The organism is Streptomyces sp. NPDC028289 (assembly GCF_055565975.1).
In genome coordinates this window covers 181256-236920 of the sequence record NZ_JBVHTI010000004.1, presented here as the reverse complement: position 1 = coordinate 236920, position 55665 = coordinate 181256, and the positions used below count along the sequence as shown (strand labels likewise).

General features: G+C 72.1%; 52 protein-coding genes and 1 pseudogene (1 of these 53 running past the window's edge). 29 read left to right on the top strand and 24 right to left on the bottom strand.

What is annotated here, in order from left to right:
- Window positions 1-137, top strand: partial view of a TetR/AcrR family transcriptional regulator gene (locus ACZ4UV_RS21070; protein ID WP_351497921.1) — the end only. 493 nt of this gene lie to the left of the window's left edge; only the last 137 of its 630 coding nucleotides appear in the window; the start codon falls outside the window, past its left edge; its stop codon occupies window positions 135-137.
- 13 nt (window positions 138-150) lie between these two features.
- Window positions 151-1824, top strand: a complete 1674-nt coding sequence (locus ACZ4UV_RS21065; protein ID WP_390038721.1) for an FAD-binding dehydrogenase — start codon at window positions 151-153, stop codon at window positions 1822-1824.
- 117 nt (window positions 1825-1941) lie between these two features.
- On the opposite strand, the gene ACZ4UV_RS21060 is transcribed toward ACZ4UV_RS21065, so the two are convergent.
- The gene (locus ACZ4UV_RS21060) at window positions 1942-2289 is read right to left on the bottom strand and encodes a DUF488 domain-containing protein (RefSeq protein WP_451019144.1); all 348 of its coding nucleotides are present in this window, start codon (window positions 2287-2289) and stop codon (window positions 1942-1944) included.
- A 167-nt stretch (window positions 2290-2456) separates the two neighbouring features.
- On the opposite strand from ACZ4UV_RS21060, the gene ACZ4UV_RS21055 reads away from it, so the two are divergent.
- The 4 genes from ACZ4UV_RS21055 (at window position 2457) to ACZ4UV_RS21040 (ending at window position 7330) form a co-directional block, all read left to right on the top strand.
- Entirely contained in the window at window positions 2457-3860 is a 1404-nt protein-coding gene (locus tag ACZ4UV_RS21055) for a M1 family metallopeptidase (RefSeq protein ID WP_451019145.1), read from the top strand.
- A 134-nt stretch (window positions 3861-3994) separates the two neighbouring features.
- Window positions 3995-4741: a hypothetical protein gene (locus ACZ4UV_RS21050; RefSeq protein WP_467839724.1), complete on the top strand. Its 747-nt coding sequence runs from the start codon at window positions 3995-3997 to the stop codon at window positions 4739-4741.
- 31 nt (window positions 4742-4772) lie between these two features.
- Window positions 4773-5474 carry a response regulator transcription factor gene (locus tag ACZ4UV_RS21045; RefSeq protein ID WP_388917212.1) on the top strand — a complete coding sequence of 234 codons (702 nt, stop codon included), beginning with the start codon at window positions 4773-4775 and terminating at the stop codon, window positions 5472-5474.
- Window positions 5471-7330 carry a HAMP domain-containing sensor histidine kinase gene (locus ACZ4UV_RS21040; protein ID WP_467839721.1) on the top strand — a complete coding sequence of 620 codons (1860 nt, stop codon included), beginning with the start codon at window positions 5471-5473 and terminating at the stop codon, window positions 7328-7330. Before ACZ4UV_RS21045 ends, ACZ4UV_RS21040 begins: the two co-directional genes overlap by 4 nt.
- On the opposite strand, the gene ACZ4UV_RS21035 is transcribed toward ACZ4UV_RS21040, so the two are convergent.
- Together ACZ4UV_RS21035 and ACZ4UV_RS21030 are read right to left on the bottom strand one after the other, a co-directional pair.
- Window positions 7323-7577: a WhiB family transcriptional regulator gene (locus tag ACZ4UV_RS21035; protein ID WP_467839717.1), complete on the bottom strand. Its 255-nt coding sequence runs from the start codon at window positions 7575-7577 to the stop codon at window positions 7323-7325. The two genes, ACZ4UV_RS21040 and ACZ4UV_RS21035, sit on opposite strands and share 8 nt — an antisense overlap.
- A gap of 114 nt (window positions 7578-7691) precedes the next feature.
- Window positions 7692-8906, bottom strand: coding sequence for a saccharopine dehydrogenase family protein (locus tag ACZ4UV_RS21030; protein WP_467839714.1), 1215 nt, complete (start codon window positions 8904-8906; stop codon window positions 7692-7694).
- 134 nt (window positions 8907-9040) lie between these two features.
- Between ACZ4UV_RS21030 and ACZ4UV_RS21025 the strand changes: the two genes are divergently transcribed.
- On the top strand, window positions 9041-9757 hold the full coding sequence (locus ACZ4UV_RS21025) for a TetR/AcrR family transcriptional regulator (RefSeq protein ID WP_467839711.1): 717 nt from the start codon (window positions 9041-9043) through the stop codon (window positions 9755-9757).
- A 65-nt stretch (window positions 9758-9822) separates the two neighbouring features.
- On the opposite strand, the gene ACZ4UV_RS21020 is transcribed toward ACZ4UV_RS21025, so the two are convergent.
- A complete protein-coding gene (locus ACZ4UV_RS21020) occupies window positions 9823-10707 on the bottom strand; it encodes a LysR family transcriptional regulator ArgP (RefSeq protein WP_390038706.1) in 885 nt (294 codons plus the stop codon).
- A gap of 101 nt (window positions 10708-10808) precedes the next feature.
- Here ACZ4UV_RS21020 and ACZ4UV_RS21015 point away from each other — a divergent pair, with 101 nt between their 5' ends.
- Window positions 10809-11426 (top strand): LysE/ArgO family amino acid transporter, encoded by a 618-nt coding sequence (locus ACZ4UV_RS21015; protein WP_451021439.1) that lies wholly within the window; start codon window positions 10809-10811, stop codon window positions 11424-11426.
- 129 nt (window positions 11427-11555) lie between these two features.
- Complete coding sequence (locus ACZ4UV_RS21010; protein ID WP_390038702.1) at window positions 11556-12860, top strand: MFS transporter; 1305 nt, start codon at window positions 11556-11558, stop codon at window positions 12858-12860.
- Window positions 12861-12864: 4 nt separating this feature from the next.
- On the opposite strand, the gene ACZ4UV_RS21005 is transcribed toward ACZ4UV_RS21010, so the two are convergent.
- Entirely contained in the window at window positions 12865-13314 is a 450-nt protein-coding gene (locus ACZ4UV_RS21005) for a cyclic nucleotide-binding domain-containing protein (RefSeq protein ID WP_351497895.1), read from the bottom strand.
- A 397-nt stretch (window positions 13315-13711) separates the two neighbouring features.
- Between ACZ4UV_RS21005 and ACZ4UV_RS21000 the strand changes: the two genes are divergently transcribed.
- The 3 genes from ACZ4UV_RS21000 (at window position 13712) to ACZ4UV_RS20990 (ending at window position 15622) form a co-directional block, all read left to right on the top strand.
- A complete protein-coding gene (locus ACZ4UV_RS21000; RefSeq protein ID WP_451021438.1) occupies window positions 13712-14131 on the top strand; it encodes an ATP-binding protein in 420 nt (139 codons plus the stop codon).
- Between the two features lie 252 nt (window positions 14132-14383).
- Window positions 14384-15217: a SigB/SigF/SigG family RNA polymerase sigma factor gene (locus ACZ4UV_RS20995; RefSeq protein WP_467839706.1), complete on the top strand. Its 834-nt coding sequence runs from the start codon at window positions 14384-14386 to the stop codon at window positions 15215-15217.
- A gap of 54 nt (window positions 15218-15271) precedes the next feature.
- On the top strand, window positions 15272-15622 hold the full coding sequence (locus ACZ4UV_RS20990) for a DUF5133 domain-containing protein (protein WP_467840702.1): 351 nt from the start codon (window positions 15272-15274) through the stop codon (window positions 15620-15622).
- Window positions 15623-15629: 7 nt separating this feature from the next.
- Here ACZ4UV_RS20990 and ACZ4UV_RS20985 read toward each other — a convergent pair whose 3' ends face one another.
- On the bottom strand, window positions 15630-17864 hold the full coding sequence (locus tag ACZ4UV_RS20985) for an FUSC family protein (protein ID WP_467839703.1): 2235 nt from the start codon (window positions 17862-17864) through the stop codon (window positions 15630-15632).
- A gap of 37 nt (window positions 17865-17901) precedes the next feature.
- Window positions 17902-19278, bottom strand: coding sequence for an NAD(P)/FAD-dependent oxidoreductase (locus ACZ4UV_RS20980; RefSeq protein ID WP_451021435.1), 1377 nt, complete (start codon window positions 19276-19278; stop codon window positions 17902-17904).
- A 257-nt stretch (window positions 19279-19535) separates the two neighbouring features.
- Here ACZ4UV_RS20980 and ACZ4UV_RS20975 point away from each other — a divergent pair, with 257 nt between their 5' ends.
- Complete coding sequence (locus ACZ4UV_RS20975) at window positions 19536-20345, top strand: methyltransferase domain-containing protein (protein ID WP_467839700.1); 810 nt, start codon at window positions 19536-19538, stop codon at window positions 20343-20345.
- 52 nt (window positions 20346-20397) lie between these two features.
- Here the strand turns inward: ACZ4UV_RS20975 and ACZ4UV_RS20970 are convergent, their stop codons facing one another.
- From ACZ4UV_RS20970 to ACZ4UV_RS20935, 8 genes are all read right to left on the bottom strand, one after another.
- The gene (locus ACZ4UV_RS20970) at window positions 20398-20832 is read right to left on the bottom strand and encodes an ATP-binding protein (protein WP_451022907.1); all 435 of its coding nucleotides are present in this window, start codon (window positions 20830-20832) and stop codon (window positions 20398-20400) included.
- A gap of 94 nt (window positions 20833-20926) precedes the next feature.
- A complete protein-coding gene (locus ACZ4UV_RS20965; protein ID WP_467839697.1) occupies window positions 20927-22831 on the bottom strand; it encodes an AMP-dependent synthetase/ligase in 1905 nt (634 codons plus the stop codon).
- Window positions 22832-22972: 141 nt separating this feature from the next.
- Complete coding sequence (locus ACZ4UV_RS20960) at window positions 22973-24061, bottom strand: glutamate--cysteine ligase 2 (protein ID WP_467840700.1); 1089 nt, start codon at window positions 24059-24061, stop codon at window positions 22973-22975.
- Window positions 24062-24167: 106 nt separating this feature from the next.
- Window positions 24168-26390, bottom strand: a complete 2223-nt coding sequence (gene glgB / locus ACZ4UV_RS20955; protein ID WP_467839695.1) for a 1,4-alpha-glucan branching enzyme — start codon at window positions 26388-26390, stop codon at window positions 24168-24170.
- Window positions 26391-26394: 4 nt separating this feature from the next.
- Complete coding sequence (locus ACZ4UV_RS20950) at window positions 26395-27750, bottom strand: maltokinase N-terminal cap-like domain-containing protein (RefSeq protein ID WP_451023234.1); 1356 nt, start codon at window positions 27748-27750, stop codon at window positions 26395-26397.
- A 31-nt stretch (window positions 27751-27781) separates the two neighbouring features.
- Window positions 27782-29500 carry a maltose alpha-D-glucosyltransferase gene (treS, locus tag ACZ4UV_RS20945; RefSeq protein ID WP_467839692.1) on the bottom strand — a complete coding sequence of 573 codons (1719 nt, stop codon included), beginning with the start codon at window positions 29498-29500 and terminating at the stop codon, window positions 27782-27784.
- Window positions 29497-31485, bottom strand: coding sequence for an alpha-1,4-glucan--maltose-1-phosphate maltosyltransferase (locus ACZ4UV_RS20940; RefSeq protein ID WP_467839689.1), 1989 nt, complete (start codon window positions 31483-31485; stop codon window positions 29497-29499). Before ACZ4UV_RS20940 ends, treS begins: the two co-directional genes overlap by 4 nt.
- A gap of 101 nt (window positions 31486-31586) precedes the next feature.
- Window positions 31587-31880 (bottom strand): DUF5133 domain-containing protein, encoded by a 294-nt coding sequence (locus ACZ4UV_RS20935; RefSeq protein WP_390044972.1) that lies wholly within the window; start codon window positions 31878-31880, stop codon window positions 31587-31589.
- 304 nt (window positions 31881-32184) lie between these two features.
- On the opposite strand from ACZ4UV_RS20935, the gene ACZ4UV_RS20930 reads away from it, so the two are divergent.
- Both ACZ4UV_RS20930 and glgX read left to right on the top strand, forming a co-directional pair.
- On the top strand, window positions 32185-32688 hold the full coding sequence (locus ACZ4UV_RS20930; protein ID WP_451018017.1) for a pep a2: 504 nt from the start codon (window positions 32185-32187) through the stop codon (window positions 32686-32688).
- Between the two features lie 23 nt (window positions 32689-32711).
- Window positions 32712-34820 (top strand): glycogen debranching protein GlgX, encoded by a 2109-nt coding sequence (glgX, locus tag ACZ4UV_RS20925; RefSeq protein ID WP_451018016.1) that lies wholly within the window; start codon window positions 32712-32714, stop codon window positions 34818-34820.
- Between the two features lie 116 nt (window positions 34821-34936).
- Here glgX and ACZ4UV_RS20920 read toward each other — a convergent pair whose 3' ends face one another.
- A complete protein-coding gene (locus ACZ4UV_RS20920) occupies window positions 34937-35752 on the bottom strand; it encodes a VOC family protein (protein ID WP_451021130.1) in 816 nt (271 codons plus the stop codon).
- A gap of 127 nt (window positions 35753-35879) precedes the next feature.
- Here ACZ4UV_RS20920 and ACZ4UV_RS20915 point away from each other — a divergent pair, with 127 nt between their 5' ends.
- Entirely contained in the window at window positions 35880-36197 is a 318-nt protein-coding gene (locus tag ACZ4UV_RS20915; RefSeq protein WP_451021129.1) for an ANTAR domain-containing protein, read from the top strand.
- Window positions 36198-36200: 3 nt separating this feature from the next.
- Here the strand turns inward: ACZ4UV_RS20915 and ACZ4UV_RS20910 are convergent, their stop codons facing one another.
- The gene (locus ACZ4UV_RS20910; RefSeq protein WP_451021128.1) at window positions 36201-36992 is read right to left on the bottom strand and encodes an RNA polymerase sigma factor SigF; all 792 of its coding nucleotides are present in this window, start codon (window positions 36990-36992) and stop codon (window positions 36201-36203) included.
- Between the two features lie 289 nt (window positions 36993-37281).
- On the opposite strand from ACZ4UV_RS20910, the gene ACZ4UV_RS20905 reads away from it, so the two are divergent.
- The 4 genes from ACZ4UV_RS20905 (at window position 37282) to ACZ4UV_RS20890 (ending at window position 40101) form a co-directional block, all read left to right on the top strand.
- Window positions 37282-37737, top strand: coding sequence for a MarR family winged helix-turn-helix transcriptional regulator (locus ACZ4UV_RS20905; protein WP_451021127.1), 456 nt, complete (start codon window positions 37282-37284; stop codon window positions 37735-37737).
- Window positions 37734-38561, top strand: coding sequence for an ABC transporter ATP-binding protein (locus tag ACZ4UV_RS20900; protein WP_451021126.1), 828 nt, complete (start codon window positions 37734-37736; stop codon window positions 38559-38561). The genes ACZ4UV_RS20905 and ACZ4UV_RS20900 overlap by 4 nt, the downstream gene beginning before the upstream one ends.
- On the top strand, window positions 38521-39372 hold the full coding sequence (locus tag ACZ4UV_RS20895) for an ABC transporter permease (protein ID WP_467839683.1): 852 nt from the start codon (window positions 38521-38523) through the stop codon (window positions 39370-39372). The genes ACZ4UV_RS20900 and ACZ4UV_RS20895 overlap by 41 nt, the downstream gene beginning before the upstream one ends.
- A gap of 198 nt (window positions 39373-39570) precedes the next feature.
- Window positions 39571-40101: a hypothetical protein gene (locus ACZ4UV_RS20890; protein ID WP_390044957.1), complete on the top strand. Its 531-nt coding sequence runs from the start codon at window positions 39571-39573 to the stop codon at window positions 40099-40101.
- Between the two features lie 259 nt (window positions 40102-40360).
- Here ACZ4UV_RS20890 and hemC read toward each other — a convergent pair whose 3' ends face one another.
- The 5 genes from hemC to ACZ4UV_RS20865 form a co-directional block, all read right to left on the bottom strand.
- A complete protein-coding gene (gene hemC, locus ACZ4UV_RS20885) occupies window positions 40361-41296 on the bottom strand; it encodes a hydroxymethylbilane synthase (RefSeq protein ID WP_451021124.1) in 936 nt (311 codons plus the stop codon).
- Window positions 41297-41398: 102 nt separating this feature from the next.
- A complete protein-coding gene (locus ACZ4UV_RS20880) occupies window positions 41399-42355 on the bottom strand; it encodes an ATP-dependent DNA ligase (protein WP_351499126.1) in 957 nt (318 codons plus the stop codon).
- A 92-nt stretch (window positions 42356-42447) separates the two neighbouring features.
- A complete protein-coding gene (locus ACZ4UV_RS20875) occupies window positions 42448-43134 on the bottom strand; it encodes a response regulator (RefSeq protein ID WP_451021123.1) in 687 nt (228 codons plus the stop codon).
- Window positions 43131-44342, bottom strand: a complete 1212-nt coding sequence (locus ACZ4UV_RS20870) for a sensor histidine kinase (protein ID WP_467839678.1) — start codon at window positions 44340-44342, stop codon at window positions 43131-43133. The genes ACZ4UV_RS20875 and ACZ4UV_RS20870 overlap by 4 nt, the downstream gene beginning before the upstream one ends.
- 104 nt (window positions 44343-44446) lie before the next feature.
- Window positions 44447-45919 (bottom strand): MFS transporter, encoded by a 1473-nt coding sequence (locus ACZ4UV_RS20865; RefSeq protein ID WP_467839676.1) that lies wholly within the window; start codon window positions 45917-45919, stop codon window positions 44447-44449.
- A 212-nt stretch (window positions 45920-46131) separates the two neighbouring features.
- Here ACZ4UV_RS20865 and ACZ4UV_RS20860 point away from each other — a divergent pair, with 212 nt between their 5' ends.
- A complete protein-coding gene (locus ACZ4UV_RS20860; RefSeq protein WP_351499094.1) occupies window positions 46132-46788 on the top strand; it encodes a TetR/AcrR family transcriptional regulator in 657 nt (218 codons plus the stop codon).
- Here ACZ4UV_RS20860 and ACZ4UV_RS20855 read toward each other — a convergent pair.
- Window positions 46772-47812 carry a zinc-dependent alcohol dehydrogenase gene (locus ACZ4UV_RS20855; protein ID WP_351499096.1) on the bottom strand — a complete coding sequence of 347 codons (1041 nt, stop codon included), beginning with the start codon at window positions 47810-47812 and terminating at the stop codon, window positions 46772-46774. The two genes, ACZ4UV_RS20860 and ACZ4UV_RS20855, sit on opposite strands and share 17 nt — an antisense overlap.
- 285 nt (window positions 47813-48097) lie before the next feature.
- Here ACZ4UV_RS20855 and ACZ4UV_RS20850 point away from each other — a divergent pair, with 285 nt between their 5' ends.
- Together ACZ4UV_RS20850 and ACZ4UV_RS20845 are read left to right on the top strand one after the other, a co-directional pair.
- Window positions 48098-48823, top strand: coding sequence for a response regulator transcription factor (locus ACZ4UV_RS20850; RefSeq protein ID WP_451023373.1), 726 nt, complete (start codon window positions 48098-48100; stop codon window positions 48821-48823).
- 142 nt (window positions 48824-48965) lie between these two features.
- Window positions 48966-49301, top strand: a pseudogene (locus tag ACZ4UV_RS20845) (oxidoreductase C-terminal domain-containing protein); the annotation flags it as partial.
- A 110-nt stretch (window positions 49302-49411) separates the two neighbouring features.
- Here ACZ4UV_RS20845 and ACZ4UV_RS20840 read toward each other — a convergent pair.
- Window positions 49412-50224 carry an EamA family transporter gene (locus tag ACZ4UV_RS20840; protein ID WP_467840695.1) on the bottom strand — a complete coding sequence of 271 codons (813 nt, stop codon included), beginning with the start codon at window positions 50222-50224 and terminating at the stop codon, window positions 49412-49414.
- A 140-nt stretch (window positions 50225-50364) separates the two neighbouring features.
- Here ACZ4UV_RS20840 and ACZ4UV_RS20835 point away from each other — a divergent pair, with 140 nt between their 5' ends.
- The 6 genes from ACZ4UV_RS20835 (at window position 50365) to ACZ4UV_RS20810 (ending at window position 55522) form a co-directional block, all read left to right on the top strand.
- Window positions 50365-51222, top strand: coding sequence for a LysR family transcriptional regulator (locus ACZ4UV_RS20835; RefSeq protein WP_467839672.1), 858 nt, complete (start codon window positions 50365-50367; stop codon window positions 51220-51222).
- 104 nt (window positions 51223-51326) lie between these two features.
- Window positions 51327-51977 (top strand): GntR family transcriptional regulator, encoded by a 651-nt coding sequence (locus tag ACZ4UV_RS20830; RefSeq protein WP_351499111.1) that lies wholly within the window; start codon window positions 51327-51329, stop codon window positions 51975-51977.
- A gap of 51 nt (window positions 51978-52028) precedes the next feature.
- On the top strand, window positions 52029-52784 hold the full coding sequence (locus ACZ4UV_RS20825) for a PIG-L deacetylase family protein (RefSeq protein WP_451021187.1): 756 nt from the start codon (window positions 52029-52031) through the stop codon (window positions 52782-52784).
- Window positions 52781-53476, top strand: a complete 696-nt coding sequence (locus tag ACZ4UV_RS20820; RefSeq protein WP_451021186.1) for a 4-carboxy-4-hydroxy-2-oxoadipate aldolase/oxaloacetate decarboxylase — start codon at window positions 52781-52783, stop codon at window positions 53474-53476. The genes ACZ4UV_RS20825 and ACZ4UV_RS20820 overlap by 4 nt, the downstream gene beginning before the upstream one ends.
- The gene (locus ACZ4UV_RS20815; protein WP_451021185.1) at window positions 53473-54591 is read left to right on the top strand and encodes a 4-oxalomesaconate tautomerase; all 1119 of its coding nucleotides are present in this window, start codon (window positions 53473-53475) and stop codon (window positions 54589-54591) included. The genes ACZ4UV_RS20820 and ACZ4UV_RS20815 overlap by 4 nt, the downstream gene beginning before the upstream one ends.
- A complete protein-coding gene (locus ACZ4UV_RS20810; RefSeq protein ID WP_467839667.1) occupies window positions 54572-55522 on the top strand; it encodes a catechol 2,3-dioxygenase in 951 nt (316 codons plus the stop codon). The genes ACZ4UV_RS20815 and ACZ4UV_RS20810 overlap by 20 nt, the downstream gene beginning before the upstream one ends.
- Window positions 55523-55665: the final 143 nt, after the last annotated feature.

Sequence of the window (55665 nt, the reverse complement as noted above, 5' to 3'; positions counted from 1 at the left end):
CGGCCCATGCGGTGGTCGCCGCCTACGACGGGGTCACCGTCCAGCTGCTGCTGGACAAGGACGTGGACCGGGCCCGTGCCTGGCTCAAACAACTGCTCACCGCGCTGCTGACCGACGGCAGCACCCGATTCGGATAAGAAAGGCGTCGCCATGGACGCGGACGTCATCGTCGTCGGAGCCGGCCTCGCCGGCCTGGTCGCGGCGCACGAACTCACCAGCAGGGGCAGGCGCGTCGCCCTGGTCGACCAGGAGAACGCCGCCAACCTCGGCGGCCAGGCGTTCTGGTCCTTCGGCGGGCTCTTCCTCGTCGACTCGCCAGAACAGCGCCGCCTCGGCATCAAGGACTCCCTCGACCTGGCCTGGAGCGACTGGCAGGGCAGCGCGCAGTTCGACCGCAAGGACGACGAGGACTCCTGGGCGGTGCGCTGGGCGCGCGCGTACGTCGAGTTCGCGGCCGGGGAGAAGCGGCCCTGGCTGCAGAGCCACGGCATCAGCCTGCTGCCGACCGTCGGCTGGGCCGAGCGCGGCGACCTGCGGGCCGACGGGCACGGCAACTCCGTCCCGCGCTTCCATGTCACCTGGGGCACCGGCACCGGCGTGGTCGAGCCCTTCGCCCGGTACGCCAAGCAGGCCGCCCGCGACGGACTGCTCACCTTCCACCACCGCCACCAGGTCGACGAACTCGTGATCGAGGACGGCGAGGCGCGCGGCGTCCGCGGCACGGTCCTCGCCCCCGACGACTCACCGCGCGGCGTCGCCTCCAACCGCGACCGCATCGGCGACTTCGAACTCACCGCCCAGGCCGTCGTGGTCACCACCGGTGGCATCGGCGCGAACCACGACATCGTCCGCCGCTACTGGCCCGCACGCCTCGGCACGCCCCCCGCGGAGATGGTCACCGGCGTCCCCGCCTACGTGGACGGCCGGATGCTCGACATCAGCGCCGAGGCGGGCGTCCGCCTGGTCAACCGCGACCGCATGTGGCACTACACCGAGGGCATCCAGAACTGGAACTCCGTCTGGCCCGGCCACGGCATCCGCATCCTGCCCGGCCCCTCCTCGATCTGGCTCGACGCCCTCGGCCGCCGCCTGCCCGACCCCTGCCTGCCGGGCTACGACACCCTCAGCACTCTCAGGCACCTGCGCACCACCGAGGACATCGCCGGGTACGACCACTCCTGGTTCGTCCTCACCCGTAAAATCGTCGAGAAGGAGTTCGCGCTCTCCGGCTCCGAGCAGAACCCCGACATCACCGCCAAGGACCGCAAGGCCGTGCTGCGCGACCGGCTCCTCGGCAAGGGCGCGCCCGGACCGGTGCAGGCCTTCCTCGACCACGGCGCGGACTTCGTGACCGCGACCTCCCTGGACCAGCTCGTCGAGAAGATGAACGGGCTCACGGACAAGGCGCTGCTCGACGCGGCCGAGGTGCGCCGCCAGATCGTCGCCCGCGACCTGCAGATCAACAACTCCTACAGCAAGGACTCCCAGGTCCAGGGCATCCACAACGCGCGCCGCTACATCGGCGACCGCCTGGGCCGGGTCGCCACCCCGCACCGCATCCTCGACCCGGCCGCCGGACCGCTGATCGGCGTCAAGCTGCACGTCCTCACCCGCAAGACCCTCGGCGGCATCCAGACCGACCTGGACTCCCGCGCCCTCGGTGCCGACGGGCAGCCGATCGGCGGGCTCTACGCGGCCGGCGAGGTGGCCGGCTTCGGCGGCGGCGGCGTGCACGGCTACAACGCGCTGGAGGGTACGTTCCTCGGCGGCTGCCTGTTCTCGGGCCGGGCCGCGGGACGCGCGGCGGCGAAGCAGACCGCGTGAGCGTCGCGCCGGGGGTGCCGTCGCCGCCTGCGGCGCCGTCGTGGCTGGTCGCGCGGTTCCTCCCCCAGCCTTCGGCCGGGGGCACCCCCAGCGCCCCTTACGGGGCGCTCAGCTGACTCAGTCGGTCAGGAGCCGCGCCAGTACCGTGGCGTGGCTCTCGTCCGGGGTCTTGGACGAGGTGAGCAGGGTCACCGGCCCCTTCCGGGTCGACTCCCGCAGACCGTCGAGGAGTTCGGCGGCCTCGGGAGCGGCCAGCTCCGCCTCGTAACGTCGGGTGAACTCCTCGTACGACCCGCCGTCGTGGAACCAGCGGCGCAGCTCGTTCGACGGCGTCAGACCCTTCGGCCACTCGTCCACGTGCGCGTCCTCCTTGGACACCCCGCGCGGCCAGAGCCGGTCCACCAGGACGCGCACCCCGTCCTCCGGCTCGGGCGACTCGTAGATCCTGCGGACGCGCACGCTCACGGTCGATGCACCTCTCGGCTCGCTGACGGTGCCGCGAGCGTAAGCGGCGAACCCGCCCCACGGGTGCCGACGCGGCGCAGCTTGACCAGAATGAGGGGGAAACGCGGACACCCGCGCGCCTAGTCTGTGGGCCATTGATCATCGGCCACCCCCCCAAGGGAGTTCATGTGCAGGGCGCAAGCAGACGTACCGCAGTCCTCCGCCGCGAGGCCGTCCTCGGCACCGTCCCGGTCGCCGTGGCGGCCCTGCTGGCCGCCGCCGGAACGGCCTCGGCGAGCACCATCGGCGCCGCGGGCGCGGGCGACCCCTACTTCCCGCTCAGCGGCAACGGCGGCTACCACGTCAGCCACTACGACCTGTCGCTCCGCTACGACACCTCCTCCCGGCACCTCGACGGCAAGGCGGTCCTCACCGCCCGTGCCACCGAGAAGCTGACCCGCTTCGACCTCGACCTCAGCGGACTGAAGGTCACCCGGGTGACCGTCGACGGCCGGACGGCCCGTTTCAGCCGCAGCGGACAGGAACTCGTCGTCACGCCGTCGCGGGCGCTGGCGAAGGGCCGGGCCTTCCGGGTCACCGTGGCGTACAACGGCGCACCCAAGCAGGTCACCGACCCCGACGGCTCGGCCGACGGCTGGATCCGCACCGACGACGGCGCGTTCGTCGCCGGGGAGCCGCAGGGCGCGATGACCTGGTTCCCGGCCAACAGCCATCCCAAGGACAAGTCGTCGTACGACTTCACGATCACCGTCCCCAAGGGCCGCACCGCCGTCGCCAACGGCGTCCTCCTCGGGCAGCACACCTCCGGCGGCCGTACGACCTTCCGGTGGCGGCAGACCGAGCCGATGGCCGCGTACCTCGCGACCGCCACGGTCGGCACGTTCAAGGTGCAGCAGTACACCACCCGGGACGGGATCAAGGTGTACAACGCGGTCGACCCGCGCGAGGCGAGCGGGTCGGCGGCCGTGCTGAAGAAGCTGCCGTCGGTGCTGGAGTGGGAGAGCAAGCTGTTCGGGCCGTACCCGTTCCGGTCCGCCGGGTCGATAGTCGACCACGCGCCGAGCGTCGGGTACGCGCTGGAGACGCAGGGCCGGCCGATCTACGACTCGGCGCCGGATCTGAGCACGCTGGTGCACGAGAACGCCCACCAGTGGTTCGGCGACTCCGTCTCCCTCACCGCCTGGAAGGACATCTGGCTCAACGAGGGCTTCGCCACGTATGCCGAGTGGCTGTACAGCGAGCAGCACGGGGGCGACAGCGCGCAGAAGAACTTCGACGCGCTGTACGCGAAGCCGGCGAGCGACGAGTTGTGGGCGTATCCGCCGGGGGATCCGGGGAGCGGGAAGAACATCTTCGGTGAACCGGTGTACGCGCGGGGCGCGATGGCCCTGCACGAACTGCGGAGGGCGGTCGGGGATCCGGTGTTCTTCCGGATTCTGCGGGCGTGGGCCTCGGAGCACCGGTACGGGCACGGGACTACGGCGGAGTTTGTGAAGCTGGCCGAGGGGGAGTCGGGGAAGGACCTCGGTTCCTTGTTCCAGACGTGGTTGTACAAGAAGGGCAAGCCGTAGCGGTTCGGATGCGGGCCGGTGGGGGTTGCTCGCGCAGTTCCTCCCCCAGCCTTCGGCCGGGGGTACCCCCAGCGCCCCTGAAGGGGCGCTGAAAGCTGACGAGTTTCTTACATCCGTCGGCCAAGGTCGATCTCATGATCCATCGCAGAGCTGCCGTCGCCCTCCTCTCCGCCTCCCCCCTCCTGCTGTCCGGGTGCGGGGGTGGCGCCGAGGCTGCGCCGAGCCGGTCGGGGGACGACCGGCCGGCGGAGGCGACGGCTTCCCCCACACCCGAGAGCAGCAGTAGCCCGCAGCCGAGCGGCATACCCGGGCTCGGGCCCAGGACGACGGCCGCGATACCCGGGCGGGCGGAGCAGGTCGTCGTCACCACCGGCCGGGGCAAGGACTCGCCGATCTCCACCGTCGTCCTCTACGAACGCGACGACGACGTCTGGCAGCCCGGCGCCAGTTGGCCCGCGCACAACGGCAGGGACGGCTGGAGCGAGCATCACATGGCCGGGGACCTGCGCTCGCCCGTCGGCGTGTACGGGCTGACCGACGCCGGGGGCCTGCTCGCCGACCCGGGGAGCAGGCTGCCATACCACCAGTCCTACGGCTTCACCTCGCCCGGTACCGGGTTCGAGGGCGAGCCGCTGGAAGGTTCCTTCGAGTACGTCGTCGCCATCAACTACAACCGCCAGACGGGCACTTCCCCGCTCGACTGGACCCGGCCGATGGGCGCGAACCGGGGCGGCGGCGTGTGGCTGCACGTCGACCACGGCGGGCCCACGCACGCCTGCGTCAGTGTCGCCAAGGCGCACATGAAGGAGTTGCTGCGCACCCTCGACCCGGACCGGCATCCGGTGATCGCCATGGGCTTCGCCGGCTGGCTCGCCCGCTAGGCCGCCGGAACTCCGCTTAGGATCCGAACCTGTGTGCGCACATGTGCTGGTGGCCGAGGACGACGAGATGCAGGCCGAGCTGATCCGGAGGTCGCTGCTCGCCGAGGGGCACAGCGCGACCGTGGTCCATGACGGGGCCGCCGCGCTGGACGCGGCCCGGCGGCTCGGTCCCGACCTGGTCGTCCTCGACCTGATGCTGCCGGTGATCGACGGCTTCGGCGTCTGCCGGGTGCTGCGCGGCGGCGACCCGGAGATCCCGGTGCTGATGCTCACGGCCCGCTCCGACGAGGACGACGTGCTGCTCGGCCTTGAGCTGGGCGCCGACGACTACATGACCAAGCCGTACAGCCCGCGCGAGCTGATGGCCCGGATCCGGACGATCCTGCGGCGCAGCGGGCGGGCCGCGCCCGTCCGGGAGGAGGAACCCGCCGTGACCGCCGCCGGGATCAGCGTCGATCCCGTGCGGCACCAGGTGCGCTGCGACGGGGAGCCGGTGGAGGTGACCCCGGCCGAGTTCCAGATCCTGCTCGCCATGGCCGGGGAGCCCGACCGGGTCTTCACCCGGCGGCAGTTGCTGCAGTGCACGCGGGGCTTCGACCGTTCCTCCACCGAACGGGCCGTCGACGTCCATGTGATGAACCTGCGCCGGAAGATCGAGGCCGATCCCCGGCGGCCGGTGCGGCTGGTGACCGTGTTCGGTGTCGGCTACAAGCTGAGCGGCGGCCGGCCGTGAAGCCCCGGATACCGTGGCGCAAACGGCTGCTGGTCCGGCTGCTGTTCACCTCGGTACTGATCGCCGTCTGCTCGGTGGCCGCCACCGCCTGGCTCGCCGTGACGACCACCACCAGCGCGCTGGAGGAGGAACAGGGGCAGGACCTGGCCGCCGACAACAAGATCCTCGCCGAGCTCAGCGGGTACGCGGCGGACCACCCCGACTGGAGCGAGGTCCGGCACACCCTCCGGGCCCTGGCGGCCAAGACCGGCCGCAGGATCGCGCTGACCACCGCCGACCGCACGCTGATCGCCGACTCGGCAGCCCACGACACCCCGCTGCCACCGCGCCCGGCGGCCGCCGTGGACCCCCTGCACACCGACACCTACACGGAGTCCGGCGCGCAGCTCAGCGGCATCGATCCGCGCGCGGTCGGTCCGTTCCGGCTCACCGCGCAGGAGCGAGGGAAACTGGACGCGGTCGCCGAGAAGCAGCAGGAGTGCTTCGGCCGCTTCGGCGTCCGGACCAGCGTCCAGCACATCCCGAGCGGACGGCCGCACGTCGTCTTCGACGACGCCAGAGACGCTCCTCTGGAACTCAAGGTCGGGTGCGGCAACGTCCTCGGCGAGTCGACCGGCGGGATCAACGACGCGCTCGACTTCCCGACCGCCACCGAGACCAAGGCCCTCGACGCGCTGACGGACCTGGCCCGTCCCTGCCTCAAGGCCCAGGACACGGACATCGGCGGCTCGCTGTACCTGACCTACGACACGACAGGGCGCGACCCCGTCTCGGGCGGGTTCCTCGTCACCAAGAAGGGGATCGAGCGGAAGACGGACCGGCTGGCGAAGAACTGCATCGCCAACGCCCGGCGCACCCAGCTCGAACCGTACGTCGCCCCGGCCGCCGAGCTCTTCCTCGGCATCGGCGACCAGACCGCACCCCGCTTCGACATGTCCCGGGCCAACAAGACGAAGATCGTCGGCGCGGCCGGCCTGGTCCTCGCCGTCACGGTCGCCGTCACCGCCGTCGTCGCCATGCGTCTGGTGCGGCCGCTGCGTGCGCTCACGGCCGCCGCGCAGCAGCCGCCCGAGCTGCACGTCCGGGCACGCGTGCGCACCCGGGACGAGACCGGGCTGCTGGCCGAGGCGTTCAACGACCTCACCGAGCGCCGGGAACGCCTCGAAGAGCAGCGCAAGGCGATGGTCAGCGACATCGCCCACGAACTGCGCAGCCCCCTCACCAACATCCGCGGCTGGCTGGAGGTCACCCGGGACGGTCTGGTCGACCCCGACCCGGCCCTGCTGGGCTCCCTGCACGAGGAGGCGCTGGTCCTGCAGCGGATCATCGACGACCTCCAGGACCTGGCCGCCGCCGATGCCGGCACCCTGCGCGTGCACCGCGAACCGGTGCGCGCCGCCGACCTGACCGACCAGGTCGCCGCCGCCCACCGCGTCGCCGCCGACGCGGCCGGGGTCACCCTGCTGACCGACACCGACGGCACCGCCTGGCTCGACGCCGACCCGGTCCGGATGCGGCAGGCCCTCGGCAACCTGGTCTCCAACGCCCTCCGGCACACCCCCGCCGACGGCACGGTGACCCTGTCAGCCCGCCGTGACGGTGACGACGTCGTCCTCACCGTCACCGACACCGGTCCGGGCATCGCCGCCGACGATCTCCCGCACGTCTTCGAGCGGTTCTGGCGCGCGGAGAAGTCCCGCAGCCGCCGTACCGGAGGCAGCGGCCTCGGCCTGCCGATCGTGCGCCATCTGCTCGCCGCCCACGACGGCACCGCCGAGGCGCGCAGCGAACCCGGCAAGGGCGCCGAGTTCATCCTGCGGCTGCCGGCCGCACCGGCCCCGGCCGACGTCAGCTGAGCCGGCGCTCCGCCCGCTGCCGGCGCCGGGCCAGCAGCCGGCGCTCCGCCTCGGTCGTACCGCCCCAGACGCCGACGGCCTGCCCGGTCGCCATCGCCCAGCGCAGGCAGGGGTCCTGCACCGGACAGCGCTCGCACACGGCCTTCGCGCGCCGCGTCTGATGCAGCGACGGGCCGGTGGTCCCGATCGGGAAGAAGAGGTCGGGGTCCTCGTAGCGGCACTCGGCGTGGTCTCGCCAGTCGTCCATCGAAGTCACCTGCGATCCAAGTCGACTCAGCCGTTTCCTGTGCGCGTTGCTCGGCTCCGGGTCACCGGTCCGGGCGCGGCTGAAACGGCCAAGTCCCGCGGGATTCGCGGGCGGTCACTGCTCGCGCAGACCCCAGGGGGAGCCGTATTCGGTCAGCAGGTCGAGGAACGGGCGGGCCGGGAACGCCTCCGGGCCGAGGACGCCCGAGCCCGACCACGCGCCGGTGGCCAGGAGTTCGAGGGCGACGACCGGGTTGAGGGCCGTCTGCCACACCACGGCCTGACAACCGTACTCCGCCATGGACCACTGGTTGTCGACAACGTGGTAGAGATACACCTCCCGCGGCTGTCCGTCCTTCACCCCGCGCACCCAGGTGCCCGCGCAGGTCTTGCCGCGCATGCGCTCGCCCAGTGTCGCCGGGTCGGGCAGCGACGCGGCGACGACGTCCCGGGGCGAGACCGCTACCGGGCCGTCGGCGCCGGGCACCGTCACCGGGGCGGTGCGGTCCAGGCCCAGCAGGTGCAGCGTCTTCAGCGTCTCGATGAACTCGCGCCCGAGCCCGTACTTGAAGGTGACCCGCCGCGCGTCCACCCAGCGCGGCACGAGCAGCACCTCCTCGTGCTCGACGTTCACGCACTCGACCGGACCGATCCCGTCCGGGAAGTCGAACACCTCGGGCTCGCTGAACGGCGCGGTGGTGAACCACCCGCGTCCCCGTTCGTACACGACGGGCGGGTTGAGGCACTCCTCGATGGTGGTCCAGATACTGAAGGAGGGCGCGAAGTCGTAGCCGTCCACGGTCAGGTTCGCACCGTCGCGGATGCCGATCTCCTCGATCTCGTCGAAGAGCTCGTCGGCCGCGTACCGGGCGAACACGTCCGACAACCCGGGCTCCACCCCGATCCCGACCAGCGCCAGCGCACCCGCCCGCTCCCACTCCCCGGCCAGCGCGAACTGCTCGTCGCCCAGCTTCACCCCGCACTCCTCGTACGGCCGCTCGGGATGCGGCCGGGACAGCGACATCGCCATGTCGAGGTAGTCGGCGCCGGCCTTGCGGGCGGCCCGGAACAGGGGCATGACGAAGCGCGGGTCGGTGGCGTTGAGCAGCACGTCGCAACCGTGGCGGGCCAGCAGCGCGGCCACGGCCGCCTCGTCGCCGGCGTCGACGCGCTCGGCGCGGAACCGGTCGTCGCCGACGGCCGCCACCGCCGCCTCGGCGCGGGCCAGGTCGTAGTCGGCGACCACCAACAGGTCGAAGAACGGCCGCCGGGCCGCGATCCGGGTGACGGCGGTGCCCACACCACCGGCTCCCACGAGCAGTACACGCATGCGGGAATCTCCTTCTGGGACAGAGAGCGAGGTCGGAAACGAGGGCGCCTTGGCCGGAATGAAACGCCCGGCCGTCGCGTAAGGTCAATGGCGTTGGCATAAGGGCGCGGCACAGGAACGGCAGGGAGTACGCGATGCCCAAGACGGTGGTACCGGAGGAGAAGCGCCGCAGGCGCCGCCCCACCCGCAGCGGCACGGTGCTCTCCGAGCGGCTGATCGTGGAGACCGCGCTGCGCCTGCTGCGTGAGCACGGCAGCGCCGGCCTGACCGCCCGCCGCCTGGGTCTCGCCCTCGACTGCGACGCCAGCACCCTGTACCGCTACTTCCGGGGCATGGACGACCTCACCCTGGCGATCGGCGACGCCCTCATCGGCCAGGCGCTGGCCGGCTGGAGCCCGACGGGGGAGTGGCGGACGGACCTGCGGACCATCGGCCTGCGCATCCACGCGCAGTACGTCGCCCACCCGCAGGCGGCCCTGCTGACGACGAACCGCGTGACCGGCCGGGCACACGAACTGGCCGCCGACGAAGCGGTCCTGGACGTCCTGCGCACGGCAGGCTTCTCACTCGCGGAGACCGTCCGCGTCTACCACGCCTTCATCGACCAGACTCTCGCCTTCGCCGCCCTGGACGCAGCCTCCCTCACCCTCCCGAAGGACTCCCAGCGAGCCGACGAGGACAAGTGGCACTCGACCTACGCCCGCCTCCCGCACACCACCCACCCACGTATCGCGGAGGCGGCGCCGCTCCTGGCGAAACGCATGGTGACCAGCGCCTATCCGACGGCACTTGAAATGCTCCTGGACAGTGCAGCACCCCGTCAGGGGCGCTGGGGGTACCCCCGGCCGTAGGCTGGGGGAGGAACTGCGCGACCAGCCCCCACCCACCCGCACCCGTACGCGTACGAATTGACTCCCTACGGCCGGCGCAACGCACCCTCGGCCGTACTCGCCACCGCCTCCGCCACCGCCCCCAACGCCGGCGAATCCAACTTCCACTGCTGCCAGTACAACGGCACGTCGACCCACCACTCCCGCCCCCCGATCCGCACCAACCGCCCGTCCCGCAGCCGCGGTACCGCCTGCGGCTCCGGCACCATCCCCCACCCCAGCCCCGCCGTCACCGCGTCCACGAACCCCTCCGACGTCGGCACGTAGTGCCGCAGCGCACTCGCCCCCGCCCCGCCCAGCCGCCGTACGAACCCGTCCTGGAAGTCGTCGACCCGGTCGAACACGATCACCGGCGCCTCGGCGAGCGCATCCGGCAGCGCCCCCGAAAGACGCGCCGCCGCGAACTCCGGCGCCGCCACCGGCAGGTACCGCATCCGCCCCAGCGCCCGCACCGAACACCCCGGCACCGCCTCCGGCGACGACGTCACCGCCGCCATCACCAGCCCCTCCCGCAGCAGCGCGGCCGTGTGGTCCTCGTCCTCCCGCCGCAGTTCGACATAGACGTGCGGCAGCCCGGTCAGCGCCCGCAGGAACCACGTCGCCAGCGAGTCCGCGTTGACCGCGACCGACACCCGGGTCGGCTCCCCGGCGCCGCTCATGCCCAGCTCACCGCGCGCGTCCCGCTCCAGCCGCGCCAGCTGCCGGGCGAACCGGACCAGTACCTCGCCCGACTCCGTCGGCCGCACCGGCTTGGTGCGTTGGAGCAGCACCCGGCCCGTGCGCTGCTCCAACGCCTTGACCCGCTGGCTGACCGCCGACGGCGTCACGTGCAGGGCCGCGGCCGCCGCGTCGAACGTGCCCTCGTCCACCACCGCCAGCAGCGTCCGCACCTGGTCGAGCGGAAGTTCCACCGTCGCACTCCTGTCTGTCTCCTGTCTGTCTTCAGCTGCGCTAAGGGTACGTAAAAATCTTTAGCTGTACGCAGAGTGATCGCTTCCGTAGCGTCGAGGGCATGTCCAGCTCTCTCGCCGCCGCTGCCGCAGGATTCGGCACCGGCCTCTCGCTCATCGTCGCCATCGGTGCCCAGAACGCCTTCGTGCTCCGCCAGGGCATCCGCCGCGACGCGGTCCTCGTGGTCGTCGGCATCTGCGCGCTCTCCGACGCCGTCCTCATCTCGCTCGGCGTCGGCGGGGTGGGCGCCATCGTGGTGGCCTGGCCGGGCGCGGTGCGGGCGGTCGGGCTGATCGGCGGCGCCTTCCTGCTCTGCTACGGCGCCCTCGCCGCCCGGCGGGTCCTGCGGCCCGGCACCGGCGGTCTGCGCACCGAGGGCGAGACGGCAGGGTCCCGGCGGCGGGCGGTCCTCACCTGCCTGGCCATGACCTGGCTGAACCCGCACGTCTACCTGGACACCGTGTTCCTGCTCGGCTCCCTCGCCGCCCACCGGGGCGACCTGCGCTGGACCTTCGGACTCGGCGCCGCCCTGGCCAGCCTCTGCTGGTTCACCGCCCTCGGCTTCGGCGCCCGGCTGCTCGGCCGGTACCTCGCCGGGCCGGCCGCCTGGCGGGTGCTGGACGGGCTGGTGGCACTGACCATGATCGGGCTCGGCCTGATGCTCGTGGCGGGATCCTGAGCCGCCCGGATCCTCGAACGGCCGCATCCTGAGACAAGCGGTTCGGCAGCCACGGAAGTTGCTGCGATAGTGAACCTGCAACCGAAAAGATGTAGCGGGCATCGAGAAGAGCAGGACACCAGGAACTCCGTGGACACCAGCGAGAGCGGCACCCAGTCCGACATACAGACCCCCGACGACGCCACGGCCGCCCCGCCCCGGAGCGGCTGGCGGCGCTGGGCGATGGACACCCGCCCGCTGCGCATCCCGGCCTACCGCAGGCTGTGGACGTCGACCATCGTCACCTCGGTCGGCAGCCAGCTGACCGCCGTCGCCGTGCCCAAGCAGATCTTCGACATCACGGGGTCGTCCGCCTGGGTCGGCGCGGCGAGTCTCGCCGGACTGCTGCCGCTGATCGTGTTCGCGCTGTGGGGCGGCGCGGTGGCCGACACCATGGACCGCCGCAAGCTGCTGCTGATCACCAACATCGGTATCGGCGTGACCTCACTGCTCTTCTTCGTCCAGGCGGCCACCGGGATGAGATCGGTGGCCGCGCTGATGGTGCTGCTCGCGATGCAGCAGGCGTTCTGGGGGCTGAACGCGCCGGCCCGTACCGCCTCCATCGCCCGGCTGGTCCCGGAGGCGCAACTGCCCGCCGCCAACGCGCTCGGGTCGACGGTCATGCAGACCGGGCAGGTGGTCGGCCCGCTGCTCGCCGGTGCCCTGATCCCCGTCATCGGGCTGCCCGAGCTGTACCTGATCGACGCGCTGGCGCTGTGCGTGACGGTGTGGGCGGTCTACCGGCTGCCCGCGCTGCCGCCCCTGGCGGGTGCGACGGCGCGGCGGGCCGGGGTGCGCGAGATCGTGGCGGGCTTCCGGTACATCTCCATGCACAAGGTGCTGCTGCTGTCGTTCCTCGCGGACATCATCGCGATGGTCTTCGGCATGCCCCGTGCCCTGTTCCCGCAGCTGGCCGCGCAGACCTACGCCTCCTACGGCGAGGGGCTCGCGCTCGGCCTGCTGTTCGCGGCGATCCCGGTCGGCGCGGTTCTCGGCGGGCTCTTCTCCGGCACCTTCTCGCGGGCCCGCCGCCACGGCCTGATGGTGATCGGCGCCGTGGTCGGCTGGGGTGCTGCCGTCGCCGGGTTCGGGCTGAGCCGCAACCTCTGGGTCGCCGTGGCCTTCCTGGCCGCAGCCGGGGTCGCCGACATGGTCTCGATGGTCTTCCGCGGCGCGATCCTGCTGTCCGCGGCGACCGACGAGATGCGGGGCCGGATGCAGGGGGTGTTCACCGTGGTGGTCGCGGGCGGGCCGCGGCTGGCCGACGTGCTGCACGGCACCGCGGGCTCGGTCTTCGGGCCGCGGGCGGCGGTCGCGGGCGGCGGGCTGCTGGTGGTCGCGGTGATGCTGGTTCTCGCCGCCGCCGTTCCGGCCCTGCGCCGCTACCGCGTCTGAGCGGCTACACGGGCCGACGTCCGACGTAGGCGTCGAGGAGTTTGCCGCGGGTGACCTCCAGGCGGCTGGCGAGGATCTCGGCGACCGTCCGTACCAGGGACAGACCGAGCAGCGGATCCTCCACGCACAGCGCGAGCACGGCCGAGGCGTCGTACTCGTAGGCCCGCACCTGGCTGAAGGCCACCGCCCCGAAGTCCCAGGTGTACGGCGGGAACAGCCAGGACCAGCCGAGCAGGTCGCCGGCGCCCAGAGTGGCGACGGTGACCCGCTTGTGGGTCGTCACCTCCTGGTCCAGGTTGACCGCTCCCGAGCGGATCACCCAGAAGCGGTCGGCGGTGCCGCCGGCCTCGAAGATCCTGGAGTCCTCGGGGAAGGACACCTCGTGAGCCAGTTCCATGAGGCGCTCGCGCTGGGCCTGGGGCAGGGCGGTGAGCAGTTTGATGGCTTTGGTCATGGCACGGGGCTCCTCGCCGGCGAGGGTACGGGGTGCTTTCCCTACGCCCATTTCAGCCGCTGCCGCCCCGCCGGGCACCTCGAAGAAGGTGAGAATCGCCGTCGGAAACCGGTCCGGGCGTGAAAAAGCCCTGGCTGGACGGGGGAGGCCAGCCAGGGCCGTCAGAAGTGGTTCGGGAGGACCTGCTTGTCAACTCCTCGACCACTTATGGGTGAACGGTAAACCATCCAGAGCTATTTCGCGTAGTCGTGAACAGGGTACGTGACCTGTTTCACTTTGGGGAGCCCCGGTCGCCCGCGAAGGGTTTGGCCGCGCCCCGACCGGTGAGCCGAAGAGTAGAGCCCCGTACGGACGGGACTGAGCCGACCAACCGGTCCACCACCCAGGGAGCGAAAGGATGTACGAAAAGTACCGGACCGAGTCAACCATGGCACCACCTGAGTCCCGTCGGCCGCCGCTGCGGCCGGCCGACGCCCGCAGAGCGGTATGCGGCGCCGTCGCCCGACGCGCCGTACCGTGCCCCGCCGAAGCCCTCGACGACGCCCTGCTCGTCACCTCCGAACTGACCACCAACGCGATTCTGCACGGCGGCGGGATCACCGGCTTCGCCGTCGACGTCGAGGGGTGCGCGGTACGGGTGTCCGTCAGCGACCGCAGCGACGAGATACCGGTGGCCGAACGGGCCGTCGACGAGGACCGCCGGTGGCGGCCGCACGGCCGGGGCTGGCCCATCGTCTGCCGGCTGGCCCGGGACGTGGAGGTCGCCGGACTGCCCTGCGGCGGCAAGCGGATCACCGCGGTCGTGCCCCTGCGCTGAGCCCGCGGAGGGGCTGGCCCGCGGAGGGGCTGGTGCCGGGAACGGTGTTTGGGCCCGGATCGAAGGGGCAGGCGGAGTGTCGTGCTTCGGACCGGAGGCGCGCGCCAGTGGGAGCAGTCGTTCGACAGCCCCCGGGCCCGTAGAGCGGTCCGGGTGGTGCTTCCGCGGCGACCCTGACATCGCAGTTCGGGTCGAGTCCCGGAACCACGTTCCGGTGACGCCCTGAAACCCACAGTTCAGGAGCGAATCCGCATGCCCACCGACTTGTCGACCAGCCGTTCCCGCACATCCGACCGCACCACCCGCACGACGCCCCGCCGCACCCACGACGACGCCCCGGACACGGTGGCCCTCTTCACCCGGCTCGCCACGCTCGACGACGGGCCCGAGCGGGAGGCCCTGCGCGACGAACTGGTCGCCGCCTGGCTGCCCATGGCCCACCGCATCGCCGGCCGGTTCCGCGACCGCGGCGAGTCCGTCGAGGACCTGCGCCAGGTGGCCGCCCTCGGGCTGGTCAAGGCCGTGGACCGCTTCGACCCCTCGCGCGGCGCCTTCGAGAGCTACGCGGTGCCCACCATCACCGGCGAGGTCAAGCGGCACTTCCGGGACCGGATGTGGGCGCTGCGCGTACCGCGCCGGGTACAGGAACTGCGCAACCGGGTGCGGGTGGCCCGCCGCGAACTCACCCAGAACCCCGGCTCCGCCGAGCCCACCACCGCGGCCCTCGCCGCCCACACCGGGCTCACCGAGGACGAGGTCAACGCCGGCATCGAGGCCCTGGAGAGCTTCAGCACCCTGTCCCTGGACGCCGAACTCTCCGCGGGCGAGGACGGCTACAGCCTCGCCGACACCCTCGGCGAGGCCGACGGCTCCTACGACGTCGTCGTCGACCGGGAAGCGGCCAAGGAGGGGCTGCGCCGGCTGCCCGAACGGGAGCGGGCCATCCTCTACATGCGCTTCTTCGAGGACATGACCCAGAGCCGGATCGCCGACAAGCTGGGCATCTCCCAGATGCACGTCTCCCGCCTCATCAGCCGCAGCTGCGCCCGCGTCCGCGCCGAGGCGCTGGGCCGGACCGCCGAATGATCCCCCGACCGCCGTGGAACCGCTTCCGACCGACCGAGGAGTGACGCCGTGCTGATGCCCCACCCCGCCACGCTGCGCCGGCTCGTGGACGAGTACGAGAGTCTCCGCACCGTGGAGACGGCGCCGGACCCGAAGGCGGGCGACCTGGCCTACACGCTCTGCGTGATCACCGGAACCCGCGACATCGCCGCGGCCCTGGCGAAGTCCCGCCACCTCCTGGCCGCCGCCGCGACAGCCGGCCTCCCGCCCGTCACCATCCCCGCCACGCCCTCACCTCCGGCACCGGACACGACGGTTGCGCCGACGGCGGCCACCGCGGCCCTGCCCGGGGTGCCGCCGGTCCCGACGACGGCGTTCGGGGACGCGCGAGACCGCGCCTCGGCCCGCATCGCGGTGGCGGAGTGACCCGGCGTCAGGGGGCGGGCACGGGCTGCCGGACGGGGACCTGCAGCGGACGGGCCAGGCCCGCCACCGACTCGTCCAGGCGCTGGAGATGGCGCAGCACCCGGTCGGTCACCCTGCCGTAGCGCGGGGCGCGCAACGTACCCGGCTCCAGCATCGACACGATGCTGGGGCCGGTCTCGATCCGGGCGTCCGACCCGTCCTGCCCGACATGGGCGGCGATCGCCTCGATGTTGTGCACGATCCGCCGTCCCGCCCCGCGCAGCCGGGGATCCGCCGCGATGGCCGGATGGGTGGGCAGCAGCTCCGCCGTGGCCGCCAGCGACCGCGCGTGGTAGGCACAGGTCTCCAGCAGCGCCACCACATAGCGGGCGGTGTCCCGGCGGGAGCGCAGCGGGGTGATCGGATGGGTCAGCGGCTGGACGGCCGCGGCCAGATCGGCCAGCGCCTGGTCCAGGTCCCGGGCCTTCTCCACCAGGTCGACCGGCGGCGCCCCGCCCAACTGGTCGGCGGCGGCCCGGGTCACGTCGGCCAGCCGGTCCAGCGTCGTCACGAGCAGCTCGTCGGTACGGCGGTCGGTGTGCACCGGCAGCACCACCGCGGCCGCGATCACCCCGCACACCGCACCGAGCGCGGTCTCCGCCACCCGCAGCACCAGGACGTCCAGACTGTAGGTGTTGAGGAGCGTGTACAGCAGGCCCAGCATCGCCGTCACGAAGAACGACATCAGGGTGTACGACAGCGGTGCCGAGTAGAACATCGCGAAGATGAAGAGCAGCACCAGCCCGAACGCCGTCCAGGTGTGGTGCCCGACCAGTCCCGCGAGCCCGATGCCGGCCACCACGCCGAGGACCGTGCCCAGCAGCCGCCGGTAGCCCTTGACCAGGATCTCGCCGGTGGACGAGGTGTTGATGAACACGATCCAGCAGGTCAGCACCGCCCAGTACCAGCGCTGGGCGGACAGGAACTCGCCGCCGACGATGGCCAGCGACGAGCCGACCGCCACCTGCACCGCCGCCCGCGTGGTGGGCCGGCGCAGCCCGGTCGCCTCCTCGGCCTGCCGTTCGCCCTCCTCGGCGCCCTCGATGGCCGCGTCCTCGGCGTCCAGTTCCTCCCGCGACCGGGAGGTGGCCGGGGTGTCGTCGGACTCGTCCTGCGGCCCGTCCAGGGCGATCCGCAGCCCCAGCACCGCCCGCCCGGCCTCGCCGATGCCCCGGAAGACGTCCTGGACGGCGGGCGAGGCGGCCGGCAGGTTCTCCCCCTCCCGGTAGCCGAGGAGCCGGTTGCGCAGCCGGGCCAGCGCGGTCCCCTTCCCGGGGCCGGCCGGCCGCAGCACCAGCAGCCGCAGCGCCTCCAGATCGAGCCGCAGCCGCTCCAGCGCCTCGTCCCGCACCGGCTCCCCGACGGCCGACGGCAGGGGGGCACCCGGCAGATGGAGGGTGAGCGTGTCCGCCCGCCCGGTGCTGCGGGCGGTGAGCAGCAGCAGCCCGAGCCGCTCGGCGGCGATCTCCGCGTCCGCGATCCGGCGCTGCACCAGCCTCGCCACCGTCTCGTCGGAGGTGCCGTCCGCCAGCCGCCCCTGGATCAGCAGCGCCGTCTCGTGCAGCCGGGCGGTCCTGACCCGGACCTCCTCCACCGCCCGGTCCAGCTCGTCCGGCCCGGCGTCGAGCAACTCGGCCTGCGCGGCGACCAGTTGGGCAAGCCGGACGCGGAAGGCCCGCCGCAGCCGGGCCAGGATGCCCGCGGGGGTCTGCCGTACCAGCACGAACCGTGCCAGGGCCGCGCAGCCGAACGCCACCGTGATCGTGAGGTACAGGCCCGGCAGCGCGGCCACGGTCGCGTGCACGAACAGCGACGCGAAGTAGATCTGGAAGCCGATCAGCCCGAGCGCCGTGCCCCGGTCGCCGAAGCGGCGGCCGTAGACCGCGCAGAAGATGAGCGCCACGAAGAACAGGTCGCCCATCACCACCCGCGCGTTGAGCAGCGCGCCGAGCGACATCGAGGCGAGTGCCACCGGCAGGCCGAGGGCGAGCGTGACGGCCTGCTGCGCCCGCCCCTTCTCCCGGATCGCGAAGGTGGCCACCATCGCCGTGATGGCCCCGGCCACCAGATGGGACACGTCGGCCCGCAGCGCCGCCAGCACGGCGAGCGTGAGCGCGATCGACGTGACCGTGCGCAGACCGGCGGTGAACCGGAGCAGCCCGGGGTCGGCCGCCGCGAGCCGCCCCCAAAGCTCCGCCCGCACCGGCCGCCCCGCCGCTCTCACCGGGCCGCGCTCTGCGTCACGCCGGCGAGCCGCCGGGGTCCTCGGGGCCCTCGGCGCGCGCCCGGACCTGTTCCGGCGTCAGATACGTGTTCGTGTACTCGAAGTCCTTGAGCCGGGCGGGCTTGCGGGCCTGGAAGCCCGTGCGCACGAAGTCGTCGCCGGCCAGCGCGTTCAGCAGCCAGTTGGTCGCGACCCGGGTCTTGGCCACGTTGGTGCGCAGCGCCGACCAGTGGTAGCCGCGGGCCACCGCCTGGGCGGGCAGACCGCGCAGCTCGATGCCGAGCGGCTTGGAGACCGCGTCCTTGCCGCCGAGGTCCACCACCAGCCCGAGGTCCTTGTGCACGTACGGGTGGAGCGCCTGGCCCCGCAGGGTCGCGATCACGTTGTCGGCGACCGCCTTGCCCTGCCGCATGGCGTGCTGCGCGGTCGGCGGGCAGACCGCGCCCGGCTCGTCCTTCGCCTTGTCCGGTACGGCCGCCGCGTCGCCGAGCGCGAACACCCCGTCGTGGCCGGGCAGCGTCATCTCGGCGTCGACCGCGAGCCGTCCCCGGACCGTCTCCGCGCCCAGGGTGGCGATCAGCGGGCTGGCGACCACTCCGGCCGTCCAGATCAGCGTGTGGGTGGGCACCACCCGGCCGTCGGTGAAGGTGACCTCCTGGTGGCCCGCCTTCTCGATCGACACCCCGAGGGAGACGTCCACGCCGCGGCGGCGCAGCACCTCCTGGGCGCTGCGGCCGAGCTTGTCGCCGAGCTCCGGCATCAGCTTCGGGGCGATGTCGATCAGGTGCCACTTGATCAGCTTCGGATCCAGGTTCGGGTAGCGGTGCAGCGCCGCGTGCGTGAGCTTCTGCAGACACGCCGCGGTCTCGGTGCCCGCGTAGCCGCCGCCGACCACCACGAACTGCAGCCGCGCGGCGCGTTCGGCCGGGTCGTCGCTGGCGTCGGCGAGATCGAGCTGGGCGATGACGTGGTCGCGGATGTAGGCGGCCTCGGCGAGGGTCTTCATGCCGAACGCGTGCTCGGTCAGGCCGGGAATGTCGAAGGTGCGGGTGACACTGCCCGGAGCCAGCACGATGTAGTCGTACCGCTCGTTGACGAGCTGGTCGGTTATGGTGCGGACGACGCACACCTTGGACTTCAGATCCACGCCGATCGCGCCGCCCGGGATGATCCGGGTGCGGTACCGCTTGCTGCGGCGCAGCGACACGGCGATCGACTGGGGCGTCAGCACACCCGAGGCGACCTGTGGCAACAGAGGCAGATAGAGCTGGTAGGAGGTCGGCGAGACCAGGGTGACGTCGGCCTCGTCGGGGGAGAGCTTCCGCTCCAGGCGGCGCACGCATCCCACTCCGGCGAAGCCTGCGCCCACCACCAGGATCCTGGGTCGTGTCACGGTGTATCCCTTTCCGCTGCTCCGGGCCGTTCGGCTCGAGGCCGTCCGCGTGCCCAGGAACGCTTGCTTCGCACCACATCGATCCCACCGTGCCCGACGCCGTTCCGCCAGCCGGGCGGAGCAGGCAGACGAACGCGTGGGCTCCAGCATGCCCCTGGATCGCCGGGAGAAACCGGCTGTCGCACAGATATGCGGCGGACTTCCGTCCGGTCAAAGGCCGTCCCGCGGCGATCACATACGCCAGTAGAGTGCCCGCCATGGCGCAGACCCAGCCCGGAACGGGCTTCCAGAAGCGGCACATCGACCCCGACCGTGTGACCCCGCTGGTGGCCGCCCTGGACTCCCAGGACGCCAACCCCGGCGTACGGCGGCTGCGCGCCTGGGCCGAGGAGGCGCTGGCGGTGCGGCCCGGCGAGCGGCTCCTCGACGTCGGCTCCGGCACCGGCTCGCAGACCCGGGCACTGGCCGCCGCCCTCGGCCCGGACGGTGTCGCCATCGGCGTCGAGGTCAACCCGAGTCTGCGCGCGGTCGCCGAGGAGCGGTCCGCCGACAGCCGGGCCCGCTTCCTGCAGGGCGAGGCGGAGGCGCTGCCGGTACCGGACGGCTCGATGGACGTCGTGTGGTGCGAGCGGGTCCTCCAGCACCTCCACGACCCCGACCGGGCGATCGCCGAGATGGCCAGGGTGCTGCGCCCCGGCGGCCGGGTGGCGGTGCTCGACACCGACTGGGGGACCACCCTCCTGCACCCCGGCGACCCGGTGGTGGTGCGCGCCCTGACCGCCGCCGCCCTCAACGGCGCCAACCCCTACTCCGGGCGCCGTCTGGTCGGCCAGCTGAGCGCGGCCGGGTTCGTGGTCGACGACCGCGGCTCGCAGGCCCTGCTCCAGGACCACGACTCGGTCGCCTGGCCGCTGATCCGCATGCTCGGCGAGGCCGCCGTGCGCACCGGCGCCGTCACCGAGGAACAGCGGGACACTCTGTACGCCGATCTCGCCGAGGCCGCCGAGCAGGGCGCGGTGCACATGTCGGTGACGATGTTCGGAGTGGTCGCGCACCGGGCCGAGTGACCGCACCCGGCCCCACGAGGGCACCCCCCACCGGGGCACCCCTGGGCACCCCTCACCAGGGCAGGAAGGCGTGGATGTCCTTGCCGTCCGCGGTGACGACCACGCTGACCTGGTCGCACAGGGTGTGCAGCAGGTGCCAGCCGATGCCGCCCCCGCCCCCGTCCGGGTGGAAGGGCCGCGGCTCGGGCCGGACCTGGCTGGAGTCGTGCATGGTGACGTGGACCCCGTCGTACGTGCGGCGCATCCGCAGTTCAAAGGGGCCCGGCGCGTACTGGACCACGTTGGCGGCCAGCTCCGTCACGACCAGCAGGATGTCGTTCCAGCAGTCGGGACCCGAGGGCGGCGAGGTGCGCGCGAGACCGACGAGGTAGCCGTCGGCTGCGATCCGGGCGCCCGTCACATCACGGAGCCGCCCCGGGAAGGGGACCGCGCATGCGTCGGTCTCCTCCGCGGATCCTCTGTCGTCCCGCCGTGGTCCGGTCCCCATCTCGTCTCTTTCAGTCCCGGAAGGGTGCCCCCGTCGCGCTGGTCTCTTCTCCTTCGCTGCGAGTTCCCACCATGTCACCGGATACGCGTCACCCTCACCGGAAGACGTTGTCCGAGTCGTCCCAGTCGGCCGGGTCGGGCCGGCCCGGGCGGCGCACCGCCTGCGAGCGGGCCTGGTACATGGCGTCGATCTCGGCCGCGTAGTGGCGCGCTATGGCGTCCCGGCGCAGCTTCATCGACGGGGTGAGCATGCCGTTGCCCGGGGCGAACGGTTCCTGGAGCACCCGGTAGACGCGGATCGACTCGGCGCGGGACACCACGCTGTTGGCGGACGCGATGGCGCGGGCGATCTCCTCGCGCAGCGCGTTCTCCTCGCGCGCCTCGCGCCCGGGCGAGTCGCCCGGCACCGTCAGCGCCCCCCGCCAGTGCGCGAGGAAGTCCGGGTCCAGGGTGATCAGCGCACCCACACAGGGCCGGTCGTCCCCGACGACCACCGCCTGGTGCACCAGCGGGTGCATCCGCAGCCGCTGCTCCAGCGGGGCCGGGGCCACGCTCTTGCCGCTGCTCGTGATGAGGATGTCCTTCTTGCGGCCCGTGATGGTCAGATAGCCCTCGGGGTCCAGCCGTCCGATGTCCCCGGTGGTCAGCCAGCCGCCGCGCAGCGCGGCCCGGGTCGCGTAGTCGTCGCCGACGTACCCCTGGAACACCGACGGACCGCGCACCAGGATCTCGCCGTCCTCGGCCACCTGGATCTGGGTGCCCGGCAGGGCCTGGCCCACCGTGCCCGACTTCTCCCGGCCCAGCGGCTGCATGGTGATCCCGCCGCTGGACTCGGTGAGGCCGTAGCCGTCATGGACGTACAAACCGATGCCCTCGTAGAACAGGGTGAGTTCACGGCTGAGCGAGGAGCCGCCGGACGTGGCGCGCAGCACCCGTCCGCCGAGTGCCCCCCGCAGCTTGCGGTACACCGTCCGCTCGTACAGGGCGTGTTGCAGCCGCAGGTCGAAGCCCGGGCCCGCCCCGGTGCCCAGCCGCTGCCGCTCCGTGGCCGCGGCGAAGTCCCGCGCGGTCTCCGCGGCCCGCTCGAAGAGGGCACCCCGGCCGTGCTGCTGGGAGGTGCGCAGGAACGTCTTGTACAGCTTCTCCAGCACCGACGGCACGGCGTACAGATAGGTCGGCCGGAACGTGCCCAGCGCCGAGGCCAGCGCGGCCTCGGTCATCTCCGGCTCGTGGCCCATCAGGATCCCGCCGCGCAGACAGATCACCATGATCATCAGGCCGTACACGTGCGAGAACGGCAGGAAGGCCAGGACGGAGGCCTGTTCGCCTGGGCGTGCCGCGGTGTGCCCCCAGCCCGCCAGCAGGGTGTCGCACGGGTACGCGAGCCCGCGGTGGCTCAGCGCGCAGCCCAGCGGGCGGCCCGAGGTGCCGGAGGTGTAGGTGATGGCCGCGGTCGAGTCGGGCATCACGATCCGGCGCAGCGACTCCACCGTGGTCAGCGGGACGTACGTGCCCTTCTGCACCAGCTCGGGCAGCGCCCCCGCGTCCAGCTGCCACACGTGCTTGAGCCCGGGCAGCCCCTCGCACACGGTGCCGACGGTCATCACCGCCTGCTCGTCCTCGACCACCACGGCCACGCAGCGGGCGTCCCGCAGGATCCATTCGACCTGGTCCCGGGAGGACGTCGGGTGGATCGGGACGACCTCCGCCCCCACCGACCACAGCGCGAGGCCGAACACCGTCCACTCGTAGCGCGTCCGCGCCATCACGGCCACCCGCTGCCCGGGCGAGATCCCCGACGCGATGAGCCCCTTGGCCAGGTCGACTACCTCGTCCCGCAGTTCGACCGCGGTGACCTCCTCCCAGCCCTCGGCGGCGCCCTCGGGCCGGCGCGCCAGCACCGGCAGGGTAGGGTTCCGGTCCGCCGTCTCGAAGATGCTGTCGGCGAGCCCGCCGGTCAGGGTCGAAGCGGTCGTCGGAGCGAGGGCGTAGTCGCGCATGCGCTGCTCCTGGATGTACGGAGGGTTACCCTCCCGATCGGTACTGTTGTCGACGCGGGTCGAATCTAGCCCAGGGGAGTGCGGCTCGTGTCGGGAACGGTCAACTCGTTTCCACCTGATGACAAAGCTCAGCCCCGGAATTCAGCCCTGGGTGCGGCGCACGCACTCCACGACCACGTCCCGCAGGCTCCCGGTGCGCTCCAGGAACGACCGCTGCTCGCGGGCGCCGGTACCCCTGTGCAGCAACTGTGCGACGGCTTCCTCGGCGCCGACCGTGTCACCGCTGTCGGCGAGCGCCTGCGCGGTGTGCGCGAGGAGCGCGCGCACCACCTCGACGGCGGGCCGGGGCCGCATGGTCACGGGGTCGAGGAGGTCCTGCTCCAGGCCGACGCGGGCGGCCTGCCAGGAGGCCAGCCGGAGCATGCTCACACTGTGGTCGAGCGGCGGCCGTCCGGCCCGCCAGTCACGCGCGGCCGTCTCCACCAGGGCGCGGATCAGCGTGGCGACCAGGACGGTGGTGTCCGCCCGCAGGCACACGTCGGCCACCCGGATCTCCACCGTCGGGTAGCGCGTGGACAGGCGGGCGTCGAAGTACACCATCCCCGTGTCGAGGATGACCTCGCTGGCCACCATGTCCGCGACCCGCCGCCGGTACCGCTCGGGCGAGCCGAACAGCTCGGTCGGCCCCGCCGACGGGCCGCGCGCCCACAGCCGGCTGCGGAAACTGGCGTAACCGGAGTCCCGGCCCTGCCAGAACGGGGAGTTGACGCTGAGCGCGCGCAGCACCGGGAGCCAGGGCCGGATCCGGTCGAGGACGGCGACGCCCTCCTCGTCGGACTCCACCGACACGTGCACATGGCAGCCGCAGACGAACCAGTCCACCATCGCGGCACCGTACCGCCCGGCCATCCAGTGGTAGCGCTCGTGCCTGGTGAGCGCCGGGTCGACCGGCAGGGGGTAGGTGGCGAGTGCCGCGACCGCGCAACCGATCTCGCCGGCCAGCCGGCCGGCCTCCTTGCGGCACCGCACGATCTCGGCGCCGAGCTCCGCCATGTCCCGCTGCGGACTGGTCGCCAGCTCCAGCATCTGACCGAACAGCTCCATCTGGAACATGGCCTGCCCGGGGTCGTCCTGGGCGGCCCGGTCGAGCACGGCGGCCGACCAGGGCATGGGCTCCCCGCTGTCCGGGTGGACCAGCAGAAGTTCTTCCTCCACTCCGACGGTACGCAGCACGGGCAACCGCCCTCCGGCCGGGCCGCGACCGGGCGCGGCGAGGTCTTTCATCCCGGACTGCCCGGCCCCGGCCGCGGAAACACGTACCGCGGCCCTCGGCGGGCTACGGGGCGACTGGCTCCAGCCACACCGTGCCGAGCGGGGGCAGCGTGAGCCGCAGAGCCCCGTCGTCGGCCAGCAGCGGCCCCCGGCTGACGACGTCCCCGCCGCCGTACCGGGCACTGTCGGTGTTGAGGATCTCCTGCCAGACGGGGACCCCCTTGGGCACGCTCAGCCGGTAGCCGGGACGGACCACGGGGGAGAGGTTGGAGACCGCCAGCAGCGGCCGGGCCTCGGCATCGAACCTCAGGAAGGCGAAGACGTTGTCCTCGGCCGCGTCACCCACGACCCACTGGAAACCCGCCGGATCGGTGTCCCGCTGCCACAGCGCGGGGTGCGCGCGGTACCCGGAGTTGAGATCGCGGACCAGATCCCGGACACCCCGGTGATCGGCCTCGGCCCCGTACCCGGCGTCGAGCAGCCACCAGTCGGGGCCGTCGGCGTGGGACCACTCGCCGCCCTGGGCGAACTCCTGCCCCATGAAGAGCAGTTGCTTGCCCGGATGGGCCCACATGAAGGCCAGATACGCGCGGTGGCTGGCGCGCTGCTGCCACCAGTCGCCGGGCATCTTGGAGACGAGCGAGCGCTTTCCGTGCACGACCTCGTCGTGGGAGATGGGCAGGACGTAGTTCTCGCTGTACGCGTACACCATCGAGAAGGTCATCTCGTTGTGGTGGTACTTGCGGTGGACGGGCTCGTGGGACATGTACTCCAGCGAGTCGTGCATCCAGCCCATGTTCCACTTCAGCCCGAAGCCCAGGCCGCCGCTGTCGGTCGGCCGGGTCACCCCGCCCCACGCCGTGGACTCCTCGGCGATGGTCACCACCCCGGGCGCCCGCCGGTACACGGTGGCGTTCATCTCCTGGAGGAACGCCACCGCGTCCAGGTCCTCGCGCCCGCCGAACACGTTCGGCGTCCACTGCCCGGAGTCCCGCGAGTAGTCGAGGTAGAGCATCGAGGCGACCGCGTCCACCCGCAGCCCGTCGACGTGGAACTCCTCGCACCAGTACACGGCGTTGGCGACCAGGAAGTTGCGCACCTCCACCCGCCCGAGATCGAACTCGTAGGTCCCCCAGTCCGGATGCTCGGCCCGCCGCTCGTCCCCGGGCTCGTACAGCGGGTCCCCGTCGAAGCGGGCCAGTGCCCAGTCGTCCTTGGGGAAGTGCGCAGGCACCCAGTCCATGATCACGCCGATGCCGGCCCGGTGCAGGGCGTCGACCAGGTACCTGAAGTCGTCGGGGGTGCCGAGCCGGGAGGTCGGCGCGTAGAAGCCGGTGACCTGGTAGCCCCAGGAGCCGCCGAAGGGGTGCTCGGCGACCGGCATGAACTCGACGTGCGTGAAGCCCAGGTCGCCGACGTAGGCGGGCAGTTCCTCGGCCAGCTGCCGGTAGTCCAGGCCGGGGCGCCAGGACGGCAGGTGCACCTCGTACACCGAGAACGGCGCCTCGTGCACGGGGGTGTCGCCGCGGTGTGCCATCCACTCCGCGTCACCCCACTCGTACCGGGACGCCGTCACGATCGACGCGGTCGCGGGCGGCACCTCCGTCCGCCTGGCCATCGGGTCCGCCTTGAGGAACCGGCCGCCGTACCGGGAGGTGATCTCGAACTTGTACCGGGCACCCTCGCCCACCCCCGGCAGGAACAGCTCCCACACCCCGGCCGCGCCCAGCGAACGCATCGGGAACTGCGTGCCGTCCCAGCACGTGAAGTCCCCGGCCACCCTTACGCCCTGGGCGTTGGGCGCCCACACCGTGAACCGGGTGCCGGCCACGCCGTCATGGGTCATCGGCTCGGCACCGAGCGCCTTCCACAGCTGCTCGTGCCGCCCCTCCCGGATCAGATGCAGGTCGAACTCACCGAGCGCGGGCAGGAAGCGGTACGGGTCGTGGACCTCGTGCTCGCCGCCCTCCCCGTCCTCTCCGCCCTCGTACTCGACGAGGAGGGTGTACGACGGGACCTCGGCGTACGGCAGCACCGCCGCGAAGAGCCCGTCGTCCTCCGGTGCCAGGGGGCTGCGCACCCCGTCGACGAGCACGCTCACGGCGCGCGCGTGCGGGCGCAGCGCCCGGAAGAGGGTGCCGCCGTCCACCGGGCGGGCGCCGAGCAGGGCGTGCGGATCGTGATGGGTGCCCGCGAGCAGGCGCCCGCGGTCGGCGGCGTCCAGGGGCGGGGCCGTGGGACGGGAGGGGCCGGAGGGCTCCGGGAGCGAGGAGTCGCGCAGTGCCATGACGTCAGCCTCTCCAGCGGGCGAGCCGCTCGATCGCGGCCATCGGAACCGGAAGCCAGGCCGGCCGGTGCCGGGCTTCGTACACCACCTCGTACACCGCGCGGTCCGTCTCGTGGGCGCGCAGCAGTGCGTGCTTCCTGCGCGGGTCCCAGCCGGCCCGCGCAGCGTAACCCGCGCAGTAGGCCTCCCGGCAGCGGCGGGCCCACTCCGGGCGCCAGGGGCGGCGCTGGCGGGCCGCGTAGTCGAAGGAGCGCAGCATCCCGGCGACGTCCCGTACCGGCGACTGGGTGCTGCGCCGCTCGGCGAGCGGCCGGGACGGCTCGCCCTCGAAGTCGATGACGAACCACTCGTGGTCCGCCCGCAGCACCTGACCGAGATGGAGATCGCCGTGGATCCGCTGGGCGAGCGGCCCCGCGTCGCAGCTGGCGAGCGCCTCGAAGGCGCCGCGCAGCCCGGGGACGAACGGCCGCAGTACCGGCACCGCGTCCGCGGCCGTGTCCAGCCGCGCCGACATCGCCCCGGCCGTGCGGCTGTGTTCGTCGTGGACGGCGGACGGGAAGGCGGCGGCGAGCGCGAGATGCACGTCCGCGGTGGCGCGCCCCAGCTCGTGCGCCTCGGTGGTGAAGTCGTCCCCGGCCGCGAGCGCGCGCAGCGCCAGGGTCCAGCCGTCGGCCGCGTCCGGCAGGAAGGGCTGCAGCACCCCGAGGGTCGCCGGGCTCGGCTCGGTGGTCCGGAACCAGGCCACCGGCGCCGGCACCCGTGCGCAGCCCTGCGCGGCCAGCGCGCCGGGCACCTCCAGGTCCGGGTTGACGCCGGGCTGTATCCGCCTGAACACCTTCAGGATGTAGGAGTCGCCGTACACCAGGGAGGAGTTGGACTGCTCGGCGTCCAGCAGCCGCGGCGCGAGTCCGCCGGGTATCCGGGCCTGCGGGGCGGTCTCGAAGCGCAGTGGGCCGGCCGTGCCGGGTATGCGCAGCCGTTCCAGGAGGAGTTCGGCGGCGCGCGGGTCGTGCAGGGCGTCGTAGAGGGCGAGTCCGGCCAGTGGGCCCTCCTCGGCCCGGCCTATGTAGGCCCGCTCCAGCCGGGGCGCGCGGTGTTCGCGGACGCCGAGCAGGAGCTGGTAGCAGTCACCGGACGGGGTGGTGCCGCCGTGCGGGGAGTGGTCGGCGTGGACCAGCAGGTGGAGGCAGCCGGGGAAGAGTTCGGTCACGGACAGCACGGACAGCTCGGTGACGGGCCGGTCCTTGCCCGCGAACCAGCGCTGCCGGGGCAGCCAGTCGCGCAGCAGCCCGCCCAGCGAGACCAGCGACCGGTCGAGTCCGGCCGTCGTGCTCCGGGGCAGGTCAACGGTCTTCGTCATGGTGACGCGTCCTTTCCTCGGCTCCGCACGCTCAGCGCCGACGGCCGATGCGGGAGGCGACTCGGGAGAGCCGGAACCAGTAGAAGCCGTGCCCCGCGAGGGTGAGCAGATACGGCAGTTCACCGATGGCGGGGAAGCGTACCCCGCCGATCAGCTCGACCGGGTGCCGGCCGTCGAAGGCCCGCAGGTCGAGCTCGGTGGGCTGGGCGAAGCGGGAGAAGTTGTGCACGCAGAGGACCAGGTCGTCCTCGTACTCGCGCAGGAACGCGAGGACCGCCGGGTTGGAGGACTGCAGTTCGGTGTAGGACCCCAGTCCGAAGGCAGGATTCTGCTTGCGGATCTCGATCATGCGCCGGGTCCAGTGCAGCAGGGACGACGGCGAGGACATCGACGCCTCGACGTTGGTGACCTGGTAGCCGTAGACCGGGTCCATGATCGTGGGCAGGTAGAGGCGTCCGGGGTCGCAGGAGGAGAAGCCGGCGTTGCGGTCCGGGGTCCACTGCATGGGGGTGCGCACCGCGTCGCGGTCGCCGAGCCAGATGTTGTCGCCCATGCCGATCTCGTCGCCGTAGTAGAGGATCGGTGAGCCGGGCAGGGACAGCAGCAGGGCGGTGAAGAGTTCGATCTGGTTGCGGTCGTTGTCGAGGAGGGTGGCCAGGCGGCGGCGGATGCCGATGTTGGCGCGCATACGCGGGTCCTTCGCGTATTCGGCCCACATGTAGTCGCGTTCCTCGTCGGTGACCATTTCCAGGGTCAGTTCGTCGTGGTTGCGCAGGAAGATGCCCCACTGGCAGCCGGAGGGAATGGCGGGGGTCTTGGCGAGGATTTCCGAGACGGGGTAGCGCGATTCCCGGCGTACCGCCATGAAGATCCGCGGCATGACCGGGAAATGGAACGCCATGTGGCACTCGTCGCCGCCCTTGTCGTAGTCGCCGAAGTAGTCGACGACGTCCTCCGGCCACTGGTTCGCCTCGGCCAGCAGCACGGTGTCCGGGAACATGGCGTCGATCTCGCGGCGGACCCGCCTCAGGAACTCGTGCGTGGGCGGCAGGTTCTCGCAGTTGGTGCCCTCTTCGGCGTACAGGTACGGCACCGCGTCGAGGCGGAAGCCGTCGATGCCCAGGTCCAGCCAGAACCGGAGCGCCGCCAGTACCTCCTCCTGGACGGCCGGGTTTTCGTAGTTGAGGTCGGGCTGGTGCGAGAAGAACCGGTGGAAGTAGTACTGGCCGCGCACGGGGTCGTAGGTCCAGTTGGAGACCTCGGTGTCCACGAAGATGATCCGCGCGTCCTGGTACTGCTTGTCGTCGTCCGCCCACATGTAGAAGTCGCCGTACGGGCCGTCCGGGTTCTTCCGGGACTCCTGGAACCACGGGTGCTGGTCGCTGGTGTGGTTCATGACGAAGTCGATGATGACGCGCATGCCGCGCTGGTGGGCGGCGTCGACGAACTCCACGAAGTCGGCGAGGTCGCCGAACTCGGGGAGTACGGCGGTGTAGTCGGAGACGTCGTAACCGCCGTCCCGCAGCGGGGACTTGAAGAAGGGCGGCAGCCAGAGGCAGTCGACGCCGAGCCACTGCAGGTAGTCGAGTTTGGCGGTGAGGCCCTTGAGGTCGCCGATGCCGTCGCCGTTGCTGTCCTGGAAGGAGCGGACCAGGACCTCGTAGAAGACGGCGCGTTTGAACCAGTCCGGGTCCCGGTCCTTCGCGGGAGTGTCCTCGAAGGTGTCCGGGACGGGTTCGTTGACAGTCATGACGCGCTGGGCCCTCCGTTCGCTGGTGTCGGCCGCCCTACCTGGAGCACGTGCGCCGGCGTCCGGCCGGGAGTGAGGCGCACATAGTTGGTCCTGCCCCATGAGTAGGTCTCACCCGTCAGTTCGTCCTGCACGGACAGGACGGCGTGCCAGTCCAGGCCGAGTTGCGGCATGTCCAACGAGACCGTGGCCTCCTGGGTGTGGTGCGGATCAAGGTTGACGATCACCAGAACCGTGTCCGGCCCGGTGCGCTTGCTGTACGCGATGACGGACTCGTTGTCCGTATGGTGGAAACGCAGGTTGCGCAGGTGCCGGAGCGCGGGATGGCGGCGCCGGACGGTGTTGAGGCGGGTGATGAGGGGGGCGATGCCCTCGGTCTCGGCGCGGGCCCAGTCGCGGGCTTTGAGCTGGTACTTCTCCGAGTCGAGGTACTCCTCGCTGCCCTCCTTCAGCGGGGTGTTCTCGCAGAGTTCGTAGCCGCTGTAGATGCCCCAGGTGGGGGAGAGGGTGGCGGCGAGCACGGCACGGGCCTCGAAGGCGGGACGGCCGCCGTGCTGGAGGTAGGCGTGCAGGATGTCCGGGGTGTTGGCGAAGAAGTTCGGCCGCATGGAGGCAGCCGACTCGCCCGACAACTCGGTGAGGTACTCGGTGAGTTCCTGCTTGCTGTTGCGCCAGGTGAAGTACGTGTACGACTGCTGGAAACCGATCTGGGCCAGGGTGCGCATCATCGCGGGCCGGGTGAAGGCCTCGGCGAGGAAGATGACGTCCGGGTCGGCGCGGTTGACCTCGCCGATCACCCGCTCCCAGAACACCACCGGCTTGGTGTGCGGGTTGTCCACGCGGAAGATCCGCACCCCGCAGTCCATCCAGTGCCGCAGCACGCGGACCGTCTCGGTGATCAGGCCTGCCATGTCGGCGTCGAAGGCGATGGGGTAGATGTCCTGGTACTTCTTCGGCGGGTTCTCGGCGTAGGCGATGGTGCCGTCGGGCCGGTGGTGGAACCACTCCGGGTGTTTTTCCACCCAGGGATGGTCCGGCGAGCACTGCAGCGCGAAGTCCAGGGCGATCTCCAGGCCGTGCCGGCCGGCCTCCGCCACGAACCACCGGAAGTCCTCCAGGGTCCCCAGATCGGGGTGGACGGCGTCGTGGCCGCCCTCGGGCGATCCGATCGCCCACGGCACCCCCACATCCTCCGGGCCCGGGGTGAGGGTGTTGTTGCGGCCCTTGCGGAAGGTGGTGCCGATGGGATGGATCGGCGGGAGGTAGACGACGTCGAAGCCCATCTCCGCGATCTTCGGCAGCCGCCGGGCCGCGGTCCGGAACGTGCCGTGCGGCCGCTCCGGCGTGCCCTCCGAGCGCGGGAAGAACTCGTACCAGGAGCCGTACAGCGCCCGTTCACGCTCCACGAGCAGCGGCAGCTCCTCGGAGACGGTCACCAGCTCCCGCAGCGGATACCGCGCCAGGACCTCGTCGACCTCCGGGGCCAGGGCGTTCGCCAGCCGCGTGTGCAGGGGGAGGGAGTCGTTGCCCAGGGCCCGCGCCGCCGCGAGCACCCGCTCGCGCTCGGGTCCTTCCGGGACTCCGGCGGCCGCCCGCTCGTAGAGCTCGGCGCCCTCCTCCAGGACCAGGCCCGTGTCGATGCCCGCCGGGATCTTCACCCGGGCGTGCTGCCGCCAGGTGACGAGCGGGGCGCTCCAGGCCTCCACGTGGTACGTCCAGCGGCCCGGTTTCCCGTCGACGGTGACCTCGGCGCCCCAGCGGTCCGTCCCGGGGACCAGCTCCCGCATCGGCGTCCACGGGCCAGGGCGGCCCTCGGGGTCGCACAGCACCACATTGGCGCCGACGGCGTCATGGCCCTCGCGGAAGACGGTGGCGGTGACCTCGAAGCTCTCGCCGGGGACCGCCTTCGCCGGCCGCCTGCCGCACTCCACGGCCGGCCGGACGTCACGCACCGGAACGCGGCCGATGGCCTCAGTCGCCTTCATGGGTCTCACCTCCGCCGTGCGCGGGGCCGGGCCCGGGGCCCGGCTCCGCGGTCCGTAATGTGCCGGAAGACCGGTGTCTTCCCGCGGGTCCGCCTGCGGGATCACTGCCTCGCGGAACGCCGCTCCGCCGGCGGCCCCTGCCGGACCTTCCCGCTCAGCGGGGACCGCCCACCCTGTTCCCGCACATAGGTGACGAGGCTGGTGCGCAGGTAGCGCTCGGCCGCGTCCACCGCCTCCCGGGCGCAGCGCTTGCCCATCAGCACACACAGCGTGTAGCCCGAGTCCTCGAAGGTGGACCGCACCTCGCGGTCCTGCGGCGAGGCGAGCATGACGCGCTCCCACGCCCGGTAGCGCCGCAGCTGCCGGGCCACCTCGGCCTTCGCGGGTAGCAGCATGGCCGTGTCTTTCCTTCCGACGCTCTCGAATGGGCACGTGTCCCCGGAGCGGGGGAGCGTCCGGGCACGGAAGAGCACGGAGCCGTTACGGCGAATCGAGGCTTTCACTCATGGTGCACGCACGATGACCGAGCGTCTTGTTGGATCTTCAACTACCTCATGCGGCTCTCAGGTTGCACGAATGGCGTAGCGCCCCCACAGTGAAGGTGACTCAGGAGCGATCAGCGCTCACGCTGCGCTTCCGGAACGGACTTCCGGACGGGCGAGGGGGAGCGGGAGCTTCGCGGGTGAGGAGCTAGCGACAATGAAGACCGCAGTGCCCTGCTACTACCACCTCGACGTGGAGGTCAGCCCGGAACGGGTGGGACAGGTCAGCCGCATACTGGCCGCCCATCTGCGTTACTGGGACCTCGACAACCTCGTGGACCCCGTCTGCCGCGGTGCCGAACTGCTGCTGACCGCCATCGACCAGCACGCGACGGACAAACACACGTCCATCGAGATGTGGTGGAACGGGCAGCACCTCATCACCGCCATCGGCGACGACGACCGGGATCTCCGCCCCGACCAGGATCTGCGTCCGTGCCTGGCGCACCTGGCCGCGACCAGCGACGGCTGGGGGTGTTGCGCCTCGGAGACCGGCAGCAAGATCATCTGGTTCTCGCAACGGGCCCGGTCCGGGGAGCGCGTCCCGCTGGTCCCGACCGGGCCGGCGCCCCGGCTGCGCCAGGTCCTCAAGGTGCCGCGCGCCCTTCCCGTCGCCCAGTTGGCCGCAGCCGCCGACGGCGTCCTGGAGGGCGCCCGGTGACGGCGAGGAAGTCCCGGAAAGGGGTGCCCGTGTGGAGCGGGCACCCCTACCCGTTGGGGGCCTCCTTCGACGGGCAGGGCACCAACTTCGCCCTGTTCAGCGAAGTCGCCGAGCGGGTCGAACTGGTGCTGGTGAACGACGCCGCGACCGGGACGACGGTGCCGATGACCGAGGTCGACGGCTTCGTCTGGCACGCCTACCTGCCCGGGATCGGGCCCGGCCAGCGCTACGGCTACCGGGTGACCGGCCCCTGGGACCCCGAGCTCGGCCACCGGTGCAATCCGGCGAAGCTGCTCCTGGACCCGTACGCTCTGGCGATAGACGGCCAGATCGACAACCACGCCTCCCTCTACGAGCGCACCCCCGGCGGCCCCTCCCCGGCCGACAGCGCCGGGCACTCGATGCTCGGCGTGGTCACCGACCCCTACTTCGACTGGGGCGACGACCGCCCGCCCCGCCGGCCGTACTCCGACTCGGTGATCTACGAGGCCCACGTCCGCGGCCTGACCCTCACCCATCCGGAGGTACCCGAACGGCTCAGGGGCAGTTACGCCGGCCTGGCGCACCCGGCGGTCCTCGACCACCTGACCTCCCTCGGCGTCACGGCGGTCGAGCTGATGCCGGTGCACCAGTTCGTGCAGGACGGGGTGCTCCAGGACCGGGGCCTGTCCAACTACTGGGGCTACAACACCATCGGCTACTTCGCCCCGCACAACGCCTACGGCGCCTTCGGCAGCCGGGGCCAGCAGGTCAACGAGTTCAAGGCGATGGTGAAGGCGCTGCACGCGGCCGGGCTCGAAGTGATCCTCGACGTGGTCTACAACCACACCGCCGAGGGCAACGAGATGGGCCCCACCCTGTCCTTCCGGGGCATCGACAACGCCTCCTACTACCGGCTGGTCGACGGCGACTGGGCGCACTACTACGACACCACGGGCACCGGGAACAGCCTGCTGATGCGGCACCCCTACGTGCTCCAGCTGATCATGGACTCGCTGCGGTACTGGGTGACCGAGATGCACGTCGACGGCTTCCGCTTCGACCTCGCGGCCACCCTGGCCCGGCAGTTCCACGAGGTGGACCGGCTCTCGGCGTTCTTCGACCTGATCCAGCAGGACCCGGTGATCAGCAGGGTCAAGCTCATCGCCGAGCCGTGGGACCTGGGCGAGGGCGGCTACCAGGTCGGCAACTTCCCCCAGCTGTGGTCGGAGTGGAACGGCCGCTACCGGGACGCCGTACGGGACTTCTGGCGGGCCGAGCCCGGTTCGCTGGGCGAGTTCGCCTCCCGGCTCACCGGCTCCTCGGACCTGTACCAGGCCAGCAGGCGGCGGCCGCGGGCGAGCGTCAACTTCGTCACCGCGCACGACGGCTTCACGCTGCGCGACCTGGTGTCGTACAACGACAAGCACAACCAGGCCAACGGCGAGGGCAACCGGGACGGCGAGAGCCACAACCGGTCCTGGAACTGCGGGGCGGAGGGCGAGACCACCGATCCCGCCGTGCTCGACCTGCGGGCCCGCCAGCAGCGCAACCTCCTCGCCACGCTGCTGCTGTCCCAGGGCATCCCCATGCTCAGCCACGGCGACGAACTCGGCCGCACCCAGCGCGGCAACAACAACGCCTACTGCCAGGACAACGAAGTCTCCTGGATCGACTGGGAACTGACCGAGGAGCAGCAGAGCCTCACCGACTTCACCCGGTACGTCATCGGGCTGCGCGCCGCCCACCCCGTGCTGCGCCGACGGCGGTTCTTCCTCGGCGACACCGCCATGCATCCCGGGCAGCCGCTGCCCGACCTGGTGTGGCTGCTGCCCGACGCCCGCGAGATGACCGACCGGGACTGGCAGCGGCCCGACGCGCACTCGGTCGGCGTCTTCCTCAACGGTGACGCCATCGCCGAACGCGACCCGTACGGGCGGCGCCTGATCGACGACTCGTTCCTGCTGCTCCTCAACAGCCACTGGGAACCGGTCGACTTCCGGCTGCCCGACGACTCCTACGGTGAGCGCTGGACGACGCTCATCGACACCGCCGACCCGGAGGGCGTCCCGGACGAACGCGAGCGCAAGGCAGGCACGAGGCTGAGCGTGGAGGCGCGCAGCATGGTCGTGCTGTCGCGGCCGTCGAGGTAGTTCCCCGCGCCCCTGAAAGCAGGGGTGCTGCGGTGAGCGCCCCTTCAGGGGCGCGGGGAACTACGCGACCAGCCACGACGCACCCGCAGCCGGCCACCCCGGCGGCCCGCCACGGCTCAGCGCGCCCCGCGTGACGTCGTCACCGTGAACTGCGCGCCGTCCGGATCCCGCAGGATCGCCTCGGTGTCCTCCTCGCTCAGCACACTGCCACCGTGTTTCTCCGCGATCCGGGCGCAGGCCGCCACGTCGGACACCGCGAAGTGGATCTGCCAGTGCGGCCGTACCGACGGATCGGGGGCCGCCTCCACCGCCCCCGAGTCGATACGGGCCACGGCGTCGCCGCGGCTGCGCAGCACCACTTCGCCGCCCTCGTACTCGACCTCGCAGCAGCCCGGTTTGTCGGAGGCCCAGCCGAGGACCTCGCCGTAGAACATCGCGGAGTCGAAGGCGTTGCGGGTGTGCAGGCGGATGAAGGTCGGGGCGGCCCGCCGCCAGGTCTCCCAGTTGGAGACCAGTTCCCCCTCCCAGATGCCGAAGACGGCACCGTCCCGGTCGGCGATCAGCGCCGCCCGGCCGGGCGGGAAGGAGAGCGGCCCCACCGCGGGGGTACCGCCGCGCTCACGGGCCCGGGACACCGCCTCGTCCGCGTCGGGCACGGCGAAGTACGGCGTCCAGGCCACCGCCATCTGCCACATCGCGGCGACCGCGGCGATTCCCGCCACCGGCACCCCGTCCGCCAACGCGATCCGGAAGTGGTCGCCGAGCCTGACGCTGCGCCATCGCCACCCGAGCACGGCGCTGTAGAAGTCCTCGGTCGTCTGCAGGTCGCGGCTGGTCAGGCTCACCCAGCACGGGGCACCGAAGACCGAGTGCGTGGAGAGCACCGCCCGCTTCTTCGGCGCGGGGCAGGGGGGAGGCGTGTCGTCGTTCATGGCACTCGCGTCCTGGTGTCGGGGCCGGCGGGGCGACCGGTCTGCCACCAGTCTCCAACCGGATGTGGTGGGAATGCCTGCCGAGTACCCCGGTGGCACGGAGCCAGACGGGTGACACGATGGATGGATGGGCGAGACCGAGCAGGACCGGATCTTCCACCTGCAGGAAGAGGTGGACCAGCTCAAGGAGGCCGTGGCGTCCCATGCCGTGGTGGACCAGGCCATCGGGATGGTGGTCGCGCTCGGCCGGGTGACGCCCGACGAGGGCTGGGAGGTGCTCAAGGAGGTCTCCCAGCACACCAACATCAAGCTGCGCAACGTCGCGGACCTGATCCTGATCTGGGGGCGCACCGGAGACATGCCCGCCGAGATCCGTGTCGGGCTGGCGGAAGCCCTCGAACGGTACGGCCCCACCCAGATCCCCGGCGCGCCGCCCACCGGGTGAGTCTCAGCCGGCCTCGGCCTGCAGCTCCTCGCGCAGCCGGTCGAAGCAGGCGCTCAGCAGGCGGGAGACATGCATCTGCGAGATGCCCAGCTGCTCGGCGATCCGGCTCTGTGTCATACCGCGGAAGAACCGCAGGTAGAGGATGAGCCGGTCGCGCTCGGGCAGGTTCTGGAGGCAGGGTTCCGCGGCCGCGCGGTCGACGATCAGGTCGTAGCCGGGGTCCGCGGTGCCCAGGGTGTCGCCGAGCACGTATCCGTCGCCACCGGGCACCTCGGCGTCCAGCGACAGCGTCGAGTAGCAGTCCAGGGCCTCCATCCCGGCCCGCACCTCCTCCTCGGTGAGCTGGGTCCGGGCGGCGATCTCGGCGACGGTGGGCGGACGCCCCGGGGTCGTCTGGTCCAGCTCCTTGAGAGCCGTCCGGACCCGGTTGCGCAGCTCCTGGACCCGGCGGGGCACGTGCAGGGTCCACATGTGGTCCCGGAAGTGGCGCTTGATCTCGCCGGTGATGGTCGGTACGGCGTACGCCTCGAAGGCCCGGCCGCGATCCGGGTCGTAGTGGTCGACGGCCTTCACGAGCCCCAGCGCGGCGACCTGGTACAGATCCTCCAGGGTCTCCCCCCGGCCGCGGAACCGCACGGCGATCCGCTCGGCCATGGGCAGCCACAGCTCGACCAGTTCGTCCCGGAGCGCCAGGCGCTCGGGGCCATCGGGCAGTCCGGCCAGCCGTACGAAGGCCTGGGCCGTGTCCGGGGCGTCGTCGTGGGGATGGGGCCTGGGTGTGCAGGTGGCACGCATCACGCGCACCTCCCTTGGCGGGTGCTGGTGGACGGACACCGTGGGAGGAACGCGCTCGGACCCTGGGGAGGACACGGGGGCGACCGGCGGAAACCGGCTCCCACGCACGTGCCTCCGGTCCGAAGCACTGAACTACGAATGCCCCGAACGGCGTATGGCGAAACAATTCGGATGAAAAGGTTGGAAAGCTCTCATTCGTCTCATGGTCTTCTCGCCGGCCGCCCCTTTGGTCGCCCCCTTGACCGTCCCTTGAGGGAGATATCTCTGTAGCAGAGGTAATCTTCGAGGTGTGGAATCGGAGACCTTTCCGGAAGAACTCGCCGACGCGTTGGTCGGCATCCAGCGGCTGATCCGCCGCAGGCTGCGCCGCGGGCTCACCCGGCCGCGGCTGCGTGGCGCCGAGGTGGAGCTGCTGCGCCTGGTCGAGTCCCGGCCCGGGATCGGCATCTCGGACGCCGCCAAGGAGCTGTACCTGGCGGGCAACTCGGTGTCGACCCTGGTCAACCAGCTCGTCAAGGACGGCCTCATGCGCCGGGAGACCGACCCGGCCGACCGCCGGGCCGCCCGGCTGCTGCTCACCGAGGACGCCGAGAAACGACTCGCCGACTGGCACCGCCGCCGCGCGGAACTCGTCGCCGGTCACGTCGCCCGGCTGGACGAGGCGGACCGGGAGGCGCTCAGGGCGGCGCTTCCCGCGCTGCGGAGGCTGGCCGACACCCTGCATGAGGAGGCCGGGGAATCATGACAACGGACACCGCCGCAGTCGCCTGCACCGGACTCTCCTACTCCTTCGGAGAGACCAAGGCCGTCGACGGGCTCGACCTGGGCGTGGGCGAGGGCGAGGTCTTCGGCCTGCTGGGCCCCAACGGCGCCGGCAAGACCACCGCCATCCGCTGCATCACCACCCTGCTGCCCGTCCCCGCCGGGATGGTCCGCGTCTTCGGCCACGACACCGGCAAGGACCGGATGGCCGTGCGCCGGCTGCTCGGCTACGTCCCGCAGCAGCTGTCCGCCGACAGCGGGCTCACCGGACGTGAGAACGTCGAGCTGTTCGCCCGCGTCTTCGACGTCCCCCGGCGCGAGCGCGCCGCGCGGGTCGCCGAGGCGCTGGAGGCCGTCGACCTCGCCGACGCCGCCGACCGGCTCGCCGGCACCTACTCCGGCGGCATGGTCCGCCGCCTCGAACTGGCCCAGGCGCTGGTCAGCGCGCCCCGGCTGCTGATCCTCGACGAACCGACCATCGGCCTCGACCCGATCGCCCGTACCAGCGTGTGGGACCAGATCAACTCCGTACGCGCGGCGACCGGCATGACCGTCCTGGTCACCACCCACTACATGGACGAGGCCGACCAGCACTGCGACCGGGTCGGCCTGATGCACCGCGGCCGCATCCGCGCGCTCGGCACCCCCGCCGAACTCAGGCGCGGCCTCGCCGAACGCCGGGCCACCGACGCCCTGCCCACCCTCGAAGACGTCTTCCGCGACGTGGCCGGCAGCGGCCTCGACGACCAGTCAGGAGGTTTCCGCGATGTCCGAAGCACCCGCCGCACCGCGAACCGTGTCGGCTGAGCGCACGGGCACGTCCCTGCTCCTGACCCCGCCCCAGCCGCGCTCCGGCTGGCGGCTGCTTCCCGCCCGGGTCTTCGCCATGTGCGCGGTGGAGCTGCAGAAGCTCCGCCACGACCGCACAGAGCTGTACACCCGCGCGATCCAGCCCGCCCTCTGGCTGCTGATCTTCGGCCAGACCTTCACCCGGATACGGGCGATACCCACCGGCGGCATCCCCTACATCGACTACCTCGCGCCCGGCATCATCGCCCAGTCCGCGATGTTCATCGCCATCTTCTACGGCATCCAGATCATCTGGGAGCGCGACGCCGGCATCCTCAACAAGCTCCTCGTCACCCCCACCCCCCGCTCGGCCCTCATCACGGGCAAGGCCTTCGCGGCCGGCGTGAAGTCCCTCATCCAGGCCGTCGTGGTGATCGTCATCGCCGCCGTCCTCGGCGTATCCCTCACCTGGAACCCGCTGAAACTCCTCGGCGTCGGACTGGCCGTCGTGCTGGCCTCGGCCTTCTTCTCCTGCCTGTCGATGAGCATCGCGGGCATCGTCCTCAGCCGCGACCGGCTGATGGGCATCGGGCAGGCCATCACCATGCCGCTGTTCTTCGGCTCCAACGCCCTCTATCCCGTGGCGATCATGCCGGGCTGGCTCCAGGTGGTCAGCAAGATCAACCCGCTGAGCTACCAGGTCGACGCCCTGCGCGGCCTGCTGCTCGGCACGCCCGCCCACCTCGGCCTCGACTTCGGTGTGCTGGCGGTCGCCGCCGTCCTCGGCATCACCGCGGCCTCCTCGCTGCTCGGCCGCCTGGCTCGCTGAGCCGGCCGCAGGTGCGGGGTACACCGACGTGATGTGCGGCACGCGCCCGCGACCCGCCCCGGACCCCCGGGGCGGGATAACCGCTGCGCAACGCTTGATCAGCGATCAAAGCGGGCGAACCCCCTGGCCACAGTGCATTCCGCTCATTTGACAGTGCGCTGAGCACACAGATAAACAGCGGGGGTCGAGAGGGGCACTGTGTACGAGCCGAACGTGGTCGGGGACTGGCACGAGTACGACGAGCATGCCGGTCTGCGGGTCCGCGTCCACCGCCTGGAGGAGTCCGAGCCGCCGCGCGGCCGGGACGACGCCGCGGCCGGGCTGACGTATTTCAGTGCCCGGGTGACCATCGAGAACCGCGGCTCCCGCCACCTCGGCGTCCAGCTGGAGGACGGCCAGATCGACGTCCGGGTCGGCCCCGACGGCGAGGGCGCGTTCATCGACTGGCGCAACTCCCAGTTCATCGAGGGCTTCGACGTCTACCCGCTGCGCCGCGTCACCGCCGTCCTCTACGCCGCCGGTCCCGAGGCCGCCCTGACCCAGGTGGACATCCAGATCCAGCTGCGCGTCGACGAGGAGTGGACCGAGCGCCGGCTCTGGGCGGGCGGCATCGGCGTCCTGGAGTCCACCACCGCCACGGCCTGCCAGTCCGCCGCCCCCGGCAGCCTGGCCCACCAGGTCACCACCTACCTCAAGGACCAGACGGAGCCCGGCCCAACTACCCCCTGACCGACAGCGCACCCCGCCAGGGCCGCAGGGAACCGCGCGAACACCCCCACCCTGCCGTAGACGGCCAACGACTTGGCGTGGCACTTCCCGCACCCGTCAGGGGCGCGGGGAACTGCGCGAACACCCCCACCCTGCCGTAGACGGCCGACGACTTGGCGTGGCACTTTCCGCACCCGTCAGGGGCGCGGGGAACCGCGCGAACACCCCCACGCCGCCGCAGACGGCCGACGACGCATCCCGGCGCCACCCAGCGGAGCGCCTAGTGGGGGATCCCGTCGATGATCTCGCGGGCGCCCTGCCGCAGCAGGGCCACGGCGACCGAGGTGCCGAGGGTGGCCGGGTCGAGGCGGCCCGCCCACTCGTGGGCGTTCAGCCGGGTCTTGCCGTCCGGCGTGAACACGCACGCGCGCAGCGACAGTTCACCGCCGCCGTCGACCCGGGCGTAGCCGGCGATCGGGCTGTTGCAGTGGCCCTGCAGCACGTGCAGGAACATCCGCTCCGCGGTGGCCTCCCGGTAGGTGGCCGGGTCACCCAGCCCGCTCACCACGTCGATCAGCTCGGCGTCGCCCTCCCGGCACTGCAGCGCGAGGATGCCCGCACCGATGGGCGGCATCATCGTCTCCGGGTCCAGCACCTCGCTGATCACGTCCGTACGGCCGATCCGCTCCAGGCCCGACAGCGCGAGCAGCAGCGCGTCCGCCTCACCGGCGGCGAGCTTCTCCAGCCGCCGGTTGGCGTTGCCGCGGAAGGGCACGCACTCCAGATGCGGGTGGGTGGCCGACAGCTGGGCGATCCGGCGGACCGCGGAGGTGCCGATCCGGGTGCCCGGCGGCAGCTCGTCCAGGGTCAGCCCGCCCGGGTGGACGAGCGCGTCGCGGATGTCGTCCCGCTTCAGGAACGCCGCGAACACCGTCCCGGCGGGCAGCGGCCGGTCCGCGGGCACGTCCTTCACACAGTGCACGGCGAGATCGGCCGCACCGGCCAGCAGCGCGGCGTCCACCTCCTTGGTGAACGCCCCCTTGCCCTCGACCTGGGACAGATCGCCCAGCCACTTGTCGCCGGTCGTCTTCACCGGCACGACCTCGGTGCGCACCTGCGGATACAGCGCGGCCAACTCGGCCCGGACACGGGCCACCTGAGCGAGCGCCATCGGCGAGTCGCGGGAGACGATACGGATCAACTCGGGTACCGACATGGGGACACGATAGACCTTCCCGCCGACCACCGATTCCGACATCCTGTCGGCCGCCGCCCGGCCTGCCGCCGGTCCGGCCGCCGATCGGAGACCGCCCGGTCGTCAGCCCATGTCCTCCGGCAGGTCCGCCGCCGACTCCTCCGGTGCGAGGTCCGGGCGCAGCCGCAGCCAGGACGGCTGGCGCAGCAGTCCGGCCCGGGTCCGGGTGCTGTAGCTGACCTCGCCGACCAGCCGGGGCACCACCCAGCGGGCGCCAGGGACCGGTGGGACCGGTTCGAAGGGGCACGAGTCGGCCGCGGCGGCCCGCAGCAGCGCGGCCAGTTCGGTCCGCTCCGCCGCACTCCAGCCGGTGCCCACCCCGCCGACGTACCGCAGCCGCCCGTCGGGGGACCGCTGGCCGACCAGCACCGCGCCCGGCAGCCCGGTCAGCCGCCCCTTGCCGGGCAGCCAGCCGCCGACGATCACGTCCTCGGCGCGCATGTTCCGGATCTTGATCCAGGCGCGGGACCGCACCCCCGGCTCGTAGACCGAGTCCAGCCGCTTGCAGACCAGGCCCTCCAGACCGTGTTCCCGGGTCGCCCGCAGCGCCTCGGCGCCGTGCCCCACGACGGCCCTCGGCGTCGACCAGTGCGGCCCCGCGAGCGAGAGGGACTCCAGGCGCGCCCGGCGGTCTGCGTACGCCATGGTGAGCAGTGGGTCCGACAGCAGCAGTGCGTCGAACAGCACCAGGTGGACCGGGATCCGGGCCGCCATCCGTGCCGCCCGGGCCGGGGCGTGGGCCAGCCCCATCCGGCTCTGCAGCAACTGGAAGTCGGCGCGCCCGTGTTCGTCGACGGCCAGCACCTCGCCGTCCAGGATCGCCGCGGTCCGGCCCAGCGCCGCTGCCAGCGGGCGCAGCTCGGGATAGGCGGCGGTGATCTCCTCGCCGGAACGGGCGCGCAGCAGCACGCTGCCGTCGCCGGGCAGGTAGACGACCACTCGCTGGCCGTCCTGCTTGGTCTCGTAGGCCCACCGGGCGTCCTGCGCGGCGGGCGGCAGCCGGCCGGGAGTGGCGAGCATGGGCGGGATCACGGGGAGGGCGGTCACGCAGGAGATGTGACCCGGCACGGCTGCGGCACGCGTCTTCCGGCGCCGGTTCCCCCGAACAGGCCTCAGGCGTCGGGCACCGGCGGCGGGGGCTGCACCAGCCCCGACTGGTAGGCCATCACCACCAGTTGGGCCCGGTCCCGGGCGTCCAGCTTGGTCATCGCCCGGTGGATGTGGGTACGCACGGTCAGCGGGGAGACGAACAGCTTCCCGGCGATCTCCTCGTTCGAACGGCCCTGGGCGGCCAGCGCCATGACCTCGCGCTCGCGGGCGGTGAGCACGCGCAGCTGTTCGGGGGTGGCGAGCCGGGCGCCGGGCGCGGGAGCGGCCAGGAACCTGGTGATGAGGGTGCGGGTCGCGGTGGGGGAGAGCAGCGACTCGCCGGCGGCCACCGTACGGATCCCGGCCAGCAGCGCCTCGGCGGTCACGTCCTTGCCGAGGAATCCGCCGGCCCCGGACCGCAGCGCCTGCGCCACGTACTCGTCGACCTCGAACGTGGTCAGGATCAGCACCCGCACGCCGGACAGCTCCGGGTCCGCGCAGACCTCGGCCGTGGCGGCCAGCCCGTCGGTGCCGGGCATCCGGATGTCCATCAGGACGATGTCGGGCCGGTGCTCGCGGGTGAGCGCGACCGCCTCGGCGCCGTCGGCGGCCTCGGCGACCACCTCCATGTCGGCGCAGGAGTCGATCAGGATCCGGAAGGTGGCCCGCAGCAGGGCCTGGTCGTCGGCGAGGAGCACGCGGATGGTCATGGCGTCCCTTGTTCCTCCGGTTCGGTGGTGCCGGGGTACAGCGGCAGCCGGGTGGTGACTTCGTAGCCGCCGCCGTCCCGGTGCCCGGCGGCGAAGGCGCCGCCGACCGACTGGGCCCGCTCCCGCATCCCGATCAGCCCGAATCCGCGTCCGGGGGCGGGCGTGGGAGGGGCGGTGGCGGTGCCGTCGTCGGTGACCGTGAGGGTCAGGCTGTCCTGGGCCCACCCGATCCGGACGTGGGCGGCCTCGGCAGCGGCGTGTTTCGTGACGTTGGTCAGCGCCTCCTGCACGATCCGGTAGGCCGTCAGGTCGACGCCCGCCGTCAGCGGCCGCGGGGCGCCCTCGACGCGGACGTGCACGGTGAGCCCGGCGGACCCGAAGGCCTCGGTCAGCTCCGCCAGCCGGTCGAGGCCGGGGCTCGGGGCGAGCGGCAGGTCCGGGTCGCCGGTCTGCCGGAGCAGGCTCACGGTGGCCTTCAGCTCGCGCAGCGCGGAGGCGGTCGTACCGGCGAGTTCACCGAGGATCCGGTGCACCTGGTCGGGGTGGGTGCGCGAGAGGTGGGCCGCCGTGCCGGCCTGGGCGTTGGCCAGGGCCAGATGGTGGGCGACCACGTCGTGCAGCTCCCGCGCGATCCGCATCCGTTCCTCGGCGACCCGGTGCCGGGCCTCCTCCTCCCGGCTGCGCTCCGCGTACTCGGCCCGCGCGTGCACGGCCTCCAGATAGGCGCCCTGCAGCCGTACGGCGTTGCCGGCTACGACCGGCAGCAGCAGCCAGGCGGCCGGACTGATCGTCTCCAGCGGCCAGGGGACGCCCGGCGGAGCGAGGACCGCGGCGGTGGTCACCACGAGGGCGAGGCTCGCGAAGTAGAACCGGCGCGCGGTGGGCCGGTCGGTGTCGACCGCCAGCCGGTACAGCGCCAGCATCAGGCCGCCCAGCAGCAGCGGGGTCGGCAGATGCCCGAGCCCGGCGGCGGCCGCGGTGGCCGCCGCGCTGACGGCGACGACCGTGCGCGGCCGGGTGCGCTGCCAGAGCAGGGCACCGCAGCCGACGGCGGCGAGGGCGATGGTGAGCCCGACCGCGTTCGGCCGGGACTCGGTACTCATGGTGATCTCGCTGCCGAGCAGGAACGAGGCGAACATCAGCACCGTCGCCATGGTGTCGACGGTACGGGCGTGCTCTTCGGCGTAGCGCTGCCAGGGAGTGCTCATCGGTCGCTCCGGTCGGTCTCCTGTGACCATGGTCCGTGACGCGGCGGGCGGGGCGGGCCGCCCCCGGGGTACGGCCCGCCCCTCCGCGGATCACCGTCCGCGGCTCAGTGCACGGATTCGGCCGCGGGCGCTGCCGTGGCCGGAGCGGGCTCCGGGTCAGCCGCTCGGCGGCCCGGCAGGAAGGAGGCGAGGACGAAGGCCAGGACGGCCGCGCCCGCGCCGATCGCCATGACCACCTTGAAGCCGTTCTCGGAGGGCAGGGTGGTGCCGCCGAGGCTGATGGTCATCTGGGCCAGGATCACCCCCGCGAGGGCACTCGCCACCGATGTACCGATGGACCGCATCAGCGTGTTCAGGCTGTTCGCGGCGGCCGTCTCCGACGCCGGGACCGCGCCCATGATCAGCGCGGGCATCGCGCCGTACGCGAAGCCGACACCGGCGCCGATGACGCAGGAGACCAGGATCAGGTGCCAGACCTCGGACATCAGGACGATGTTGAGGCCGTAGCCCGCGGCGACGATCACCGCGCCGATCATGAGCGTCACCTTCGGGCCCCTGGCCTTGGTGATGGCGGCCGAGAGCGGGGCGAAGGCCATCATCACCAGACCCTGCGGGGCCATCACCAGGCCGACCGTCAGCATCGACCTGCCGAGGCCGTAGCCCGTCTGGGTCGGCAGCTGGAGCAGCTGCGGGATCACCAGGGACATCGCGAACATCGAGAAGCCGAAGGCGATCGAGGCGAGGTTGGTGAACAGCACCTGGCGGCGGACCGTGGTGCGCAGGTCGACCAGCGGCTGGGCGGTGCGCAGTTCGAAGAAGCCCCAGGCGAGCAGCACGACGACGGCGAGCGCGAACAGGCCGAGCGTGGTGCCGCTCCCCCAGCCCCAGTCGGCGCCCTTGGAGACGGCGAGCAGCAGCGAGACCAGGCCGACCGCGAGGCCCACCGCGCCGACCGCGTCGAAGCGGCCGCCCGAGCGCACCTTGGACTCCGGAACCAGCAGCATGACCAGCGCGAACGCGACGACACCGAGGGCGGCGGAGGTCCAGAACAGCACATGCCAGTCGTAGTGGTCGGCGATGAACGCCGCGGCCGGCAGGCCGAGCGCGCCACCGACGCCCAGCGAGGCACTCATCAGCGCCGTCGAGCCCGCGAGGCGCTCCGGCGGCAGTTCGTCGCGCATGATGCTGATGCCGAGCGGGACCACGGCGGCCGCGAGGCCCTGGAGGGCACGGCCGACGATCATCGGGACCAGCGTGTCGCTCAGCGCGGCCACCACCGAACCGGAGACCAGCAGCACCAGGCTGACCAGCAGCATCAGCCGCTTGCCGAACATGTCGCCGAGCCGGCCGGCCACCGGGGTGGCCACGGCGGCGGCCAGCAGGGTGGCCGTGACCGCCCAGGCCGCGTTGGACGCGGAGGCGTCCAGGTACTTCGGCAGCTCCGGGACGATCGGGATCACCAGGGTCTGCATCAGCGAGACGGTGATACCGGACAGCGCCAGCACCGCCACCACGGCGTTCGGGTTCGGTCGTTCCGCTCTCGTGGACCCGGCGGGCTGGACAGGGGCTTCGGACATGGAACTGGGCCTCCGTAGGAAGGGCATGGTGCGACTGGGGCTTATTTAAGTCAGTCGCTTGACTTACTGTACTGGCAAGGTGTTTCCGCACTCCGCGGCCCTGCCGCGTAGCCTTCTTCTTCGGCTGGACCTCGCCGCTTCGGGCGGGGCCCCGGCACGGCTCGCGGGACCGGCCGGCCGGGGTGGCAAGGAGTCCCGGAGCGGTGGTGGGCATGGCAGGCAGGACGGCGCGGGCGGACCAGGTGAGCGCGACGCGGGAGGCCATCCTGGGCGCGGCGGAGCGCCTCTTCGCCGAACAGGGCGTGTACGCCGTCTCCAACCGCCAGGTCAGCGAGGCCGCCGGCCAGGGCAACAACGCCGCGGTCGGCTACCACTTCGGCACCAAGGCCGACCTGGTCCGCGCCGTCGCCGCCCGGCACTTCGACCGGATCGAGGAGATCCGGGTCCGCCTGCTGGCCGAGACCGGCGACTCCGACGACATCCGCGACCTGGTGGACTGCCTGGTCCGCCCGATCACCGAACACCTCGCGAGCCTGGGCAGCCCGACCTGGTACGCCCGCTTCTGCGCCCAGGTCATGACCGACCCCGCCCTGTACGACATCATGGTCGAGGAGTCACTGACCTCGCCGTCGCTGCGCCAGGCCGTCGACGCGCTGAACCGGCGGCTGCCGGAACTGCCCGCCGAGGTCCGCGCCGAACGCGGCCTGATGGCACGGACGTTGATCCTGCACACCTGCGCCGAGCGGGAGCGCGCCCTCGCCGAGGGCACCGCCACTCCGCGCGCCACCTGGAGCGACGCGGCCACCGGGCTCACCGACGCGCTCCTCGGGCTGTGGCTGGCGCCCGTCTCCGCTACGCGTCGAAGGTGACGACGACCTTCTCCGCGGCCCCCGGCGTCAGCGCCAGCTCGAAGGCGCTGTGGACGTCGGCGAACGGGACGCGGTGGCTGATCAGCTTCGCGAACCGCTCGTGGTGCTCGACCAGTTCGGGCGTGACCTCGAAGATCTCCGTCGGGTAGCCCTGCGAGGCGACCAGGGTCAGCTCGCTGCGCAGCATGCCGCCGAGGTCGATCTCGCCCTTCTTCTGCACGGCGACCATGACCAGCCTGGCGTGCCACTGGGCGTTGGCCACCACGGTGTTGAAGACGGCCGGGGCGCCGGCCGCGTCGATGAAGACGTCGGTGCCGGGGCGGGGCTGGCCCAGCGCGTTGGCGCTCTGCCCGTGCAGCTCGGTCAGCCGCGCGGTGACGTCCTCCTCCGCGGAGTTGATCACGGCGTCCGCACCCACGGCCAGCGCCTTCTCCAGCCGGGCCGGGATGACGTCGGCGACGACGACATGCCTGACACCCCGCAGCTTCAGCCAGATCGCCGCGCCCAGCCCGATCGGCCCGGCGCCGAAGACGACCACCTTGTCGTCCGGCGCGGCCTCCGAGCGGTTGACGGCGTGCCGGGACACGGCCATCGGCTCGTTCAGGGAGGCGACCTCGAACGGCACGGTGTCCGGGAACACCGCGACACTCCGGCCGACCTCGGCGTTCTCGATCAGCAGGTACTCGCTGAGGGCCCCGTACCGGCCGCCGCAGCCGATGATCCCGGTGGGCGCGTCCTGTGGGTTCACGACCACCCGGTCGCCCACCTTGAGCCCCGTGACCTCGGCGCCGGCCTCGACGACCTCGCCGGCCGGCTCATGGCCCAGGGCGATCGGGACCAGCTCGCCGCCCAGATGGGCGCGGGCGGGCATGCCGCCCATGTGCAGGAAGGTCACGTCAGTGCCGCAGATGCCGCCCGCGCGGATCTTCAGCAGCACGTCCTTCGGACCGGGCACGGGACGCTCGACGTCCACGACCTCGATCCTGCCGACGCCACCGGTCTGTACGGACTTCATCGTGGCCATGGGGTGACTCTCGCTTTCTGGTGGTGCCGTCGAGGTTCGTCGGGCCGTTCGGCCGAGGAGATGCCCTCGGGCCGACCGCCGGGCCGGGGGGAGTGGGCCGGCGTCCGGCCCGAGGGCCGCGCCGGCTCCCGTCCCCACGGGTTCCGGCGCGTGGGCCCGCCGCGGGCGGGCCCTCGGGGCGGCCTCCGCTCAGGACGGCCCCGATTACTTGAGTTAGGCAAGCACATGTGGCTTACTTGAGTCAAGCAATCGAATTGCCGGCGCCTCGAACGAATGGGTCACCCCATGTACGGCAGCTCTCTCCCGCCCCTCGTGCTCGCCCGTGGCAGCGGGCAGCGGCTCCTGGTCGCCGCCGGTGACCGGGATGCCGCGGAACTCCTCACCTCCGCGCTGGAGCTGGCGGGCTACCGGGCCGGTGCCGCGGCCAGCGGTGCCGACGTGGCGCGGCGGCTCGTGGAACACCGGTACGACCTGGTCGTCGTCGACGCCGAGCTGCCCGGCCTCGACGACCTCGCCCAGGGGGGCCGCCTCGAACCGGCCTACCGGCCACCGGTCCTGCTGCTGGCCGCCTGTGAGTCGCTCGCCGGGCTGGTGCCCGAACTCGGCGCCGGTGAGCGGGACTACGTCACCAAGCCGGTCCGGATCGCCGAGGTTCTCGCCCGGGTCAAGGTGCTGCTCCGGGACGTGGGCGGCGGTGGCCGCCGGGGCGGCACGCTGGACCACGCCGACCTGGTCCTGGACGACGGCACCTGCCGGGCCTGCCGGGGCGGCCGCACCCTGGACCTCACCCCCGCCGAGTACCGGCTGCTGCGCCACCTCCTGGTCAACGCCCGCAAGGTGCTGTCCAAGGAGCAGATCAGCCGGCACGTCTGGGGCGAGTTCCGGGGCGACAACGCCATCGAACAGCTGGTCTCCCGACTCCGGCGCAAGGTCGACCGGGGCGGTCCCGCGCTGATCCACACCAGGCGGGGCTTCGGTTACTGGCTGGGGGAGCTGTCGGGGCCCCGGTGACCGCTTCGCGATGGAATCCGCGAGCAAATACCCCGGTGGTCGTTCCGCCCGTCCGGCGTGCCCGCCCGAGCGGGGGAGCGGTCGGCCGTCCGGGCGGGTGCGCGGTACCGCCCGCGACATCAAGGTCCGTTGCCTATAGAGGAGTTCGATGCTGATCGAGCACCGGACGAACGCGGCGGAACAGGGGATGGCCGCGGCCCGCAACCTCCTCGACCCCGGGGCCCGCAAGGCGTTCGCGCCGGTGCCGTACTTCTGGTCCGACCAGTACGAGATGAAGATCCAGGCGTACGGGTACCTGCGGGGCCACGAGGAAGTGCGGGTCGTGGAGGGGGATGTGGAGGAGAGGCGGTTCGTCGCCGCGTATCGGAGGGGGGAGCGGTTGGGCGGGGTGCTCGCGGTGGGGGTGGGGCCGAAGGTGATGCGGGGGTGGCGGCAGCGGGTCGCGGTGGCCGCGCGTTGGCGGGATGCCGTCATCTGATGGGAGGGGGCTGGTCGCGGAGGGGGAGCCGCGGGCCGGTTGTGGCTGGTCGCGCAGTTCCTCCCCCAGCCTTCGGCCGGGGGTACCCCCAGCGCCCCTGACGGGGCGCCTCAGCCGGCCCTGGTTGCAATGCTGAGCGCGTTCGCCGCGACCACCGCCCCGATCCCGGCCCACTCCGGCACCCCCAGCCCCTGCCCCAGCACCACCCGCCCCACCACGGCCGCCAGGACCGGGTTGACGCTCATGAACAGGCCGAAGGTCTGGGGCGGGACCCTGCGCAGGGTCAGCAGGTCGGCCAGGTACGGCACCGCCGACGACAGCACGCCCGCCGCCACCGCGCAGAGCACCGCACCGGCCGTCGGCGGGTGTCGTACCGCCACCACGACTCCGATCGGCAGGAACGTCAGTGCCGACACGCTCGCGGCCGCGGCCGGGCCCTGCGCACCCGGTATCCGGCGGCCGACCACCCGGTTGAGCAGGATGTACGACGCCCAGCAGCCCGCCGCCACCAGGCCCAGTCCCATCCCCGCGTAGTCCGTGGACGGCCGCGGACGCATCAGCACCACCACCCCCGCCGCCGCCAGCACGGCGCACCCCGCGTCCAGCCGACGGCGGGACGCGGCAAGGGCGATGGTGAGCGGGCCCAGGAACTCCAGGGTGACCGCCAGGCCCAGACCGACCCGGTCGATCGCGGTGTAGAGGGTCAGGTTCATCGTGCCGAAGACCACCGCGAGCAGCAGCACCGGCCACCACTGCCGCCAGGTGAAGGCGCGCGGGCGGGGCCGGCCGACGGCCACGAGGACGACTGCGGCCACGTACTGCCGTACCGCCACCACCCCGAGCGGGCCGAGGACCGGGAAGGCGAGCGAGCCGACGGCCGCGCCGGTCTGGTTGGACAGGCCGCTGCCGACCATGGTCGCCACGCCGGAGAGCGGATTCGGTGCGGAGGGGGAGAGCGCGGGGGGAGAGACCGGGCGTGCAAGGGCTCGTCGCATGTCAGGAGCGTCCGCCCGGCCTGCACATACGCAAAATGCATGCGGCCCGGGATCTATACGCTGTGCGCATGGATGAGGTCGAGCTGCGGCAGCTGAGGTGTCTCGTCGCCATCGTCGACGAGGGCACCTTCACCGACGCGGCGATCGCGCTGGGGGTGTCCCAGGCGGCGGTCTCCCGCACCCTGGCCGGTCTGGAACGAGCCCTGGGGGCAAGGCTGCTGCGGCGGTCCTCGCGGGAGGTGACGCCGACGGCGGCCGGGGTGCGGGTGGTGGAGCGGGCCCGGCGGGTGCTGGCGGACGTCGCCGACCTGGTCCGGGAGGCCGCCTCGGGGCCGTCCCGGCTGCGGATCGGGTACGCATGGTCGGCGGTGGGGCGGCACACCGTGGCCTTCCAGCGCGCCTGGGCCGCCGCGCACCCCGGGACCGAACTGCATCTCGTCCGGGTGAACACGGCCTCCGCCGGGCTCGGCGAAGGGGCCTGCGACCTCGCCGTCCTGCGGCGGCCGTTGGAGGACCGGCGGTTCGACTCGGCCATCGTCGGGCTGGAGCGGAGGCTGTGCGCGCTGGCCGCCGACGACCCGCTGGCCCGCCGCCGCACCGTGCGCCTGGCCGACCTCACCGGCCGGATCCTCCTGGTCGACCGGCGCACCGGCACCACCACCCCGGAGCTGTGGCCGCCGGAGTCGCGGCCGGTCGTCGAGGAGACGCACGACGTCGACGACTGGCTCACCGCCATCGGGGCCGGCCGTGCGGTCGGCGTGACCGCCGAGTCGACCGCCAACCAGTACCCGCGGCCCGGCATCGTCTACCGGCCGGTCCGGGACGCCGAGCCGGTCGCCGTCCGGCTGGCCTGGTGGCGGGACGACCCGCACCCCGCCCACCAGGCGGTTCTCGAACTGCTCAGCGAGCTGTACCGCACCGGCTGAGCGCGCAGGGCGCCGGACTGGCCCGGCAATACGGCAGACAAAATTGTTGACAATCTTGTTTGGCTAGATTTACGTTCGACAGGCACTCACTCAGGGAGGGCGCAATGCCGAAGGAAGCCCGTCCGAGCACCGGAGAGCAGGCCAAGCAGCATGCGTTCACGCAGCTGCGGCAGGCGATCCTGCACGGCGAGATGGCCCCGGCCCAGCGGCTGGTGGAGAACGAGCTCGCCGAGGAGTTCGGTGTGACGCGGGCCAGCATCCGTGCGGCACTGATCGATCTGGAGGCCCAGGGACTGGTCGAGCGGATCCGCAACCGCGGCTCACGGGTGCGGGTGGTGACCGTGGAGGAAGCGGTCGCGATCACGGAGTGCCGCATGGTCCTGGAGGGACTCTGCGCGGCCAAGGCGGCCGTCGCAGCCAGCGACGAGCAGCTCGCCGACCTGGCGGACCTCGGTACGGCCATGACCAAGGCCGTCGCCGACGGCGAACCGGTCACCTACTCCGAGCTCAACCAGGAACTCCACGCCAGGATCAGGACGATCTCCGGCCAGCAGACCGCCGTGGAGCTGCTGGAGCGGCTCAATGCCCAACTGGTCCGGCACCGCTTCCAGCTGGCGCTGCGTCCGGGGCGACCGCAGCACTCCCTGAGCGAGCACCTGGCGATGATCGAGGCGATCAGGGCCAGGGACCCGCAGGCGGCCGAGGCGGCCGTCCGCGCCCACCTCACGAGCGTGATCGAAGCACTGCGCGACTGAGCACGCCCGGGGCCGGGTGGGCGCACACCTGTCCACCAAGGAGAGTTTTCCATGACGCACGCCAACGCGCCCGCCACAACCCCACCGCGATCCACTCTGGTCGTCACCGCGCACGCCGGGGACTTCGTGTGGCGGGCGGGTGGAGCCATCGCCCTGGCCGCGTCCCGGGGCGAGAAGGTCACCATCGCCTGTCTGACCTTCGGCGAGCGCGGCGAGTCCGCCAAGGCGTGGCGCGAGGGCAGGAACCTGGCGGAGATCAAGGCGATACGCCGGGAGGAGGCGGAGAAGGCCGCCGCCGCTCTCGGCGCCGAGGTCCGGTTCTTCGACGCCGGCGACTACCCCTTGGTCGCCACCGCCGAGCTGACCGACCAGCTGGTCGCCGTCTACCGCGAGGCCCAGCCCGACGTCGTGCTCACCCACCCCGTCGAGGACCCCTACAACGGCGACCACCCGGCCGCCAACCGGATGGCCCTGGAGGCCCGTATCCTCGCGCAGGCCATCGGCTACCCCGGCGAGGGCGACATCATCGGCGCCCCGCCGGTCTTCTACTTCGAGCCGCACCAGCCCGAGATGAGCGGCTTCCGGCCCGAGGTCCTGCTGGACATCACGGAGGTCTGGGAGACCAAGCGCAAGGCGATGGAGTGCCTCGGCGCCCAGCAGCACCTGTGGGCCTACTACACCGACCTCGCCGTCCGCCGGGGCGTCCAGCTCAAGCGCAACGCGGGCCCCAACCTGGGCCTGGCGCACGACACCATGGCCGAGGCGTTCATGCGGCCGTTCCCGCAGATCGCGAAGGAGCTGGCATGAGCGGCGTGATCGTCACCGACCCGCCGAAGGCGGAGCTGAAGGACGTCGACGCCCTCGCCGGCTTCGGTGTCGCCACCGTGAGCGAGGCCATGGGCCGAACCGGGCTGCTCGGCCCCGGGATCCGCCCGATCCAGCAGGGCGTGCGGGTCGCGGGCACGGCCGTCACCGTGCTCAGCTGGCCCGGCGACAACCTCATGATCCACGCGGCCGTCGAGCAGTGCGGCGAGGGCGACATCCTGGTCGTCACCACCACCTCGCCGTGTACGGACGGGCTGTTCGGCGAGCTGTTCGCGACCGCGCTGAAGCAGCGCGGGGTGCGCGGGGTGGTCCTCAACACCGGCATCCGCGACACCCAGGAGCTGCGGGAGATGGGCTTCGCCGCCTGGTCCCGGGCAGTCTCCTCGCAGGGGACGGTGAAGGCCACCGGCGGCTCGGTCAACGTGCCGATCGCGATCGACGGCCAGGTGATCAATCCGGGTGACGTGATCCTCGCCGACGACGACGGGGTCGTGGTCGTACCCCGGGAGCGGGTACGCGAGACGACCGAGAAGTCCGAGGCCCGCGAGGCCAAGGAGGCCGCGACCCGCGCCGCGTTCATCGACGGCCAGCTCGGCCTCGACCGCTACGGGCTGCGGGAGACCCTCGAGCGGCTCGGCGTCGAGTACAAGACGTACGAGGAGTACGGCACATGACCGGGCCTGCGGAGGTGCGCTGCATGCTGATGCGCGGCGGCACCTCCAAGGGCGCGTACTTCCTGGCCGAGGACCTGCCCGCGGATCCCGCCGCCCGGGACGACCTGCTGCTGCGGGTGATGGGCAGCCCCGACCCGCGCCAGATCGACGGCCTGGGCGGGGCGCACCCCCTCACCAGCAAGGTGGCGGTCGTCTCGGTGTCGGACGACCCGGAGGCGGACGTCGACTATCTCTTCCTCCAGGTCGCCGTCGACCGGCCGGAGGTGACCGATCGTCAGAACTGCGGGAACATCCTCGCGGGGGTCGGACCGTTCGCCGTGGAGCGGGGGCTCGTGGCCGCCGGTGACGGTGAGACCTCGGTACGGATCCGGATGCTCAACACGGGGGAGTCGGCCGTCGCCACCTTCCCGACCCCCGGTGGGCGCGTCGACTACACCGGGGATGCCGAGATCTCCGGGGTGCCCGGCACGGCCGCCCCGGTGGTGATCGAGTTCCCCGCCGCCGAGAGCCCGCTGCTGCCCACCGGCAACGTCCGCGACACCGTCGCCGACACCACGGTGACCTGCGTCGACAACGGCATGCCGACCGTGCTCGTCGCGGCGAGCGCCCTCGGTGTCACCGGCTACGAGACGCCCGGGGACCTGGAGGAGAACCTGACCCTGGCCGACCGCCTCCACGAGATCCGGCTGGCGGCGGGGAAGCTGATGGGCCTCGGGGACGTCGAGACCGCCACCGTGCCCAAACTCAGCCTGCTCGCCCCGCCCCGCGACGGGGGTGCGGTCACCACCCGGACCTTCATCCCCGTCCGCTGCCACACCTCGATCGGCGTCCTCGGCGCCGCCAGCGTGGCCGCGGGGCTCAGGCTGCCCGGCAGCGTGGCGGAGGGGATCGCCCGGCTCCCGGAGCACGGCGACCGTATCCGCGTCGAACACCCCACCGGGTTCCTGGAGGTCGACACCAGCGTCGACCCGGGATCCGGCGGCTCCCCGCCGGCCGCCCGCCGGACCGCGGTCGTCCGCACCGCCCGCAAGATCTTCGACGGCACCGTCTTCCCCCGTGCCGCCGCCCTGCCCGCACAACCTCAAGGAGGCAACGATGGCTCCGCCCCTCGGTGACATCGCCCATATCGGCCATGCCCAGCTGTTCACCCCGGACCTGGACGCCAGCGTCGCCTTCTTCACCGACTTCCTCGGACTGACCGTCAACGGCCGGGACGGCGACACCGTCTATCTGCGCACGTACGACGACTACGAGCACCACAGCCTGGTCCTCACCGCCCGCGACCGGCCCGGCCTCGGCCGGCTCGCCCTGCGCACCTCCAGCGAGGAGGCCCTGAACCGCCGTGTCGAGGCGGTCGAGGACGCGGGCGGCACCGGCCACTGGGTGGAGGACGAGCCCGGCCTCGGCAAGCTCTACGTCACCACCGACCCGGACGGCCACGAACACGCCCTCTACTGGGAGAGCGAGCACTACCGGGCGCCGGACGAGCTGAAGCCCGCGCTGAAGAACCAGCCGCAGGCCAAGCCCAACCGCGGGGTCGGTGTGCGCCGCCTGGACCACGTCAACTTCCTGGCCGCCGACGTGCTCGCCAACGCCGAGTTCCAGGAACAGGTCCTCGGCGCCCGGTCGACCGAGCAGGTCCGCCTCGACAACGGGACGATCGCGGCCCGCTGGCTGACCTTCACCCACAAGTCGTACGACGTCGTCTACACGTCCGACTGGACCGGCTCGACCGGGCGGCTGCACCACATCGCCTTCGCGACCGACGGCCGCGAGGACATCCTGCGCGCGGCCGACCTCGCCATCGACACCGGCGTGTTCATCGAGACCGGCCCGCACAAGCACGCCATCCAGCAGACGTTCTTCCTGTACGTCTACGAGCCGGGCGGCAACCGCATCGAGCTGTGCAACCCGCTCACCCGGTTGGTGCTGGCCCCCGACTGGCCGCTCATCACCTGGACCGAGGCCGAACGCGCCAAGGGCCAGGCGTGGGGTCTGAAGACGATCGAGTCCTTCCACACCCACGGGACACCACCGGTCGGCTGATCCGGTCACGGCAGGCATCAGGGGGGTGGGGGGGGGGGGGCCCCCCGCGCCCCCCCCCCCCCCGCCCCCGCCCCCCCCCCCCGGGGGTTGGGGGGTTTTTTTTTTAAAATTTTTTATTTTTTTTACCGCCGTCCAGAAGGAGT

Bases quoted from the DNA above. Each gene is read 5' to 3' on its own strand.
- ACZ4UV_RS20950 (WP_451023234.1), bottom strand. From the start codon at position 27,750: ATGACGAAGACCGTTGACCTGCCCCGGAGCACGACGGCCGGACTCGAC.
- ACZ4UV_RS20855 (WP_351499096.1), bottom strand. From the start codon at position 47,812: ATGGCCACGATGAAGTCCGTACAGACCGGTGGCGTCGGCAGGATCGAG.
- ACZ4UV_RS20910 (WP_451021128.1), bottom strand. From the start codon at position 36,992: ATGCGTGCCACCTGCACACCCAGGCCCCATCCCCACGACGACGCCCCG.
- ACZ4UV_RS20870 (WP_467839678.1), bottom strand. From the start codon at position 44,342: ATGAGCACTCCCTGGCAGCGCTACGCCGAAGAGCACGCCCGTACCGTC.
- ACZ4UV_RS20810 (WP_467839667.1), top strand. From the start codon at position 54,572: ATGGCTCCGCCCCTCGGTGACATCGCCCATATCGGCCATGCCCAGCTG.
- ACZ4UV_RS20995 (WP_467839706.1), top strand. From the start codon at position 14,384: ATGCCCACCGACTTGTCGACCAGCCGTTCCCGCACATCCGACCGCACC.
- ACZ4UV_RS20865 (WP_467839676.1), bottom strand. From the start codon at position 45,919: ATGTCCGAAGCCCCTGTCCAGCCCGCCGGGTCCACGAGAGCGGAACGA.
- hemC (WP_451021124.1), bottom strand. From the start codon at position 41,296: ATGTCGGTACCCGAGTTGATCCGTATCGTCTCCCGCGACTCGCCGATG.
- ACZ4UV_RS21035 (WP_467839717.1), bottom strand. From the start codon at position 7,577: ATGGACGACTGGCGAGACCACGCCGAGTGCCGCTACGAGGACCCCGAC.
- ACZ4UV_RS20830 (WP_351499111.1), top strand. From the start codon at position 51,327: ATGCCGAAGGAAGCCCGTCCGAGCACCGGAGAGCAGGCCAAGCAGCAT.
- ACZ4UV_RS21050 (WP_467839724.1), top strand. From the start codon at position 3,995: ATGATCCATCGCAGAGCTGCCGTCGCCCTCCTCTCCGCCTCCCCCCTC.
- ACZ4UV_RS20935 (WP_390044972.1), bottom strand. From the start codon at position 31,880: ATGCTGCTACCCGCGAAGGCCGAGGTGGCCCGGCAGCTGCGGCGCTAC.
- ACZ4UV_RS20835 (WP_467839672.1), top strand. From the start codon at position 50,365: ATGGATGAGGTCGAGCTGCGGCAGCTGAGGTGTCTCGTCGCCATCGTC.
- ACZ4UV_RS21000 (WP_451021438.1), top strand. From the start codon at position 13,712: ATGTACGAAAAGTACCGGACCGAGTCAACCATGGCACCACCTGAGTCC.
- ACZ4UV_RS20850 (WP_451023373.1), top strand. From the start codon at position 48,098: ATGTACGGCAGCTCTCTCCCGCCCCTCGTGCTCGCCCGTGGCAGCGGG.
- ACZ4UV_RS20990 (WP_467840702.1), top strand. From the start codon at position 15,272: ATGCCCCACCCCGCCACGCTGCGCCGGCTCGTGGACGAGTACGAGAGT.
- ACZ4UV_RS21015 (WP_451021439.1), top strand. From the start codon at position 10,809: ATGTCCAGCTCTCTCGCCGCCGCTGCCGCAGGATTCGGCACCGGCCTC.
- ACZ4UV_RS20915 (WP_451021129.1), top strand. From the start codon at position 35,880: ATGGGCGAGACCGAGCAGGACCGGATCTTCCACCTGCAGGAAGAGGTG.
- ACZ4UV_RS20880 (WP_351499126.1), bottom strand. From the start codon at position 42,355: ATGCTCGCCACTCCCGGCCGGCTGCCGCCCGCCGCGCAGGACGCCCGG.
- ACZ4UV_RS21065 (WP_390038721.1), top strand. From the start codon at position 151: ATGGACGCGGACGTCATCGTCGTCGGAGCCGGCCTCGCCGGCCTGGTC.
- ACZ4UV_RS20930 (WP_451018017.1), top strand. From the start codon at position 32,185: ATGAAGACCGCAGTGCCCTGCTACTACCACCTCGACGTGGAGGTCAGC.
- glgB (WP_467839695.1), bottom strand. From the start codon at position 26,390: ATGGCACTGCGCGACTCCTCGCTCCCGGAGCCCTCCGGCCCCTCCCGT.
- ACZ4UV_RS20975 (WP_467839700.1), top strand. From the start codon at position 19,536: ATGGCGCAGACCCAGCCCGGAACGGGCTTCCAGAAGCGGCACATCGAC.
- ACZ4UV_RS20875 (WP_451021123.1), bottom strand. From the start codon at position 43,134: ATGACCATCCGCGTGCTCCTCGCCGACGACCAGGCCCTGCTGCGGGCC.
- ACZ4UV_RS21030 (WP_467839714.1), bottom strand. From the start codon at position 8,906: ATGCGTGTACTGCTCGTGGGAGCCGGTGGTGTGGGCACCGCCGTCACC.
- ACZ4UV_RS20940 (WP_467839689.1), bottom strand. From the start codon at position 31,485: ATGAAGGCGACTGAGGCCATCGGCCGCGTTCCGGTGCGTGACGTCCGG.
- ACZ4UV_RS21025 (WP_467839711.1), top strand. From the start codon at position 9,041: ATGCCCAAGACGGTGGTACCGGAGGAGAAGCGCCGCAGGCGCCGCCCC.
- ACZ4UV_RS20895 (WP_467839683.1), top strand. From the start codon at position 38,521: ATGTCCGAAGCACCCGCCGCACCGCGAACCGTGTCGGCTGAGCGCACG.
- ACZ4UV_RS20820 (WP_451021186.1), top strand. From the start codon at position 52,781: ATGAGCGGCGTGATCGTCACCGACCCGCCGAAGGCGGAGCTGAAGGAC.
- ACZ4UV_RS20815 (WP_451021185.1), top strand. From the start codon at position 53,473: ATGACCGGGCCTGCGGAGGTGCGCTGCATGCTGATGCGCGGCGGCACC.
- ACZ4UV_RS20965 (WP_467839697.1), bottom strand. From the start codon at position 22,831: ATGCGCGACTACGCCCTCGCTCCGACGACCGCTTCGACCCTGACCGGC.
- ACZ4UV_RS20970 (WP_451022907.1), bottom strand. From the start codon at position 20,832: ATGGGGACCGGACCACGGCGGGACGACAGAGGATCCGCGGAGGAGACC.
- ACZ4UV_RS20920 (WP_451021130.1), bottom strand. From the start codon at position 35,752: ATGAACGACGACACGCCTCCCCCCTGCCCCGCGCCGAAGAAGCGGGCG.
- ACZ4UV_RS21005 (WP_351497895.1), bottom strand. From the start codon at position 13,314: ATGACCAAAGCCATCAAACTGCTCACCGCCCTGCCCCAGGCCCAGCGC.
- ACZ4UV_RS20860 (WP_351499094.1), top strand. From the start codon at position 46,132: ATGGCAGGCAGGACGGCGCGGGCGGACCAGGTGAGCGCGACGCGGGAG.
- ACZ4UV_RS20900 (WP_451021126.1), top strand. From the start codon at position 37,734: ATGACAACGGACACCGCCGCAGTCGCCTGCACCGGACTCTCCTACTCC.
- treS (WP_467839692.1), bottom strand. From the start codon at position 29,500: ATGACTGTCAACGAACCCGTCCCGGACACCTTCGAGGACACTCCCGCG.
- ACZ4UV_RS20825 (WP_451021187.1), top strand. From the start codon at position 52,029: ATGACGCACGCCAACGCGCCCGCCACAACCCCACCGCGATCCACTCTG.